This is a genomic window from Gordonia sp. NB41Y, assembly GCF_030718915.1.
Lineage (GTDB): Bacteria > Actinomycetota > Actinomycetes > Mycobacteriales > Mycobacteriaceae > Gordonia > Gordonia desulfuricans.
This window is the reverse complement of sequence record NZ_CP132196.1, coordinates 4,495,044-4,552,714: the sequence shown is the minus strand read 5'-3', so window position 1 is coordinate 4,552,714 and position 57,671 is coordinate 4,495,044. Positions and strand designations below refer to the sequence as shown.

Genomic DNA, 57,671 nt, shown 5'->3' with positions numbered 1-57,671 from the left:
TCGTCGCGTTGCATCGGGTCCCGCTCATCGTGCACAGCATGAGCGCCGACTCCCCCACCGTGTACCGGCTGCGCGACCACGGCATCCCGGTGCACCACGACATCGCACGCGCCCTGCGCTCCCTCGGCCACGCCAACCTCGCGCGCATCCACCAGGGCCGCACCGTCGCCCCGCTCGACCCGATCCGGCTCGGCCCGTCGGACACCTACGGCAACGCCCGGGACTCGTTGCAACAACACGGGATCCGGTTCGCCCCCGCACGCACGGTGACCTGCGGCGCCGACGTCGAGGCCGCCACCGCGGAGCTGACCGCCCCCTACGTACTCAAGGCAGGCTGGATCGCCCACAAGACCGAGGTCGGCGGGATCGCCCTCGGACTGGCCGATGCGGCGCTGGCCACCGCGGCACTGCTCGACATGCAACAACGACTGGGGCACGGCGAGTACGTCCTCGAAGAGCAGGACACCGACCGCAACGTGGTGGAGATCCTCGTCGGGGCACGCCGCGACCGCGACCTCGGCCCCACCATCACCGTCGGTGGCGGCGGCACCGAGGCCGAACTCTGGCAGGACGTACGCACCGAGCTCGCACCGGTCGACGTCGCCACCGCCCGGGACATGCTGACCACCCTGACGTCATGGCGGCTGCTCACCGGGTGGCGCGGCAAACCCGCCGTCGACATCGATTCCCTGGCGGCGGTGATCGCCCGGGTCTCGGAGATCCTCGTCGCCGACGACACCATCGCCGAACTCGAGATCAATCCCGTCCGGGTCGGTCCCGGCGGGTCACTCGCCGCCGACGCACTCGTCGTCCGCCGCGCAGACACCGAGGGACCACGATGAGAACCGACCGCGACGACGCCCTGATCGGCGGCCGATGGAAGCCGGTCGCCGCCACCCTCGACGTCGAGAACCCTGCGACCACAGAGTATGTCGGTACCGGAGCGCTGTGCGGTCCGGGCGATGTGGACGAGGCCGTCGCGGCCGCGACAGCGGCATTGCCCGCCTGGTCGTCGACGCCACCGCCGGTCCGGGCCGATCACATCGACCGTCTGGTCGAGGTGCTGCGGTCCCACCGCGACGAGCTGGTGGACCTCACCGTCGCCGAGGTCGGGGCCCCGATCGCCGTCGCCCGTGAATGGCATGTCGACGCCTCGCTCGACATCCTCTCGGCCGCAGCCGGTTACGCGCGAACCTTCGACTTCGTCCAGACCCGCGACAACGTGCGGCTGCTGCACCGGGCCGCCGGCGTGGTGGGGCTCATCACGCCGTGGAACTATCCGTTCTACCAGCTCGCGGCGAAGGCCGGGGCCGCACTGGCCGCGGGAACCACCATGGTGCACAAGCCATCCGAGCTCACCCCGCTGTCGGCGTATCTGTTCGCCGAGGCGACCCTCGAGGCCGGCCTGCCGCCCGGCGTCGTCAACCTCGTCCCCGGCACCGGTGTTGATGTCGGTGCCGGACTGGCCGCCCATCCCGGGGTCGCCCTGGTCTCGTTCACCGGCTCCACCCGGGTCGGGCGGGCGGTGGCCACCGCGGCCGTCGACCGGGTGGCGCGGGTGACCCTCGAACTCGGCGGCAAGTCGGCGAGCATCGTCTGCGACGACGCCGATCTCACCACCGCGGTGCGCTGGAGCGTCGACGCCTGCATGCTCAACACCGGGCAGACCTGCAGCGCCTGGACCCGGCTGCTGGTCCCCGAGGACCTCGTCGAGCAGGCCGTGCAGATCGCGACGGCACGTGCCGCGGAGATGGTGGTCGGCGATCCCACCGACGCCGCAACCGAACTCGGGCCGCTGATCAGCGCCACCCAGCGTGAGCAGGTCCGTACCCGGATCGCCGCCGCCGCGGCATCGGGCGCCAGGATCGACTCCCCCGAACCCCGACCGCTGCCCTCGACCGGGTACTTCCAGGGCCCGGTGATCGTGTCCGGACTCGAACCCGATCATCCGGTCAGCCGGGAGGAGATCTTCGGTCCGGTGCTCGTCGTGCACGGTTACCGCGACGACGAGCACGCGATCGAGATCGCCAACGCCACCCCGTACGGCCTCGCCGGGGCGGTGTGGTCGGCCGACACCGACCGCGCCACCGCCATCGCGGCCCGTCTGGACACCGGGCAGGTGTTCGTCAACGAGGCCGAGTTCTCCGTCCACGCACCGTTCGGGGGATGGAAACAGTCCGGATTCGGACGCGAGTTCGGTGTGGAAGGCCTCGTCGAGTTCACCGAACTCACCGCGATCCATCTCTGAAGCACCGAAGCATCACCCTCGGCAACAACCGTTTTCACCCGTTACACCACGTCAGCCCGCTCTGCCGAAGATTCTCACGCACATCCGATCACCCACAACACCAGGAGCATCGATGACCACGACCACCGAATACTGGCCCCTCACCGACGAGCAGCGCGCCATCATCGCCCTGTGCACCGAGTTCGCCGAGAAGGAGATCCGCCCGCGCGGCCGCGAGGTCGACGAGGCCGACACCGTCTCCCCCACCGACATCTTCCAGAAGGCGGCCAAGGCCGGTATCACCGACTTCATGCTGCCCGAGGAGTACGGCGGCGGCGGCTTCACCGACGTGTTCACCCAGTGCCTGGTCCAGGAGGTGCTGTGCTGGGGCGACCCCGGAATCGGCAACTTCGTGTGCTCCAACGGCTTCTTCGGCGATCCCCTGCTCGTCCTGGGAACCCCTGAGCAGAAGGAGAAGTGGCTGCGTCCGCTGACCGGCCAGAGCCCGCTGTACACCGCGCTGGCGACCACCGAACCCGGGTCCGGCTCGGACGCCGCATCGATCACCACCCGCGCCGACCGGGTCTCCGGCGGCTACGAGATCAGCGGCCAGAAGGCCTGGATCTCCAACGCCGGTCTCGCCGACCAGTACGTGGTGTTCGCCAAGACCGACACCAGCCTGCGGTCGCGGGGTGTGTCGGCGTTCCTGATCCACAAGGACACCCCGGGGATGACCTTCGGCGACCCCATGAAGAAGATGGGTCAGCGGGCCATCGTGTGCCGGGAGATCTTCTTCGACAAGGCATTCGTTCCCGAGGAGAACCGCCTCGGTGAGGAGGGCCAGGGGTTCACCGGCCTGATGAAGACCTTCGACGTCTCGCGGATCGTGCTGGCCGCGGCGGCCACCGGATCTGCCCGTGCGGCTTACGAGTTCGCGCTCGACTACGCACGGCAGCGGACGCAGTTCGGCAAGCCGATCATCGAGCACCAGGCGGTGGCCTTCCGCCTGGCCGACATGGCCACCCGCATCGAGTCGGCGTGGCTGATGACCCTGCATGCCGCCCGGCAGCTCGACGCCGGCCACGACGTCACCGGGCTCGCCGCACGCGCCAAGCTCCAGGCGTCGGAGACCGCCATGTTCGTCACCCACGCCGCGATGCAGACCCTCGGCGGCTGGGGCTACTCACGCGAGTACCCCGTGGAGCAGTGGATGCGCGATGTGAAGCTCGAGGAGATCGAAGAGGGCACCTCCGACATCATGCGCCTGATCATCTCGCGGAACCTCTGATCGTCACCGCCGCCGACCATTCGACCCAAGGAGACAACTGACGTGATCACAACCCGGTTCACCCAGGAATTCGGTGTCCCCCACCCGCTGGTCTGCGGCGGGATGACCGGGGTGGGAACCGCCGAACTCGTTGCGCCGGTCGCGGAGTCGGGAGCTCTCGGCTTCCTGACCGCGCTGAGCCAGCCGACGCCGGAGGCCCTGGCCGCCGAGATCACCCGGACGCGGTCGATGACCGACAAGCCGTTCGGGGTGAATCTGACCATCCTGCCCACCCGCAATCCCGTTCCGTACGACGAGTATCGCGCGGCGATCGTCGAATCCGGCATCAAGATCGTCGAGACCGCCGGCTCGAGTCCCGCACCGCATCTGCCCGACTTCAAGGCGGCCGGGATCAAGGTGATCCACAAGGCCACCAGCGTTCGGCATGCTTTGTCGGCCGAGCGCAAGGGTGTGGACGCGATCAGCATCGACGGGTTCGAGTGCGCGGGGCATCCCGGTGAGGACGACGTGCCCGGTCTCATCCTGATCCCTGCGGCCGCAAAGGTTCTCACCGTACCGATCGTCGCCTCGGGCGGATTCGCCACCGGCGGTGGGCTGGTCGCCGCACTCGCCCTGGGTGCCGATGCGATCAACATGGGTACGCGGTTCATGGCCACCGACGAGGCACCGGTCCACCCGCGGGTGAAGGAGCAGCTGGTGGCCAACGACGAGCGCGACACCGTCATCGTGTTCCGCGAGTTCCGCAACACCGCGCGGGTGGCCCGCAATACGATCTCCGAGCAGATCCGGGAGCTGGGCGCCCGGCCGGATGCGACCTTCGCCGACGTCGCCGAGCTGGCTTCCGGGGCCCGGGGACGCGAGCAGGTCCTGGAGAAGGGCAACCTCGACGACGGTCTGTGGTGGGCCGGGCAGTCGCAGGGCCTCATCGACGAGATCGCGCCGGTGCGCGACGTCGTCGACACGATCCTGGCCGAGGCCGAGCAGATGATGTCGAAGATTCTGCCGGGCTATCTGGAATGAGATGACCCGCTGTGGCCGTCCCCGGGCCGACCGCCCGGGGACGGCCATGGCGTATCGCCGGCGTCGATGTCGACCGTGGGCGGGCCGCTCACCCGATCCGATCCGGCGGCCGGTCCGAAGTCCCGGCGCCGTCTCCATTCGGAAGGAGTCCCGATCGTGCCACGCCCGAACGTCGAGGCCCAGCGTCGCGAGCAGATCCTGTCCGCGGCATGTGAGGTGATCGCCGACATCGGCATGCAGTCGTTGCGGATGACCGATGTCGCCAAGCGGGCCGGAGTGTCCTCCGGAACGATCCACTACTACTTCGAGTCCAAACGCGATGTGATCAACGCAGCGTTCGAGCTCAACTACGAGCGGTCGCTGCAGAGCCGCCGGGAGCTGCTCGAGGACCACCACACCGACGCGCTCACCACCCTGCGCGATCTCGCGATCAGCTATCTCCCGGTCACCGACGAGTCGATCCGGGCCTGGCGGGTGTGGGCGGAGCTGTGGGCCCAGGGTATGCGCGACGAGACCTTGCAGGAGATCAACTCCCGGCTCTACGGCCAGTGGCGCGATCTGGTGCGCATGCTGGTCGAGGGCGGGCAACGCCGGGGGCAGATCGTCGACGGCGACGCGGTCGAGCTGGCCGACAACCTCGTCGCCATGATCGACGGGATGAGTGTCCAGAATCTGATGCGGCTACCCGAGATGACGCTCGAGCGGATGCTCGATCGTGTCAACGCCTACGTCGACGCCCTCGCCGCCTGATCGGGCGCGAGCGGTCGCCACGAGACGTCGGGGATCAGTCTGCCGCGTCCTTCACCAGCCGGTCGCGGACCGGGGATGCCGTATGCGGCAACCACACGGCCTGCACCGGCACCTTCGGCGGGTCGTCGAAGTCGATCACTTGGAGCCGCCCGCCGTAGGTGAGTCCGGTCGGGTCGGTGACGAATGCGCATTTCGTGGTGCTCGACGCGATGATCGTGCTGGGTGGAGTGCCTTCGATCGGGTTGGTGACGAGCTGCGGCTGAAATCCTTCGCGATGGCAGAGTGCCACCAGGTAGTCCGTATAGAGAGACCGGTGCTCGGGTTCGCCGACCACCACCGGGAAGTCCGCGAGGTCGGCGATCGAGACCACAGACCTCGCAGCCAAGGGGTGTCGGGACGAAACGGCCAGCCGCAGAGTGTGATAGGCGATCACACGGGAGTCGAGGTCGAGCGAACGATCGATGGTGCGCCGAAGCGCCAAGTCGATGCGTCCCTCGAGCAGTTCCTGCCTGATTCGGTCTGGATAGACCTCGGCGACCCGCAACGGTTGTCCGGAGAGCGCAGGCAGATGTGGTGCAAGGATGTGGTGCACTTCCTCACCAGAGATATCCGGCTCTTCCTGATTGAGAGTGCCCGAATGGGTGTGCGAGTCCACTAGATGTAGGTCCGATTCGGTGGTGAGCCGCTGGGCTCGTGGCGGGTCCTGTGGTGTGAAGATGAAAGCTCTCACACACCCAATCCGAACACCAACAGGACCCATGACGCAGCGTAGCGCTATTGCCGACACGATTTGCCGCACGATCGAACTCGGCGTCACGATCACCGATGCCGCCATCGACGGCGAGGACCGTACCCACTTGTTTTGCCAGCTCCTGGACCCGAAGAACACCTGCCCGACGTGCGGGCAGGCGGGTCGGCTGCGTGATCATGTCGACCGTGAGGTCGCCGATCTGCCCATCGTCGGGCATCCGACCCGGCTGCACCTGTCGGTGCCGCGCTATGTGTGTGCCACCACCGACTGCACGACGTCGGTGTTTCGTGCCGACATCAGCGCCATCGTGGCGCCGAGGGCGCAGGTCACCCGCCGCACCACCACCTGGATCATGCGAGCGATGATCAGCGACAAGATGAGTGTGAAGGCCGTCGCGGCTGCGGTCGGGTTGAGCTGGAACACCGTCAACACCCTCGCCCTGGCCGCGGTCAAGAAGCTGGCTGCTGCACCGGCCCGGTTGGCCGGTGTGCGGGTCCTCGGGGTCGATGAGCACAAGTGGAAACACGTTCGCGGCAAGGGTGATCCGAATTTCGTGACCGTCCTGGTCGATCTCACCCCGATCGTGGATGGAACCGGCCCGGCCCGGTTGCTGGATATGGTCGCCGGCCGCTCCAAAGCCGCGCTCAAAGACTGGCTCGGCGCGCGGGATCAGGGGTTCCGCGACCGGATTCGGGTGGTCACGATGGACGGGTTCACCGGGTATCGCACCGCCACTGCCGAAGCCCTCGACAAGGCGCGTGTGGTGATGGACCCCTTCCACGTCGTGCATCTGGCAGCGGAGAAATTGACCTTGTGTCGTCAACGCGTGCAACAAGATACGTGCGGGCATCGCGGTCGATCCGGGGATCCGCTCTACGGCATCCGTCGCACCTTGTTGACCCGGATCGGGTTGCTCACCGACAAGCAGAAGACTCGGCTGCGCGGCGGCCTCGATGCCCGCGAGGAGCACGTGGCCGTTGCGGTCACCTACGCGATCTACCAGGAGTTGATCGATGCCTACGAGCAACCCACCAAGCGGGACAGCAAGATCGCAATGTACAAGCTGCTCAAGAAGATCAAGACCGGCGTGCCCGCCGGACTATCAGAGCTGGCCCAACTCGGGCGTTCGTTGTGGTCACGACGGGCCGAGATCCTCGCCTACTTCGACACCGGCGCCTCCAACGGCCCAGTCGAAGCCATCAACGGGCGCCTCGAGCATCTGCGCGGCATCGCCCTCGGGTTCCGTAACCTCACCCACTACATCTTGCGGTCGCTCATCCACTCCGGCCAACTCGCAGAAAGCCTGCGCGCACTCTGAATTAGGAAGAGCCAGATATCCGGGGTATGCCCGATGACATACAACGGTGGTGCCTCCTCGACGATTCGGTGGACTGCCGTGAGCGCGCTCCGTCCTCCCGCCAACAACGCGGGGGCACGTCGATAGAGTTCCGCTCCTGCCGGCGATACGCGAAGGGTGCGATTCGTTCGGACGAACAGCTCCAGATTGAGATCTGCCTCCAGCTGCCGGAGAGATGCGGAAAGCCCTTGCTGGGTGACGAACAGCTGTTCAGCCGCCACGCGTAGCGATGGGGAATCGACGGCGATGACGAACTGGTGCAATCGGCGAAGATCGATATACCGCGGGCTGCTCGACGACGAAATCAACGAGTCGGTCACCCTGGTGTCCTATCTGGATGGAACGAGTACCTCGATGCGGCGGGAGCATCAGCGCGACGTTTCTCGTCGAACGGCGCGGGATGTTGACGTTCACTGGGGATCTGGTGGATACCCTTGCGAGTCAGCGATATTCGTGCAACATGTGGACAGGGATGCCCGTACTCGAGGCGGGCGGGCAGGTCCGTCGTCACCGGGTGGAGGTCAGCGAACGGCGGGAGTGAAGACGCCGCGGAAGCGCAACTTTCCCGACTTCAGGCGGTCGTACGCCTCGGCCGCGTCGTCCAGGCCGAATTGCTCGGTGATGGGCTTGACCGCACCGGTTCCGGCGAGCGCGAGGACTTCGCTCAGTTTGTCCAGCCCGCCGTGTGTGGACCCGATGACGCTGTGGCGCATCATGTGGAACGGCACTCCGTCAGAGGGAATGGAAAACGGCCGTGTGAAGTCCAGCCCACTGACCACCACTCGGCCGTTGGGGCGTAGGCCCACCAGGGTTCCCTCGACGGCATCGAAGGAATTCGTGGTGACCAGCAGGACATCCGCGCCGCCGAGGTCGCGGAGTTCGGTGCCATTGGCGACGACGTGGTCGGCGCCGAGTCCCCGGGCCAGGTCACGCTTGTCCGGAGAATGGGTGATGGCGATCGTCTCGAATCCGGTCGCGTGAGCAAGCTGAAGGGCCACGTGCCCCAACCCGCCGATACCCAGGATCGCGATTCGTTCCCGAGGCCGCAGCGCGGCATCCCGCAGACCACTCCACGTGGTGTACCCGGCGCACATCATCGGGGCGGCATCGACGTAGTCCAGTCCGTCGGGCAGCAGGACCGTTCCTTCGGCAGCGACCGCGACGTACTCGGCGTGCCCGCCCTGCGCTGCGAAGCCCGTGGTTCGAGGACTCACACAGTTCATTGCGGTCTGGCCGCTCAACGGCCGGTTCTGCAAGCAGTAGTCGCAACGACCACACGCCTGCTGAACCCACGTCGTTCCCACGCGATCCCCGACCTGCCGCCCGTGCACTCCCGCACCGACGTCGACGATCTCCCCCACGACCTCGTGCCCGGGAGTCTGCGGATAGATGTCGCCGCCGTATCCCTCGGTCGCCCACACGTCGGTGTAGCACATCCCCGACGCAAGCACCTTGACCAGTACCTGGCCCGGCTCGATGGTGGGGATCGGCAGCTCGTGAACCTGCCAGGGTTCTCCGGCACCTGTCATCACAATCGCCTTCATCGCAAACCTCTGTCCAACGGGGCCGATCCGGAATGTAACTATCTAGTTCGTTCAGAACGTATCGCGATGAGCTCCGATCGTCAACAAAGGGTTGGTTAGGGTGCGTTATTGTGATCGGGTGCCGCCCGATGCGACCGCTACCAAGGCCCGTATCCTCGCTGCGGGTGTCGAAGAGTTCGCCCACTTCGGGCTGGCCGGTGCACGGGTGGACCGGATCGCCGAGTCCGCAGCAGCCAACAAGCGCTCGATCTATGCACATTTCGGCAACAAGGCCGAGTTGTTCGACGTCGTGGTCACCCACGCGTTGTCGGAGATGGCACAGACGGTCCCGTTCACGGCCGATGACCTCGGCGACTACGCGGGGCGGTTGTTCGACTACCTTCTCCGACACCCGAGCACGCTTCGACTGACCGTGTGGGCACAGCTCGAACGCCCCGAGGCCAGTCGCGACGAGATCGAAACCTATCGACCGAAGGTCGCTGCCATCGCCGCGGCCCAACAGGCCGGAGTGATCACCAACCGACGCGATCCGGCCGACCTGTTGGCACTGGTCGTCGCGATCGCGACATCGTGGGCCAACGCCTCCCCCGCGCTCCGTACACTCGCCTCCGAACCCGACGGCTCCGCTGAACGGCTCGCCGGCCACCGAGAAGCTCTGGTCGCGGCAGTCCACGCGGTCACGAGTTCACCCGACCGGTGATCTCACCCTCCGGACCCGGAAGCGGTAGCGGAGAGGTATCGATATTCAGGGCGCCACCGGCGGTCGCCGGCTCAAGTACGAGCCTGGTTCGCTGACGGGCAGGACCGATCGTCGAGACACAGGGCCAGGGAGCCACGTCGATGGGCATCGGGTGAGCGTCATTGACGGACTTCCGATGAGCTCCGTCGCCCCAGGAGACCGCAAAAGTGCTGCGGGAGTTCGTGACTCAAGCTCCAGATCTGCGCTCCCCGGGTGAACTCCTCGTCGCTCGTACGGGCTTTTTGGCCAAAAGCTCGCCAGGACAGCACTTCTGAGACCTCGATGCGTACGGGTTCGCGGTGGCCAGGCGAGCCTGGCCGGCGTGTTCATCAGCACCACGCCGAGGTTGCAACGTTGTCGAACCCGAGTCTCGGGGCGGCTCCAACCCGGGCCGACCGGCATACGCGCGTGCGCCATTGCGGTCCAGGCTGCGTTCTCGCTCGCCGACACCAACTTGTGCAGCGGCGTGCAGTCCGTCATCTTGATGACGGGTCGGGGGTTGTCCGCGCAGTCGGCGCCCACGGTGTCGCTGCTGCCGTGGATACGAGGCCGCAGACCGTGCGTGCTGGTCCCGATCATCGCTATCGTCGGACACCGACGATCGTCGAGGCAATCCCATGTCGAGTGCACCACACCATGCGATCCGCACCCGCATCGCAGATCGCCTCGAGCGCGAGCTCTGGCTGAGATGCGCTCGTCTCATGCCGCATTCGGGGTCGGCGTCGGGCGAACCTTTCGTCGGCGCCGAGACCGTGATCTCACTCGTCGCCATCCCCCCGGTCACACTTCGACTCCTGACGCGATCTCGCGGATCCGACACGGTGAGAGATCTGCCATCCGAGGGACGCGATGACACTTCCGTCGTTCCACCGGATCCGCTCGTGTCTCATTCGTCGGCGCCGACGGATATATTCAGCTCGATGAACGATGCGACGCGGCCACCGATCCGTGCCGCAGTCCGTCCGGGGCATGTCGTCCGACTGAACGACGTCACCGGGGACGCTCTGGACCAGCTCGTGGATCAGGTCGCACCAGACCTTCCGGTGATACTCGACTATCGGGGGCCTGATGACCGCTCGGCGCATGCCGTGGCATCCGAGGTCCTCGACGCACTCGAACTCATTCTGATCGCGTTGTTCCCTTCGTGGCTCCCTGGCGGCGCACCTGGACAGCTCTGGGATGTCTCCGATGCCCAGTCCGCTGCCCGTGAACTGTGCTCGTCGAGCAGATTGAGCCCTGCGGTGACCGTCGAGCTGGCCCGTTCGGCGGCGGCCGGCACCCGGCCCCGGCGCCATCCCGCCGCCGAACTCCGGGCCACAGGTCTGGTCGACCTACTTCGTCACGCATATGGACGGCCCGACGTGGTGCTTGCGATCCGAGCAAGTGGTGACCTGTCTGCAGATGCGCAACACGCAGCCGTGACCGCGTGCGAATGGCTGGCCTACCACGGTCGGCTGACCGTGTGGCTGACCGACGATGCTCTGCCCGCCGTCGAGCGGGTACCCGTTCTCCGGCTGCGATCGACAGCAGCCGACATCCAACAGGATGCGACGGCGAGTCAAACCGCCATCACCGAGCCCGCGCACACCGAAACAACGCCGCCGGTCTTGTCGGTATCACGGCCAACCGGCGCACCAGCACCACACAGCGCCGCCGAGCAGGCGCTGGAAGCCTCGCTCAGTCGGCAACGCTGGGCACAGGATCGCCGGTGGAATCGTGCGCCGGACGACCTCGATCCACTCACCCCGAGCATCATCGTCGATCTCATGTGGACAGCCGAGCGAATCGTCGTCGAGGTCGACGGGGCCGACCACCGCCGACCCGGAAAGTACGCGCGGGATCGGGCGCGCGACAACATGCTGCAACGCCATGGCTATCTGGTGCTGCGCTACACCAACGAGCAGGTTCTCGCAGACGCGGATCTCGTAGCAGCAGAGCTCCGCGAGATGATCGAAGCCCGACATACCGACGACGACCACCCGACAGGAAGCAGGGAGCACCAGTGGACCACCCGAAGTTGACGCCCAGCCAGAGTGCAGTGATGTTTGTGCTGATGGCCGAATCACGGGAGATGTCCACGCCGGAGATCAAAGCGGTGGCACCCGAACCGAAAAGGCCAGATCGCGCGGTGCTCGTCGGACATGGCCTGATCGAGGTGCGGAAGGGAGCAAGAAATGCGTTGTTCCACACCCTCACCGACCGCGGGTGGGTGTGGTGCGCGGCCGAACTGCGCGATGGTCCCCCCGCGCGGTCGCTGCCGCCGATTCGCGCGCTGTACACCGTCCTCGACGCTGTGGGTCGATACCTTGGCGATGAGGATCTCCGCCTGCATGAGGTTTTCGGCCGACCTCGACGCAGTGATGACGTCGAGGAATCTCGGCCGACACCGACCGCTGCCTCTGGTGACGACAACGAACCCACGACCCCTGCAGTACCTCCGGGGGACCTCATCGAGCGCGTCATCGAGGCATATCACCGAATCGCGCCGCGGCCCGGTGCATTGGTCAGCGTTCGCGATATCCGCGCGGCTCTCGACGGCATCGTCCGAACCGACCTCGACACGGCACTTGTCACGCTGCAGCGCCGACCGGGTGTCAGCCTGATCCCGCAGGAGGACCAGGCGTTGCTGACCGACGCCGAGCGTGCTGCGGCCGTGCTGGTCGGTACTCAACCATGCCATCTGCTTTCCCTCGAGGAGGACTGATGGACAACGATATTCGGCGCGCCCTCGAATCGATCCGACTCGACTGGGCCGATACCCCCGACGACGTGTGGGGTGCCGGCGCATCGCTGCACGTCGGCGGACTCCACGAACAAACCCTCGACGAGGTGATGCGCGTCTACGGCGATGCCAAGCGGTCTGCGTCGGGCAGTCCGATCGGTGTCGCCGTCCGGGGCCCGGCAGGCTCCGGCAAGACGCATCTCCTCGGCCAGGTCCGTGAGCGGGTCCAATCCGACGGCGGCTATTTCTTTCTCGTCAAGCTCCTCGACGGCACCAATTTCTGGAAGTCTGCGACGGTCGCAATCCTCGAGGACCTCGCTCGTCCGACCCCGACGCATCGCTCGCAGCTGGTCCAACTGATCGATCGTCTCGCACAAGATGCCGAACTGGACGACGCGTCTCGCCGTGCGGTCACAGGCGACGCACCCCTCACGCCGAAAGCTCTCGAGGCACTAGTCCACGGCGTGTACTCGAGGCATCCCCGTCATCGACGTCGCTCGCAACACATCCTTCGGGCACTCGTCCTCACTGCTTCCGACGATTTCGACGCACGCGACCTGGGGGAGGCCTTTCTCCATCTCGATGTCGAGGACGCCCAGGAATTGGCCGAATGGGGAATCCGCAACGCACAATTGGGATATCAGGAGATCGTCCAGAACATCTCACGAATCGTCGCCTTCGACGGTGCCGCCGTGCTTGCCGTCGATCAGATCGACACCCTGATCGAGGCCGGCAAGAATGCCACCCACGGCGAGGAGAAGTCCATCGTCGAGCAGCTCGCGCACGACCTGATGTCGTTGCGCGACAACCTTAGTCGCACTGCGACCGTCGTCTCGTGTATCACCGCAGCGTGGCAGTACCTCGAGAGCCATGTGATGCGTTCGGCAGTGGACCGTTTCCGACAGCCACCCGCTCTGCAGCGCCCCACATCGGCAGATTTCGGCCGCTTGCTCTTGAGCAAGCGCTTCGCTCGGGGATTCGCGGAGGTTGATTTCCGGCCGCTGTTCTCGACATGGCCGGTAACCGACACGGCCTTTGTCGACGCCGTCGACTACACACCACGCGAGCTCATGATCACCGTCGATCGACAGATCGGGAAGATGTTACGCACAGACGTCTTCGACGAGATCACCAGCTTTGCCGGCACGGTGACGACCCAAGACACTGCCGCAGCCGCCGCGGCAGCCCGGACATCGACCGCTGATGGGGTCCTTCCTCGGGACTCTGCCGCCGCCCCCGCCAACGACATTTCCGACCGGCCCGAATTCGCATCACTCGACCACCGGTACGCAGAACTCATCAAGAGTGTCGACCCTCTTCCCGCCCTGGTGCCCCAGTCCGAAGACCAGGTGGTGCCGTCCCTCTTGCAGGCAGGGCTCGCCGCCTGGATCGAAGCGCTCCCTGACGGAGCGGAGAACTGGCAGCTGGATCCCAAGCCAGGATCGAAGCCGGTACTGCACGCCAAGATCCGACAGATCATCGATCAGCATCGTGACATCGAGCAGTCGTGGAGCTTCCGGGCGATCGCTGCAACCCATGCACGCTCGGTCCAGACAAAGCTCGCAGCTGCGACAACGGCCGCCGGCCTCAGCTTGGGCCGGATCGAACGCAGCCTCGTGGTGTTGCGCCGCAGCGACTGGCCCTCCGGGCCGAAGACCGCACAGATGGTCAACGAGCTGAACTCACGTGGCGGACGAGTCATCTCATGGTCGGAGGACGATATCCGGCGTCTAATGGCCTTGACCCAGATGCGGTCCGAGGGTGCACCGATGTTTCGGGAATGGACCGCTGCTCGACATCCCGCCGGCGAGATCGATTGTCTGACCGTGATCCTCGGGTTCACGCGCGAGACCGAGGACTCCCACCCCGCCCCGGCCTCGACCTCGTTCCCGCCTGCACCTGCATCCCCGACGCGAGACCACCATCCGGAACACGCCGCTCGGGCGACGCCTCCGGCCCCTTCATCAGCGCAGGCCGCACCAGCGCCGACCGCCGCACCCGTCTTGCGGCCGTCGGGTGCGTCCGGGGTATTGACGATCGGGCGACGCGTCACGAACGACGAACCCTTGACCATCCCCCTCCTCGCGCTGCGCAAGCATGCCGCGATCTTCGCCGGCTCCGGTTCCGGCAAGACCGTCCTCATCCGCAGGATCGTCGAAGAGGCAGCGCTCCAAGGTGTTTCATCGATCGTGCTGGACATCAACAACGACCTCTCGCGCCTGGGCACTCCCTGGCCCGAGGACGATCCCCGGCCCTGGGCGCCCGAAGATCGTGCGTTGGCCGACACCTATTTCGACCAGACCGAGGTCGTGGTGTTCACGCCGGGACGAAACTCGGGTCGACCGCTCAGTTTTCAACCGCTGCCCGACTTCCCCTCCCTGGCCGAGGGGACCGACGAGTTCAACGCCGCAGTCGATTCCGCAGTAGGCGCGCTGACACCCAAAGCGATCACCGGGCGCTCGAATCGTTCGTCCCACTACGAAGCCGTGCTCCGGCAGACCATGGCCGCGTTCGCGCGTGGCGGCGGGAGCAGCATGCGGGGGTTCATCGCGATGTTGGAAGAACTCCCGGACAGTGTCAGCAACCTGTCCGATGCACCCAAACTCGCCGCCGACCTCGCCGAGAACCTGAAGGCATCGATGGCCAACGACCCCATATTCGGCGGCGACGCCGCCCCCGCCGACCCCGGCGTGCTCCTTACGCCCTCTCCGGGCTACCGGGCGCGGGTCTCGGTGATCAACCTGGCCGGGCTCGGTGGACAGGGACCGGCAGCGAACTTCGTCGGACAACTGCAGATGGCACTGTTCGCCTGGATCAAGAAGCACCCGGCTGCCGACCGACCGCTGGGCGGACTACTGGTCATGGACGAGGCCCAGAACTTCGCGCCGGCGACCGGCACCACAACAGCCACCAGCAGTACGCTCGCGCTCGCCTCCCAGGCACGCAAGTACGGCTTGGGAATGATCTTCGCGACGCAATCGCCGACGGGGATCAGCAACCGGGTGTCGGGCAACGCGGCCACCCAGTTCATCGGTCTGCTCAACCACCCGACCCAGATCAACAACGCCAAAGAACTCGCGGCGCGAAAGGGCAGTCAGATCTCCGACGTCGGGCGCTTGCCTGCCGGCACGTTCTATGCCGCGGTCGACGGTGGCCGTTTCACCAAGGTCGCGACACCTTTGAGTCTGAGTCACCATCCTCACAGCCCGCCGACCGAGGACGAGGTGGTCGAGATCGCGCGGCGAGGTGCACCGGTCCGACAGGTGTGACACGAGGCATCGGTGGCCCGGAGATCCATCCTCAGTCCGACGGGTGTGAACCGCGCTCAGCCACCGGCCCGAACGTGTCGGACCCCCGTGCTGTCATGGAGGCACCTCGAACAAAGGAGCGACCCATGGCCGATCACGCAGCTGCCATCGCCGGACTTCCGCGGTGGCATCCCGACCCGCTGGTCCGTGGAACCATCGACACCATCCGCCGGGCCGGCTGGGCGGTGACCGCGGTCGGTGACGCCTGCACGTGCGGCCGCGCCGACTGTGTGCCGCCGCTGTGCGCGTTCGCCTACACCTCCGGGTTGGGGCTGCACGACATCCCCGAGCTCGTGGTCTACGGACTCGACTCGCGGACCGCCACCGTCGTCCTCAACACCCTTGGCCACCTGTTGCACCGCCACGATGGGAAGGCGCTGGTCGATCGCGAGGTCGCCATCGATCTGACCGGCACGTTCGATGCACCGATCCGCCTGATCGAGGTGGTCGACAAGTCGGATCTGCTCATCTCCAACGAGTTGTTCCCCGATCTGCCCGCGCTGCAGGTGGTCTGGGCCGACGAGCTGGGCACCTTCCCGTGGGAGGCGGGATACACCCTGCGACCGATGCAGCAGCCGGTGAAGGGGGTCCCGCGCGCCGACGGAGGGTTCGTGCGTGGTCAGCGGACCGTACTCGGCGCCAATCGGGCGCAGCGACGGGCCGCCCGACGTCGTACGCCGCGCGAATGATCGTCTGCTCGCAATTCGGCACAATGGAGTGCGTGATGTGGGCATGAGGCAACTGGCACCCGGTGAGAACACCGTGCTGCCCGGCACCGTCGTGGCGGTGTCGGTGCGCTCGGTGTCACCGGTGAACACATCGGCGGTGCTGCTCACCGCAGCCGGGCGCGTCCGGTCCGATGCCGACTTCATCTTCTACAACCAGCCCTCCGGACCCGGCGTCTCCTACCGTTCCGAGGGACCGGTGGACGTGATCACCGTCGACACCGCCCGCCTGCCCGCCGACATCGAGACGGTGGCGATCGCCGCGAGCCTCGACGGCACCGGACCCACCGCCTTCGCCACCGCGGGCACCCTCGAGGCGTCGGTCAGCTCACCGTCGGGCGGGGAGCCGCTGGGCTTCACCCCACCCGGGCTGACGAGCGAGTCCGCGGTGGTCTGTCTCGAGATCTACCGGCGCTCGGGCGCATGGAAGGTCCGCGCCGTCGGCCAGGGTTACGACACCGGGTTGACCGGTCTGGCAACAGCGTTCGGAATCGACGTCGAGGACGATCCCCCTCCGCCCGGCCACTCGCCACGGATGGCCGATCCCCAGCCGTGGCCACCGCCGCCCACCCCACCGACACCCACCCCGGCACCGTCCACACCCCACGGGCCGGCGCCGACCGTGTCCACGTCACCCGCCTCCACCCCCTCCGTGTCGAGTGCACCCGGCCCCACCCCCACGCCCCGCGGCCCCGCGCCCGTTCGCCCAGCACCCGTCTCACCGCCTCCGGGAGTCTCCATGCACAGTGACCTGTTCGCCCCCAGCCACGCCGAGGTCGACGGGATCGGCATCCAGAAGCAGGGCAGCAAGATGTGCCGGGTGGGCCTCAACGGCGAGATCATGGCCCGCGCGGGATCGATGGTCGCCTACCAGGGCGACCTCAAGTTCGAGGCCCTTGGTTCGGGCGGGTTCGGCCGCATGATGCGGCAGGCGATGTCCGGTGAGGGCGTCCCGCTGATGAAGGTGACCGGTCGTGGCGACCTGTTCCTCGCCGACGCCGCGTCGGAGGTGCACCTGATCGATCTCGACGGTTCCGACGGACTGACCATCAACGGTGCCAACGTGCTCGCCTTCGACCCGTCGCTGCACTACGACGTCCGGCGCGTGCACGGCGCCGGGTCGATGAGCAACGCCGGCATGTTCAACTGCGTGTTCACCGGCCGTGGCCGGATCGCGATCACCACCGACGGATCGCCGGTGGTGCTCAACGTCGACTCCGCCACCTACGCCGACCCGCAGGCCGCCGTGGCCTGGTCGTCGAGCCTGCAGACCTCGGTGAAGTCCAACGACTCGTTCAACCTCGGCACCCTGATCGGCCGCAGCACCGGTGAGCGGTTCACCCTGGCGTTCGCCGGCCACGGATTCGTCGTCGTGCAACCGTCCGAACTCCCCCGCCGCGGCATGATCGGCGGCAGCGGCAGCGGTGATCAGGCCGGTGTCGGCGGCATGCTCGGCGGATTCCTGGGGCGCTGAACCGCTCTCGCCCCGGCGGCGCCGCATCGAGGGGACGCGCGCCTGTCAGCACGCCGCGCGCACCTTGTCTCACATCGCAGACCGCAGGTCCGCGACGGCGTCCTCGACATAGGTGCCGAGCGACCGCACAGCACCCGCGGACACCCACTGTGCAAAGGCGACCTTGAAGACCGCCACCCCGACCTCGGCGATCACGGCGGCAGGCCCCGCGGGCGTTCCCCGCTCCTCCAGACGTGCCGCCACGGCGTCGGCGAGCATGTCGAGCTTGCGCAGTTCCCGCTCGCGCAGGCTGCCACTGGCGTCGATCACGGCAGCACGCCGCAGCGCGTAATCGACACGTCCATCGAAGAAGTCGGCCGTCGCGGCGAATGCGGTGGCCACCACCTCGATCCCCGGTAGACCCCGCGGGCATGAGTCCATCGCCGCGAGCACCACGCCCTGCAGGGTGTTGCTCCCGTCGAACAACACTTCACGCTTGTCGGCGAAGTGCCGGAAGAAGGTGCGCTCGGTGACCCCGGCCCGCGTGGCGATGTCACCGGCGGTCGTCTGATCGAAACCTCGCTCGGCGAACAGCTCGACGGCCGCGCTCGCCATGCGGGTGCGCGTGTCCGGCTCCCAACGTCCCATGGACGAATAATAGGTGATGACAGTTTCTGACATCGGTGCTACCGTCGATGATGTCAGAAACTGACATCGCAGCATCGCTGCGCTGCCGATCGATCACCGACGATCGCAGCACCAATCCTGTTCCCGTTCCCACAGAGGAGTCACCAATGCGCGTATTCGTCACCGGCGCCACCGGCTGGGTCGGCTCGGCCGTCGTTCCAGAACTCGTCGATGCGGGCCATGACGTGGTCGGACTCGCCCGATCCGACGCCGGCGTCCGGGCACTGACCGCCACCGGCGCACAGGCCGTGCGCGGCAGTCTCGCCGATCTCGATGTGCTCCGGCATGCCGCGGCCTCCGCCGACGGTGTCGTCCATCTCGCCTTCATCCACGACTTCACCCGGATGGCCACCTCGATCGAGACCGACCTGGCCGTCCTGCACATGTTCTGCGACACGCTGGCCGGCAGCGACCGACCGTTGCTGTTCGCGTCGGGTATCCCGTTGCTGGGCGGATCGAAGATCGCCACCGAACTCGACACCAGCGCGGCAAGCCCCCGTGGAAGCGTCGAGGCACAGATCCTGCCCGCCGCCGAACGCGGAGTCCGGACGGCGGCGTTACGCTTCGCCCCCACCGTGCACGGCACGGGCGATCACGGATTCGTCGCCCAACTCACCGACGTCGCACGCCAGGCCGGCCATTCCGGATATGTGGGTACCGGCGAGAACCGTTGGCCTGCAGTGCATCGCAGCGATGTCGCGACCATGACCCGGCTGGCGCTGGAGAAGGCACCGGCCGGGTCGGTCATACAGGCCGTCGGCGAGGAGGGCATACCCACCCGGACCATCGCCGAGGCGATCGGCCATAGCATCGGCGTCCCCAGCCGCTCGGTCACCGCCGAACACGCCACCGAACAAGCCGGATTCATCGGCACACTGTTCGGCGCGGACCTACCCGCGTCGAGTGCACGGACGCAGGACCTGCTCGGCTGGACCCCGGTGGGACGCACCCTGATCGAGGACATCGAGGCCGGCGCGTACACCGACACCGCACACGTCGGTTGAGTCCGGTCCGGTGGTTCGGAGTCCGCACGACCTGAATGTCCCGCCGCAGGATGTCAGTACCTGCTGCAGGTGTGCAGTGCCTTCTCGACGGCCTGGTGTGTGGCCTTTCGCTGCTGCGCACCGGCACCACGATCGTGTCGGAACCCGACCACCGCCGACCGGTTCGGATGGTCATGACGCTCCTTGTCCCGCAGCTCCTTTCGTTGCGCGGGAGACAACAGGAGCATCTCCTCGAAGTGCTTCTTGAGCTTCGGATGAGAGTTGATCTGCTGCCACAGATGCGGATCCTGCGCCGAGAGCGCCTTTTCCACCTGCCCCACCGTGCAGGATGTTCCGTAGGCGTGATGCGGCGCCGGTGGAGTCGTGGGGGCGGCACCGGCGATACCGGTGCCCCCGATCGCACCTGCGATCGCCAGTCCGGCGACGGCGACCGTCAGCCGCCGCCTCACACTTCGCGAACTCTTCGACATTCTCGACCTCTTCCCGTACTCGTTCCCGGCCGGCGCCGGCGACTCACACACAACCGCGAAAACCTATGTGCAGCCTGAGGATCAGCCGTGAGAACACTCCAGTAAGTCTGGGTACAAGCAACGGTCAAGAACTGGTCAACCCGGATCACGACCGAGCCGGGGCAATCGCGTGGATCGTCGGCTCTCGCCGTCACAGCGGCGGGGCGACAGAGGATCGGCGGCGATGACGCAGCGGCGACGCCGGCCTGCGAGCGAGAGCGCGCGACCGCTCAGGCGAAGATCGCGACCGTCTGGGTTCCGGTCATCACCAGGCGCCCCTGCACATCCCACGCCTCCATCGACTGATAGGAGTAGCCGCCTCGTGACACGATGCTCGACGAGCGCAGCAAGAACCACCCGGCGGCATCGGCGATCTCGTCGCAGACGTCGATCGACCACAGCACCGTACTGATCGGCGCCACATCCGAGAACGCGGTCATCGCCGCGGGCGGGAGACTGTCGCCGAGTGCGACGAGCGCGACCGACGGGTCCACCCCCGAGGCGTCGCGGTGGCGTACCCACCAGATGATCTCGGGGACTTCGGTACCTGTCACCGGCATCGCGCCACCGGCCACGCGGCGTTCGAAGTTGCCGGCGAACGACGGCTGCATCGACGACGATCCGTCGAGGCCAGGGCAGTCATCGGGGCCGGCGACGTCGGGCCGCGCGATCCGATCGTGCTCGACGGCGCTGTCGCGCGGAGCGGAGAAGATCAGGGTCGCGTGTGCAGCAATCGAATCGCCACTGCGCGTCTCGACCCCCACACTCGTCACCGATCGACCCTCGCGTAGACGGCGCGCACTCACGGTCATCGAGGAGGCGGCGGGCGCCGTGAACGCGAACTGCGCGGCACGCAGCTGGGGGAGCACGACTCCGTCGGTTCGCTGGGCAGCCGCGACCGCGAGCGCCGCGGTGAGGCCCCCGTAGGCCGTGCGCCCCTGGGTCCATCCCAGCGGGATCGCGAACTCGGCGTCCGGATGGAAGTCCGCAAGGGCCTCGGCCAATGACACCCTGGGCACTCCGCTCTCGATAACCGTCATGCGGCCATACTATGCAGCCCGTCATAGTCCGGCGACAACGGGGCGCCGACACCCACCCGTCGCCGTACCCTCCCCCACCACCAGGTGTCGCAATCTGCCGGCCCGAGCACGATGGTGTGCGAATGCTGTTCCAACTGCCGGTGATCGACTTCCCGCTCGACACCCACCTCGATCGGATCCGCGCTCCCCTCGGCATCGCAAGCCTGCCGATCGGTCGTGACCGTGACCGAGACCGACACCGACACCGACACCGACACCGACACGATTGCATCGGCCAACCAGTTGACAGCGAATGTCTTTGTTACACAAAATAATCAACCTGCCCATCGGCAACCGACTAGCGTAGCGTGGGCTTCGCACCATGTCACAGCAACCCGCACTGTCATCGATTCGCATCCGAGGCGATTCATCATGCTCGAAGCCGGCTCCACCGTCACCATCGCACACCCCGTCGACGTCGTCTGGGAGTACTGCATCCAGCCCGACCACGTCATGCACTTCACCCCCGGCACCATCGAACTCCGCTCCCTGACCGACGGACCGGTCGCAGTCGGCACGAAATGGGAGGGCACCACCCGCATTCTCGGCCGCACGATGAAATGGAAGGGCGAGTACGTCCGCGTCGACGCCGACAAGGGAAGCGAGTTCCGCTCCACCGAGTCGCCCTTCCGGTTCACCATCACCACGGAGGTCACCGAGACCTCGGCCGGCACCGAGTTCAGTTATCACGTGCTCAGCGAGCAGGGCCTCGGCGGCATCTTCGGCAAGATGGCCGATCCGATCGTCGTCCGCGCCTATCAGCGCTCGCTGAACGCATCGGTCGCCGACATCCCCGACCTCATCGACGACTGGCTGACCGAGCACTGAATCACTGCCGGACACCGAAAGCACGATCGGCCCCACCTCCGAGGGAGGTGGGGCCGATCGCACAGATCAGTGTGCCGCTAGACGCGGCGCGAAGTCACCAGCTGGACTTCTGCACGCCCGGGAGCTCACCGGCGTGCGCCATCTCACGAAGGCACACACGGCACAGGCCGAACTTGCGGTACACCGAGTGGGGGCGACCGCACTTGTTGCACCGGGTGTAGCCCCGCACGGCGAACTTGGGCTTCTTGTTGGCCTTGTTGACCAGAGCCTTCTTTGCCATGTCAGTTGTCCTTGCTGTTGTTGTCCTTGAACGGGAAGCCCAGGTGACGCAGCAGCGCCCGGCCTTCGTCGTCCGTGGTGGCAGAGGTCACGACAGTGATGTCCATACCGCGCGGCCGGTCGATGTTGTCGATGTTGATCTCGTGGAACATCGACTGCTCGTTCAGGCCGAAGGTGTAGTTGCCATTGCCGTCGAACTGACGGTCGCTCAGGCCACGGAAGTCGCGAATACGCGGCAGGGCGATCGACACGAGGCGGTCGAGGAACTCCCACATGCGGTCGCCACGCAGGGTGACGCGGGCGCCGATCGGCATGCCCTCACGCAGCTTGAACTGTGCGATGGACTTGCGGGCGCGACGGATCTCGGGCTTCTGGCCGGTGATCAGGGCGAGGTCGGCGACCGCACCGTTGATCAGCTTGGCGTCACGGGCGGCGTCGCCGACACCCATGTTCACGACGACCTTGACGACGCCCGGGATCTGCATCACGTTGGCGTAGTCGAACTCGGTGTTCAGCGCGTCCTTGATCTCGGCGCGGTAGCGAGTCTTCAGCCGGGGCTGAACCTTTTCGGTACTGGTCATGTCAGATGTCCTTCCCGGTCTTGCGCGAGATACGGACCTTCTTGCCGGTCTCCTCGTCGACGCGGTAGCCGACGCGAGTGGGGTTGCCCTCGGAATCGACGACCATCACGTTCGAGACGTGGATGGAGGCCTCCTGGGTCACGATGCCGCCCGAGGATGCGCCACGCTCGTTGGCCGAGGCAGCGGTGTGCTTCTTGATGCGGTTGACGCCCTCGACCAGAACACGCTCTTCCTTCGGGAAGGCCTGGATGACCTTGCCCTTGGCGCCCTTGTCCTTGCCCGAGATGACGATCACGGTGTCACCCTTGTGCACCTTCATGTCAGATCACCTCCGGTGCCAGCGACACGATCTTCATGAACTTCTTCTCACGCAGCTCACGGCCGACCGGGCCGAAGATGCGGGTACCGCGGGGATCGCTCTCACCCTTGAGGATGACGGCAGCGTTCTCGTCGAAGCGGATGTAGCTTCCGTCCGGGCGGCGGCGCTCCTTGGTGGTGCGCACGACGACGGCCTTGACGACCTCGCCCTTCTTCACGTTGCCGCCAGGGATCGCGTCCTTGACGGTGGCGACGATGACGTCACCAATGCTGGCGTAGCGCCGAGACGAGCCGCCCAGCACGCGGATGCAAAGGATTTCCTTTGCCCCGGTGTTGTCGGCGACCCGCAGGCGAGACTCCTGCTGAATCACTCGATTCTCTCCTTGACCTGGATGTCGTCGATGCGCCGGACCGCTTGCACGATCCACCGCATCTGTGCGCCGGATTTCCGACCCAGGCGCACACGGTCTGTTGCCACCGAGCACACGCCTGCCTTGGACTTTCCGCAGGTAGCGGGCCATCCCAGTGGGTTCGTGTGCCGATTCGCAGTACTCGCGTACCGCAGGCAACCCGTCAAGTGTAGGGGAAACCGCAGGTCGGAACCAAATCCAGGTCCGACGGCCGGTATCCGAGCGCTCCGAAGATGATCTCTCACCGCCGATGAGAATCCAATTCTCGTCAGGTTCGAACCGTGTTCGCGGTCGACCGCCCGTGACTCGCAGCATGAAAGAGCGCCACGATCGGCGTGGACGGCCGGCGACGACCGCCGCGGTCGGCGTGACCTCCTCGAGGAGGCTCCACACCGAGGACTGCCCTGTCCCGCGGGGTAGATCGCTCCCACGACGTCCCACCGCGGCTGTGCGCGTCCATGCCGTGCCTCGACGTCGGCAGGCCCTTGGCCGACGTTTGCGCCACACTGCCGTCGATCTGCAGATCACCCTCGTGCGTCCGACTACCATCCGGACATGACCTTGTCTCCCGGACGGGACCGGTGCCGGGCATGATCCACGTCGTCGACGCACATTCACCCCCCGATCCGGAGTTGCCGCCGGTCACGTCACTGGCACCACCGATCGTGGCGGTCATCACCGACACCGACCGGCCGCCCTCGCCGTACTGGCTCGGTCTGGCGTCTTTCACGCTCACCGAATCGCCCACCGATGACCCCCGTTGTGTTCGGGTGGACTCCATCGACGACTCCCTCGCCGTGATCGAATCCGGCTGTACCCGGATGCCGATCACCGCGGCGACCACCGCGGACGTGTTCCGGGTGGTCAACACCGACGGTGATGTCCGGCCGGCGCTGGTGACGGAGTCGTTGGCGTATTCCACGCTGCAGTCCGGCCCCGAGTTCGCGCAGTGGATGGCCGAGCGCGGACCGACCCGGATCGCCACCGACCCTGAGGAACCCGTCGTCTATGAGCGGGACGGCGATGCACTGCGCATCCTGTTCAACCGCCCGTACCGCCACAACGCCTTCACCGACGCCATGCGTATCCGGCTACTGGAGGCGCTCACCGTCGCACAACTCGACACCTCGATCACCGACGTCGAGATCCGGGGCGCCGGGCGATCGTTTTGCAGCGGTGGCGATCTGGCCGAGTCGGCGCCTTCGAGAATCCGGCAGCGTCTCACCTCGCCCGGACACGACACAGTCCGGCACTCGCGCTCGACGCCCTCCGCGGGCGCCTCGGCTCCCGCTGCCGCGCCATCGTGCACGGCCAGGTCCTCGGCAGCGGCCTGGAGATGGCGGCCTACTGCGGACGCGTGACCGCCCACCGGGATGCACGGCTCGGGCTTCCCGAACTCAGTGTCGGACTGGTCCCCGGCGCGGGTGGAACGTACAGCATCTCCCGACGGATCGGCCGTTGGCGCAGCGCCTACCTGGTACTGTCCGGCCACTCCATCGATGCGTCGACGGCGTTGGAGTGGGGTCTCGTGGATGATGTGGTCGACGATGCGGGCTGAGCCCCGTGCCGACCGGAGACATCGTTCTCCTCGCTGATCGTGCCTACGTCACCGGTGTGGGCATCTCGCTCGCCGGGTGAACGCCCGATGACGTCAGTGGTGAACCGCCGGAAGTGCCCTGCGGTCAGCCTGACCTGCAGGCACTGTGCTCAACCGACAGCGGACTCAACCGACGCCGGGTGACGCCGACGAGGGGTGATCCCGACTCAACGAGTCGCTGTCACCCGATCCACCCGGACGTCCCCGGGCGCGGCGACGACATCGGCCCACGGGCGATCGAGGATCAGCAGGTCACCCGGATCGCCGACCTGTACGCGCCGCGGCGGACCGTCGGGCCGGGCGGCGGGGGTGCAGTGTGCGGCGACGGCCTGCGCGACGCCGATCCGCTCACCGGTGTCGCCGACGACCCGTCCGCTCGCGGTCCGGCGTTCGGTGGCCGCGGCGATCGTCTGCCATGGGTCGAGCGGGCCATAGGGTGCATCACTGCTGAGGGCCACGGGCACCCCGGCACGGATCAGTGACCCGCAGCGGTAGAGATCTGCGTGCTCGGCTTGCGGTGTGCCGTCGAGGAAGTCGTCTCCGCGATGCGGGAGGAAGCCGGGCTGGGTGACGACGACGACTCCGAGTCGCGCCAGCAGTTCGCCGCCTTCCGCGGGCACCATGCCTGCGTGCTCGATGCGGTCTCCCGGCCTGACCCCGGCGATCTCCCAGGCGGCGAGCAGCAGCGCGAAGGCGACACGACTGACGCAGTGCACCGCGACCGACCGATGGTCGGCGTGTGCCGCGGCGATCCGTGCGACCAGATCGTCGAGGTCGGGGAGGTCCGAGTCGGCGATGACGATCTTGTACGGCCCCACCGTGATCCGCGGATGATCCAGCCGGCGCCCGACGGGAACCCCGAGCAGGTGCAGCCGGCCGGTCACCAGCCCGTCGTCGACCGCCCGGATCAGCGCACCGAGCCTGTGCTCGTCGAGATCTGGAGTGGCATCGGTGGATTCGACGATCCCGAGGTCGTGCAGGCGCCGTCCGACATCGGTGAGATCCGGTGGCCCCGACCGCGGGAGCCGCCATCGCAGCCAGTCGTCGGCGCGCCACACGCGGCCGGTGGGTAGACCCTCGGCGTCCACCTCCACCCCGGGATGGCTGCCCGCGACGATCCCGGCGGCGCGCAGCGCGGCGGTGTTGAGCATCCACAGCGCTCCGCTGCGGTGCTGGATCCGAACCGGCCGGCCCGGTTCGATCCGGTCGAGTTCGGTGGTCGTGAGGTCACCAGCCACCGATTCGACGTATCCCACACCCCGCACCCATCCGTCGGGTCCCGCAGGGGCGGTGTGCAGCGCGGTGGCCAGCGCGGTGCGGTCGGTGACCGTGGGCGGGCCGCAGTGCACCGACGTCGACACCGCCGCCATCGCATGCAGATGCAGGTGGTGGTCGGTGAAGGCGGGGATCACCGCGGCTCCGGCCGCATCGACGACCTCGTCACCGGGCCTTCGTATCCCGGCGCCGACGGCGTCGATGACCCGGTCGCCGCCCGGTGCGCGTGCGATCCGGATGTCGAGCGTGGCGGAGCGCCCGAGGTCGGCCCGCTCGATCACCACACCCGCATCCATCCGGTCAACCTACCGGTAGCGTGATCGGCGACGGCGAAGGAGACCTCGATGACCGGTGACCGGTGGGAACAGTCCGGCCTGGCCTTCCTCACCGGCGATCCCGACGGCCCGCCCGATCACAGCTGCGCCCCACTGCTCGATCGCGCCCAGGCCAACCTCGACCGTTTCCGCACGCTCACCGGCGTGCGCGCATCGCACCCCGACGCCGCCGAATTCCTCAGCGGCCGAGCCGCACTCACCGGTTTCCGGCGCGGCGGCCGGATCTCGGCGGGTGGCGCCGCCCGTCTGATCGCCGCCCGCGACACGTGGTGTGCGCTGTCGCTCCCCCGCCCCGACGACGTCGATCTGATCCCGGCACTTCTCCGGCATCCCCTCGAGAACACCGATGTCTGGCCTCATGTGGAGGCCGCGGTCGCCGAGTCAGACGCCGCCGAGTTCGTGGCGCGAGCACGACTGCTCGGACTGGCCGCGGCGGTTCTCGGTGAGGTCACCCCGGCCCCGACCCCCATCCGATCCCGCGGCACGACACGGGCGCACCGCCCGATGGGCGATCTCCTCGTGGCCGATCTCTCGTCGCTCTGGGCGGGACCGCTGTGCGGTCGGCTGCTCGCCGATGCCGGAGCGACGGTGGTGAAGGTGGAGGGCGTGACGCGCCCGGACGGTACGCGGCGCGGGAATCCGGAGTTCTTCACCTGGATGAACGGGCCGAAACTCACCTATGCGGCCGACTTCTCGCGAGATCCCGCCGCGGTGGCGCGGCTCCTGCAGGCCGCCGACGTCGTCATCGAGGCCTCACGCCCGCGGGCCCTGGCCCGGTATGGGCTCGACGCCGATGGTCTGGCGCCGCGTCCCGGTCAGGTGTGGCTGCGGATCACCGCACATGGAGCCGAGAACGAGGCGGCACAGTGGGTCGGCTTCGGCGACGACGCGGCGGTGGCCGGTGGGCTGGTCGGCCACACCCCGCGCGGCCCGGTGTTCTGTGCCGATGCGATCGCCGACCCGCTCACCGGGATCGAGTCGGCGCGGCTGGTGGCGGAGGCCCTCGACGGCGGTGGCGGGCGGCTGATCGACGTGGCGTTGTCGGCGGTGGCGGCACGTCACGCCGCCTGCGGAACGACCGGACCCGGTGCCGGGGCGCTCTCGCCCCGTCACGACCCCCGAACACAGAAGCCACCGATCCATGGCCCGCAGACAGAGCGACGGCCGGGTCTCGGTGAGACCCGGCCGTCTGTGCCGCTGGTCGGCGGTCACCCGATCCGTGCGGTCGGGGCCGACAACCCTGTGGTGGACGCGCTCGTCGACGAGCGGCTCACCAGTCCTCGAGGCGGGTGATCCCGTCCTGCAGCGCCCGCGCGAGCAGGTGCGTCTTGGTGGGGGCGGGACGCCCGACTGCGGTGTACTTGGCGCGGATGCGGGCCAGGTGGGTGCTGACCGTCGATGCCGCGATGAACAGCGCCTCGGCGGCTTCCTCCTTGGAGTCGGCTGCGAGCCACGCCATCAGCACCTCGACCTCGCGGCGCGAGAGCTTCGGTTTGCGCAGCGGCGGTGCCGTCGGCACGACCGGCTGCTGGCGCTCGACGCCCGGTGCGACGGGCCGCCCGGGGATGGGGCGCTCATAGTGGGGACGACGGTAGTCCGCGATGCGGGTCACCGGCTGGCGCATCGGCTGACGCGACTGGGGTAGGGCCCGTCCGGGCACACGTGCGGGGGAAACCGGGATATCGGTACTTGCGGTCGTCACCGTAAGTCCTCCTGTTCCGGTGGTCGCGGGGCCGACCACTCACCTTCTGACTGGGTTCGTCACAGGTTATTTTAAGGTGCCGCTCAGTCTTGCAACAGTCCCCTAAAGGGGGACCACACTTGCACCCTCAACTATTTTCGCACGTCAGCGGGGGTGTCCCCAGTTCTGGGGCCATCGCCGAGGCCGACCGTCGCCACAGAATGGTCCCTCAGGACGTGATAATCAACTCGTCTCTTGGTGTCCCCCTCACGGATGACGATCGTGGCGAACGGATCACGCCCCGGCGGGCTCACCCGGACGGTGACCGCCGCACCGGCGTCCAGACCGGACAGGATCTCCACCACCACCGCCCGGACACCGGCCAGCACCTCGGGACGCGCGGCGTCACCCGCGTCGTCGAGCAGGGTCACCGAGACGCCACGCTCGCGGGCCGCCCATACGGCATCCACCACGTCCGGGGCGTCGAGCGACGGGGCACGGATCCCGTCACGCAGGCGCCGCTCGAGCAGTCGGGCCCGGAGGGTGTCGGCCTCGGTCAGCACCTGCGACGACGCGATACGTTCGAGCAGGACGCGCGCCTGCTCGTCGAGCCGGGCCAGTTGTACGTCGCGTTCGGTGAGCGTGGCACGGGTGGCGGCCTCCTCGGTCACCTCCCGCAGCGTCTGGGCCCGCAACGCATAGATCTCGCGGGCGGCCGGGCGGATGATCGTCGCGAACAGCGTCGACATCAGCAACACCGCGATACCGGGGATCTCCGAACTCAGCCACGCCTGCGTCCCGGTGAGGAAGAGACCGGCCACCACCGACACCACGACCGAGGCGACGAATCCGATCCATGCGGCCAGCACCCGCCCGCGGACACACAGGAATGCCAGGGTGGCCGACACACATCCACTGACCACCCCGAACGCTATTGCCGGTGGCGGCTCGACCGAGATCATCACCAGCGGCACCGCCACCGACGGCAGTCCGGCGACGACGACGGTCGCGCCTACGGCGAGCGGATCCCGGGGCGCGAGCAGCAACACCACCGCCCCGAGCACCGAGAGCGCGAGACCGAGACCGAAGACCGGCCAGTCGAGAACCCCACCGCTGCCGTAACCGGAGGCCACGACCGCCGCGGTGGCGAACCAGACGATCACCCCGAACGCCACCGGCGACTGCATTCCGATGATCGTCGAGGCATCGTTGCGCGGGCGGCGCCACCGCCGTCCACATGCCTCGTCCGGGCCACCGGTCCCGGCGCTCACTCCCACACCTCCGCGGGCCGCTGCCACCAGACACCGACGGTCGTGCCGTCGCCGGGTTCGCTGCGCACCCGCGCCCCGCCCCCGGCCACCGATGCCATCCGCAGCCGGATGCTCACCTCTATTCCGAGGCGTTCGGGAGGGACCGCGGCGGGATCGAACCCGGCGCCGTCGTCGACGGCGCCGGCGCGGATGTGATCGGCACCGAGTTCGACGAACACCGCGCTCTGGGCTTCCGGGCCGCCGTGGCGGACGCTGTTGCGGACGGCTTCGGCGAGGGCCTCGCTGATGGCGGCCACCACCTCCACCGGGTAGCGGACCTCGCCGTCGGCGGGGAGGTCGGTGATCCGCACCGCGACCGCGTCGTCGACCGAGGCGACGGTGACACGCAGCCGGGCCGCCGCGTCGTCGCGGGACAGGTCGGTGATCTCGGGCGACTGTGCCAGATCGTCGAGCGTGTCGAGGGCGCGGCGGGCCTGGGCGGCCAGGCGGCAGTCGACGGTGCCGGGTTCTGCGGCCAGCAGGGTGGCGATCACATGGTCGTGCACCAGCGCGTCGAATCGTGCGCGTTCGATGTCCCGGGCGGCGGTCGCGGCGGTCGCCGATGCCGCGGCGAGTGCCGCCTCACGCGTCTGGTCGAGGGTGCGGCCGGTGCGCCGCACCATCGCGGCGGCGATCAGATAGACCGAGCTGTAGGCGATACCCCACAACGTCTGGGTCGCGGTGCCCCACCCGAGTTCGCCGTCACGCCCCAGTCCGGTCGAGACGGTCGACACCGAGATGCACACCACCAGGCTCGCCGCGCCGACCGGGAACGGACGCACCAGAACGGTGGCGAGGCTGGGCAGTCCGCCGAAGCTCATCAGCCACGACACCCGGTCGAGATCACGGGACACACCGTCCCAGGCGAGGAACCACAGGCCGCTTGCGATCAGATATCCGATGGTCGTGGACAAGGCGATCGCCGCGAGCAACCGCTGGTCGAGTCGATCACGAAAGCTGTAGGCGAACAACACGATCCCGGGTGTGAAGGCGATGATCGCGCCGACCGGGGTGAACCACGGTGCGACGAAGACCGCGGTGGTCGCGAACTCGCCGATCGACACCAGCAGATAGGCGATGAATCCGCCGCCGACGAACCGGGCCATCAGCCGCTGGATGCGCGCCTCTCGCCGCCCCACGGCCACCGAGGTCAGGGCCATCCGGTGTCCTGGGTCCCGTGCCGGCCGCGCTCCTCGACGCCGGACTGGTTGCGTTCGGGTACCGGGAGCCAGCCGTCCTCGATCGCCCGCTTGTACAGGTCGATCTTGGTGCGGGTCGGGCGTCCGGCGTCGGCGTACTTCTGGCGGATGCGTTTGAGGTATTCGTTGACGGTCTCGGCCGTCACCCCGAGGGCCTCCCCGACGCTTGCCGAGGTCTCCCCGGAGGCATACAGCGCGAGGACCCGCTGCAGCTGCGGACTCAGGTCGACCGCGGCGAGTTCCGGATCGCCGTCGATGGCGGCGGCCCATTCGGTGGTCAGCACCGCGGTGCCCTCTCCGGCTGCGCGGAGGGCCGCGCGGATCTCGTCTTCGGAGGCCGACTTCAGGACCACGCCGAGCGCACCGGCCTTGGCCGCCGAACGCAGCAGCGCCGGATGCTCACCGGAGGTGTAGACCACCGCCCCGATCCCCGCGTCGCGCAGCCGGTTGACGTTCTCGCGCGGGGTGGTGCCGTCGTCGAGACGCAGATCGAGGAGCACGATGTCGAGATTCGCGCCCCCGGCGAGCAGTTCGTCCACGGTCGCCGCGGCGCGTACGAGTTCGAGGTCGAGCTGGTCCTCGAGAATGCGTTCGACACCCCAGATCGGTGATCGATGGTCGTCGACCATCCCGATTCGTAGAACCCGTCCAGCCATGACACCACTTCCCGATCACCGACCATTCGCCCTGCTCCCTGTTGGGTATCACGGTGGTGCGACGAAGTCCTCAGCACACGGCCGAATCCGGGGTGAAATCGTTCGAATGGCGGTTTCGCGGGCCATGGATTCATCGATTCGGTAAAGCCACCCGGGCCAGAAATAGAACGTGTTCTAATAGTCCGGTGATTGCACAGGAGGCCCGATGAGCACCCCGGCCCGCCACGACGTCCTCGGCACCACCGTCACCATGCCGGTCGAGATCCGCGAGGCGCGATGCTTCGTCGCCGGGTTCACCGCCGATGCCGCCGCCATGCAGGCGGCGATCGACGCCGCCGGGACCGGTCGGCATCGCCCCACCCCGCTGCGCATCCGGCCCGGACGGGGGATGTGCATGCTCGTCTTCGTCGACTATGTCGACGGCGATCTCGGCCCGTACAACGAGTTCGGCGTGTGCTTCCTGGTGGACGACCCGGCAGCGCCGGCCTCACCGGTCACCGCACTGCGACGGCTCGTCGCCGGGAACGCCCGCGCCCTGATCCACCGGCTGCCCGTCGACGGCGAGTTCACCCTGGCCGCCGGCCGCGGTATCTGGGGATTCCCGAAGATCCTCGCCGACTTCGACGTCGACCACGACTCCCCCACCCGTCATGGCCGGGTGAGCCAGGACGGCAGCCTGATCGCCGATCTCACGGTCAAGCCCGGGTTGTCGGTGCCGTCGTCGGCGGCCGAGACCACCCTGCACGCCTACTCCCAGCTCGACGGCGTGCTGCGCAGCACGCCGTGGCGGCTGCGGTCGATCACCGGCACCCGCACCCGGATCGGCGGGGCGACGCTGACGCTCGGCGACCACGAGATCGCCGACGAACTGCGCACCCTGAAACTGGGGCGGCACGCACTGATGACCACCTCGGTACAACGTCTGGCGATGAGCTTCGACGACGCCGCCGTGGTGTGATGGCCTGACGGCATCGCCACCCCTACCTCCGTAGACTGGGCCCACACGTCCAGCCCGACGGTGAAAGTGTGGTGCGCGATGAGCAATCTGGAGACCGAACCTGCCGAGGTGCACTGCCACACCGACGCCGCACCGGCGGAGGGGGCCGGAACGATCCGGATGGACATCCTCACCGCACGCGACGTGCCACTGGGCGGCCCGCGCGCGATGACGGTGCATCGCACCCTTCCGCAACGGGATCGCTCGCTCATCGGGGCCTGGTGCTTTGCCGACCACTTCGGACCCGATGACGTCGCGGCCACCGGCGGCATGGACGTACCACCACATCCGCACACCGGTTTACAGACGGCCAGTTGGCTTTTCACCGGCGAGATCGAGCACCGGGACACGATGGGCAACCATGCCATGGTGCGCCCCGGTGAGCTCAACCTGATGACCGCCGGTCACGGGATCGCCCACACCGAGGTCTCCACCCCCGACACCACGGTGCTGCACGGGGTGCAGCTCTGGATCGCCCTGCCCGCGTCGGCGGCCGATACCGCCCGCGGTTTCGCCCACTACGCGCCACCACTGATCACGGCCGGCGAGGTCACCGCCCGGGTCTTCCTCGGCGAGCTGCTCGGATCGGCGTCGCCGGTGCCGACATTCACCCCACTGCTGGGCGCAGAACTGCATCTGCCGGCGGGGAGCCGGGCCGTCCTCGATGTTCGCGCCGACTTCGAGCACGGATTCCTGGTCGATTCCGGTACCGTGGCGATCGCCGAATCCGCCTCCCGCACAATCGAACGGACCGAGCTGGGGTATGTCGGCCTGGGAGCCGAGCAGCTCACGCTGGTCAACCCCGGTTCCGATTCCGCCCGGGTGATCGTCCTCGGCGGCCTGCCCTTGGGCGAGGACATCATCATGTGGTGGAACTTCCTGGGACGAAGCCACGACGACATCGTCCGGTTCCGCGAGGAGTGGATGGACCACAGCGAACGGTTCGGCCAGGTTCAGGGTTATACCGGTGAGGTGCAACATCTTCCGGCTCCGCAACTCCCGGGGACCCGGCTCCGTGCGCGGGAGAACACGCCGGGTCGGGCGCACGACTGATCACTCTCGAGTCGGAAGTGGTTGCGAACACCGCTGTCTCACCGGGTTTCGACACGGGTCCTCGCCCAAGGGCTCGGTCCCGGCTCAACCATCAATTCCCCAAACCACAAGCACCACACGATGGTTGAGCCGACGAGGAGCGCAGCCACGAGACATGTCGAAACCTCAGACGGCCAACCTCACGACGCAACAACAGCCCACACGAACACCCAAGAGCTCGACCCCGGCTCAACCACCAATTGCCCAAACCACAAGCACCACAAGATGGTTGAGCCGACGGGGAGCGCAGCGACAAGGCGTTTCGAAACCTCAGACGGCCAACCTCACGACGCAACCACCCATTCCACCAAACACCCCGAAAGTGGTTGCGAACACCGCTGTCTCACCAGGTTTCGACACGGGTCCTCGCCCAAGGGCTCGGTCCCGGCTCAACCAACCATTACCCAAACCGCAAGAACCACACGATGGTTGAGCCGACGAGGAGCGCAGCGACGAGACGTGTCGAAACCTCAGACAGCCGACCTCACGACGCAACAACAGCCCACACGAACACCCAAGGGCTCGGCCCCGGCTCAACCACCCACTACCCAAACCGCAAGAACCACACGATGGTTGAGCCGACGAGGAGCGCAGCGACGAGACGTGTCGAAACCTCAGACAGCCGACCTCACGACGCAACGACGGCCCACGCGAGCGACGATGGGCTCAGCCGATGTCGGCGACGAAGACCGCACTGCGTCGTAGCGCTTTGCGTGCGGCGTCGGGGAGACCGTCGGCGTCACCGCCGACCGGCACCACCCGCGGGTTGACGATGCGGCACTGCGTGCCGGACAGCCGGACGTCGGCGGCCCCGGCGGCGAGGATGTTGCGCACCCAGTCGGTGGTGCCGTGGATCATCGCGACGGCGAGCACCCCGTCGCCACGGAACGCCCGCACCGGGGTCTGGAAGGTCTCGCCGGTGACCCGACCGCGATGGGTGATGGTGGCCAGCGCCGGGGTCCGGCGGGCGATCGGCCCGAGGACGGGCTGCAGGCCCAACACGATCCGCTCGATCGGTGCGGGCAGCAACACCGGGGTGTCCGGGGTGTCGTTACGGGGTGGATAGCCGGCCACGGGACGCCTCCTCGACAGGATGATGAGACCCCCATTGTGATCCAGCGACGGACATCTGGCGAACGGCCCCGCCTCGCTCAGCGTTCGAGCATCTCCGCAGCCGCCGCGCCTGCCGCCGGGTTTCCACCCCGACGAGCCGTAGGTCTCGGCGACATCCACTCCGCGGTGCCCACCGACATCTGACCGCTGCTGACATCGGTGACCTGGGCCTTCGACTACGACCAGCTCTGGGCGTCGACCGCGATCATCATCGCGGTCTCGGTACTGGCCTATGCGCTCGTCGGCGGACTCGAGCAGACCGTCCGCCGCCGGATGGCCGGGGCGGTGTCGTGGTGGGATCCGGGTCAGCGGGGTCTGGTCAGCGGCCCAGCAGCCGGGCGAAGTTGTCGATACCCGCCTGCTCGGCGCGGCGGCTCGCATCCGAACCGTCGGCGGTGTCTGCGACCGCATCGGCGGCCGGGCGACGACCCGAGCGCACCGCGCGGCCGGGGCGGGTGCCGGCCACAGCCGCCAGTTCTGCTGCCGCACGCCTGATCCGGGTGTCGAGCGAGGTGATGTCACCGGAACCGCCGGCCCAGTCCTCGGACGCGGCGTACACCCCGGTCGGCACCACCACGGTGCGCAGATACCCGAACAGGGGGCGCAGCGCGTGGTCGAGCACCATCGAATGTCGCGGGCTGCCACCGGTTGCCGCGATGAGGACCGGCTTGGCGGTCATCGTATCCACGTCGACGAGGTCGAAGAAGGTCTTGAACAACCCCGAGTACGAGGCGTTGAAGACCGGGGTCGCCACGATCAGCGCGTCGGCCTGCTGCACCCGCTCGATCGCCGCCCGGGCCGCACCGGTGGCGAAACCGGCGGCCATCGAGGTCCCGAGGTCCACGGCGAGGTCCCGCAGGTCGATCACCGTCACGGTGACATCGACTCCGTCCGAACCGAATTCGGCGGTCGTCGCGGCGACGAGCCGGTCGACGAGCATCCTCGTCGACGACGGCTCACCGAGTCCGGCGTTGACCGCGACGAGATCCACGGCGGTCATGCGTTCACCTTCTCTGTGTTGTCGGCGGAATCGGCCTCGGCGTCGCGGGCGGTGACCAGCGAGGCGTGGGTCGGGGCGTCGGGGACGTCGGCGGGGCGGCCCGCGGCGAAGCCCTTGCGGAGTTCGGGCAGCACCTCACCGAGCTCGTCGAGCTGCTCGAGCACCGTCTTCAACGGCAGGCCGGCGTGGTCGACGAGGAACAGCTGACGCTGATAGTCGCCGAAGGTGTCACGGAAAGACAGTGTGCGGTCGACGAATTCGGCCGGGCTGCCGACGGTCAGCGGGGTCTCGCGGGTGAAGTCCTCCAGCGACGGGCCATGTCCGTAGACGGGGGCGTTGTCGAAGTACGGCCGGAACTCGCGAACGGCGTCCTGGGAGTTCTTGCGGATGAAGAACTGTCCGCCGAGACCGACGATCGCCTGGTGCGCCTTGCCGTGTCCGTAGTGCTCGTAGCGCTCGCGGTAGAAGTCGATCAGCCGCTTGGAGTGTTCGGCGGGCCAGAAGATGTGGTTGGCGAAGAAGCCGTCCCCGTAATAGGCGGCCTGCTCGGCGATCTCCGGGCTGCGGATCGAGCCGTGCCACACGAACGGTGCGACGTCGTCGAGCGGGCGCGGAGTGGAGGTGAAGGAGGTGAGCGGGGTGCGGAACTTGCCCTCCCAGTTCACGACGTCCTCGGTCCAGAGCCGGTGCAGCAGATGGTAGTTCTCGATTGCCAGCGGGATGCCCTGCCGGATGTCCTGACCGAACCACGGGTAGACCGGCCCGGTGTTGCCGCGGCCGAGCATGAGGTCGACGCGCCCGTCGGCGAGGTGCTGCAGCATCGCGAAGTCCTCGGCGATCTTCACCGGATCGTTGGTGGTGATCAGGGTGGTCGAGGTGGACAGGTTCAGCGTGCTGGTCTGGGCGGCGATGTAGGCCAGGGTGGTGGTCGGCGACGACGAGAAGAACGGACGGTTGTGGTGCTCACCGAGGGCGAAGACGTCGAGCCCGATGTCCTCGGCCTTCTTCGCGATGGTCACCATCGCCTTGATGCGCTCGTTCTCGGTGGGGGTGATGCCGGTCGTGGGGTCGGTGGTGATGTCGCTGACGCTGAAGAGTCCGAACTGCATGGCGCGCCTCCGAGGTGCCGGTGGGTAACTGTCACCCAGCATAACCGGACCTTGGTCCGTTTAATTCCTGCGGGGCGCCTCCTCGAGCGAAACCTACCGGTGAGTTAGTGTGGGCTTACCTAATCCTCGATGGGAGTCACGAAATGACGCTTCGGAAGTCCGTCGCCGCGGCCCTGCTGGCCGGCGCTGCAGTCTTCTCCGTCGCCGCATGCTCCAGCGACGACGACACCACCTCGACCACCACGACGTCGGCGTCCGCGTCGACATCTGCCGAGGCGAGCACCTCGGGCGAGGCCCAGGCGACCGATCTCGACGTGGCGTCGGCGCAGACCATCCTGCGCACCGCGCTCAACCCGGACACCTCGAGCGAGCAGTTCGACACCGTGGTCGACACCTCCAACCCGGCCACCAAGCCCGCCCTGCAGGCCTACAACAAGGGCGCGTCGGCCGCCGGCTACGGCCCCGAGGTGTACGAGGTGAAGACCGTGAAGGCCGACGGCGACAAGGCCACCGTCACCGTCGCCGTGACCAGCCCGCACGCCCCCGATCACCCGGTCGACCTGGACCTGACCTACGTCAACGTCGACGGCACCTGGAAGCTCAGCGGCAGCGTCGTCGAGCAGCTGTCGTCGATGATGCCCGGCGGTCACTGACCTCATCCGGTACCGACCACAGACGCCCCACCGGACCCATCCGGTGGGGCGTCTGTCATCTCCGCACCCGGCGCCCGCGACGGGGACGACGAGGAACAGGGAACGCGATCTTCGGCGGACCGGGATGTCGGCGGACGTCGGTACACTCGGACCCGGCCCATGGACCAGGAGGAACGGATGACCCGGACCGATCACCCCACCAGTCCGATCGCGCCCGCGGTGACCGATCAGCATCTCCGATGGCCGACGGTGAACGACGACGAACCGCTCCCCGCCCCCGCCTCCACGGCCTTCACCTCCACCGGGACGCCACCCGCCGCGCCGATCCCCGCAGCACCAGTCCCGGCCGCGGTCGAGGTCGCGACGCCGGCCACCGGGAGCTTCTGGTTGTCGCCCCGCGCCCGGCAGGACGATTCCCCGCTACCCGCGGTGGGCGACTACTGGGACCTCGGCCGCCCCGATCCGGTGCCGTACACGCCGCTGCAGCCCGTCCTCCCGCCCACGCGCCGGACCGCGCCGGTCGCACAGGCGGCGATGATCTCGGGACTGGCGTCGATGCCACTGATCCCGCTGGCCGGCCTCGGCGGCCTGGTCGGCGCGCTGGCCGTCGTCCTCGGACTGGTGGGGGCCTTCCAGATCGGCAGGCGCTCGGACTACCGCGGTACCGGCCGCGCGATCACCGGGATCGTGCTGGGCACCGGCAGTGCCATCGTCGGATTGCCGATCCTGTTCCTGGTACTGCTGATCGCGGGACTCTGAAGTCCGATCGCAAGGCTGTGGGCCTGAGCGCAGGGCTCCGGGGCCTGATCGTGGGAACCCGAGTCGGTTCAGCCGACGGCGCGCAGCCCCTGCGCCGGACCGGTGTCGATATCGCGCCCGATCCAGGTGACGACATCGTCGAGGACCCGCTCACAGCTCTTGCCGTCGATCACCGACGCCAGCGACGGCGCACAGTGGAGCAGGGCCGCGAAGAAGGCCGCATGCGGCGAGAGTCCGCGGGCCTCCATCACGATGGTGTACTCGCGGATGGATCGGTCGAGATCACCGAAGGTGATGGCCTCGCCGAAGACACGCACCGCCACCAGACTGGGCGTGATCAGCGCACGGCGCCCGACCTCTGACACCACGGCCTCGACCTCACGATCGGATACCACATCGGCCTCCTCGAACTGGCCACCACTGAGGGTCCGCCGACGGAACACGTTCTGCTCACTGTGCCCGACCGAGGCCGCTTACACGGAGTGGCCATCGGCAGCTGTGACGAATCACACAGTCCATAATGACAATACTTTCGCCACCGACGATACAAGCGCAACCGCGTGAGGAAAATGTGAAAGATGTTGCTGATGTGAAAGTGTTACGGGTGCGACACCCGGCGGCGACATCGGCTCGCCGCCGGGTATCTCCCACGGGTCACTGCCCGGTGGCGTCCCCGCCGCCCGCACGCGCGGCCTTGTCGGCCTCCATGGCGTCGATCAGGCTCTGGGGCCGCAGATCGGTCCAGTTCTTCTCGACGTATTCCAGGCATGCGGCCCGGCTGTCCTCACCGAAGACCTTGGTCCAGCCCGCCGGGATGTCGGCGAAGACCGGCCACAGCGAATGCTGGTTCTCGTCGTTGACCAGCACGAAGAATCGACCGTTCTCGTCATCGAAGGGGTTCGTCATCTACCTCGTCCTCTCTCTGGCGCCGACGGCACACGGGCCGCCGTTCCCACCATTGTCATGTCGTCGCGCGCATTCGCGCGGCGACATCGTCAATTCATCATTCGTTCGACGTCGGGACCCGTGGATAGGGTCACCTAACTACATTCAGGTTACGGTCTGAGCCCAGGCCCTCCCCACACCGGCCTCCGTGTGGACGGGCCGCGACGGTCGGCAACCGTCAGCGCCTCGTCGAGCACCGGGCCGATCACCGCGAGCGACGCCTCGTCGGCCATCCCGAGATGGTGTGTGTCCACCTCGGTGCCGGCCACCGGACCCGACACGAAGGGTCGCCACGCGTCGACCACACGCCCCGGGTCGGGCTTGTCCGCGGTGGCGACGAAGACATGTGCGTCACCGCCGAACACACCGGGTCGGTAGCCGAGCACGGCCTCGTCGGAGGCCGCGAAACTCTCCATGATCCGTTCCACCTGATCGTCGGCGAGCAGTCCCATCCCGGCGATCTGCGACCGGATGATCGCGGTGAGTTCCGCCGGCGACTCGGCGCGGACCTCGTCGCCGAGGTCGAACAGGTCGCGCCACCCGCCGAGGAGATCGGCCGCGACCGAACCGTCGAGCACATCGGGAACCGCCGACCGGTCGGCAGGTCCGGCCGATTCCGCCGGTCCGGCCGATTCCGCCGGTCCGGCCGGTTCGGGTGCGGAGTCCATGATGCCCAGGAAGGCCACCTCCTCGTGCTCGGCCTCGAGCAGCGTGGCCATCGCGTGGGCGATCACACCGCCGACCGACCAGCCCAGCAGGTGGTAGGGCCCGTGCGGGCGGACCCGACGGATCTCGGCCACATACCGGCGGGCCAGGGCCTCGGCGCCGGCGGTCGGCTCGCCGAGGATCACGTGCGGGTCCTGCAGGCCGTAGATCGGACGGTCGGCCAGATGCGGCGCGAGTCCGCCGTAGAACCACGCCAGGCCGCCGGCCGGGTGCACACAGAACAGCGGCGCTCGCCCGCCCTGCGTCCGGAGGGCGATCAGGACGTCGCCGGCCAGGACGGTGTGATCGGCGATCCGGCGGGCCAGCGAACCGACGGTGGGATCGCTGAAGAGCCAGGGCAGTTCGATGCGCAGACCGTATCGTTCACCGGCCCGGGCCACCACCCGCGTCGCCGCCAGCGAGTTGCCGCCGAGGTCGAAGAACGAGTCGGTGACACCCACCCGGTCGACGCCGAGGATCTCGGCGAACACCTGCGCCACCATGCGTTCGACCTCGGTGCCGGGAGCGAGGTACACCGACGGTTCGGCGGCCGCGGCCGGCAGCGACTTCCGATCGACCTTTCCGGCCACGTTCAGCGGCATCTCCGGCAGCGTCGTCCAGACGTCGGGCCGCATGTACTCCGGTAGCCGTCCCGCCGCGAGTGCCCGGGCGGACTCGACGTCGGCGTCGGCCGGGGCGAGGTAGGCGACCAACCGGTCTCCGGCCGGACCCGGCGCGACGATCACCGCGGCGTGGACCACCCCCGGGGCACCGGCCAGCACCGCCTCGATCTCGCCGAGCTCGAGGCGCTGACCGCGCAGCTTGACCTGGAAGTCGGTGCGCCCCAGATACTCCAGCCGTCCGTCGCGATCCCAGCGGACACGGTCGCCGGTGCGGTACAGACGAGCACCGGCGGGTCCGAAGGGGTCGGCGACGAACCGTTCGGCCGTCAGATCCGGACGGGCCGCATATCCCCGGCCCACCTGCACACCGCCGAGGTAGAGCTCACCGGCCACTCCCGGCGGCACCGGCCGCAACCGCCCGTCGAGGACATGGGTGGTGGTGTTGAGCACCGGTCGCCCGATCGGCACCACCGTCTCCCCCGCGGTCACCTCGTGCCGGGTGACGTCGACGGCGGCCTCGGTGGGCCCGTACAGGTTGTACAGCCGGGTCCGGGGCAACGCGGCAAGGGTCGACTGTGCCACGGTGGGCGGCAACGCCTCACCGGAGGTGAACAGCAGGCGCAGCCCGTCGAGTGCGGCCAGCCGGGGGGCGTCGACGACGTCGAGGAATGCCGACAGCATCGACGGGACGAAGTGCGCCACCGACACCCGCCGGGTGGCCATCAGGTCGGCGAGGTAGCGGGGGTCGCCGTGACGGCCGGCCTCGGCGATGATCAGTTGTGCGCCGATCATGAACGGCCAGAACAGTTCCCACACCGACACATCGAAGGTGTAGGGCGTCTTCTGCACCACCGCGTCGGCCGCGGTCAACCGATGGTCGTGCTGCATCCACACCAGCCGGTTGGCAATCGCCCGATGGCCGACGGTGACACCCTTGGGCGTACCGGTCGATCCGGACGTGAACAGGGTGTACGCGGCGGTCTCCGGACCGATCGGCGCGAGCCTCTCGGCGGCGGCCACCGGGGCGCCGTCGGTGTCGGCCGCGGGCACCGGCCCACCGGTGTCCACCTGCCGCACCGGGACACCGGATTCCGCGGCGACGCCGGTGGCCGACACCGACCGGCCGGACCGGTCCACCAGCAGCACCCGGACGTCGGCGGTCTCGAACATCGACCGCACCCGCCCGACCGGCGCCTCCACGTCCACCGGCACATACTGTCCGCCGGCGGTCACCACCGCATGCACCGCGACCAGCATCTCCACCGATCGCGGGATGCACACGGCCACGGCGACATCGGGTCCCACGCCGAGTGCGATCAGCTCGCGGGCCTGCGCCGACACCCGCGCGGCGAACTCGGCGTAGGTCACCACGCGATCACCGCTGACCAACGCGGTCGCATCCGGTGTCCGCACCGCCTGTGCCCCCAGCACATCCGGCAGCAGCATCGGCGCCACGGCCTGCTGCGGCCCGGTCGTCCAGGCGGCGAGGCCGGGACGCTCGGCCGGCAGCAGCAGGGTCGTATCGGCCACTGCCGCAGCGGGATCGGCGAGCAGGTCGGTGAGTCCGGCGACGAATCGTGCGACGAACGCCTCGATGGTGGACGGATCGAACAGGTCGGTCGCATACACCACCGATCCACCCCAGTCCTCACCGTCGGGTGCCGTCGCGATCGACACCGTCAGGTCGAACTGTGCCGGGACCGCGGGCGCGGCAACCGGTTCCACGTGCAGACCGCCGATCTCGACCGCCGGCACCGCCGCGCCACCCGACGTCGCCGACGCCTGGTCGAGTGCGAGCATCACCTGGGCGAGCGGCGAGAACGACTCGGACCGAACCGGATCGATCGCCTCCACCAGTGCCTCGAACGGGACGTCGGCGTGTGCGAATGCGGCCAGGTCGTCGGCGCGGACCCGGGCCAGCAGATCGGTGAACGGCTCGCTCCCCCGGACCTGTGTCCGCAGCACCAGGGTGTTGACGAACATCCCGATCAGGGGATCGAGCACCGCCTGGCCGCGGCCCGCGGTGGGGGTGGCGACGGTGATGTCGTCGGTGGCGCAGAGCCGCGACAACAGCACCGCGACCGCCGCGTGCAGCACCATGAACGGCGTCATCGCGTGCTCTGCCGCCACCGCGGTGAGCCGTGAGGCCACCGCGGCCGGGATCACGAGGCCGGCGGTGGCGCCGCGATGGGACTGCACCGGTGGACGTGGCCGGTCGGCCGGTACCGCGAGCATGTCGGGGAGTCCGGCGAGACGCTCACGCCAGTAGGCCAGTTGCGTCCCGACCGGCGACTGCTCGTCGGCCGGGTCGCCGAGTACGCGGTGCTGCCAGATCGCGAAGTCGGCGAACTGCACGTCCAGCGGGGTCCACTGCGGGGCCCGGCCCTCGACCCGTGCCCGGTAGGCCGAGGCGAGATCGCCGACCAGCGGGCCCACCGACTCGCCGTCGGCGGCGATGTGGTGGAGCACCACCGCGATGAGGTGGGCACCGCCGGGCACGGGACACAGGCGTGCGCGGATCGGGAACTCGGCGGTGACGTCGAAGCCGGCGGTGACGGCGGCCTCGAGCCGGTCGACCGAATCGAGCTCCGCCCAGTCCAGCAGACGTCCGGCATCGGTCGCCGGATGCACGTGCTGGCGGGGTATGCCGTCGACCTCGGGGAAGGTGGTCCGCAGGATCTCGTGCCGTTCGACGACGTCGCCGAACGCCGCCCGCAGTGCCCCGATGTCGAGCGGGCCCTCGACCCGCAGCACGGCCGGGATGTTGTAGGTGGCCGCCGACGGATCGAATCGGTTGACGAACCACATCCGCCGCTGCGCGAACGAGAGCGGGATCTCCTGCGGCCGTGGGGTGATGGCGGTGATCGGCGCGCGTGCACCGGCCATCGCATCGCTGCCGACGAGGTCGGCGAGCATCCGCACCGTGGGTGCGTCGAAGACATCGCGCACGGTCACGGTGGCGTCGAAGCGATCCGCCAGCCGCGCCGCGAGCCGGGCCGCCGACAGCGAGTTGCCGCCGGCGTCGAAGAACGACGCGGTGGCACCCACCCGGTCGACGCCGAGCACCTCACCGAACACGCCCGCGACGGCCTCCTCGTCGGGGGTGGCCGGCGCGACGTAGGGCAGGTCCGCGCCGCGGTGCAGCGGGTCGGGCAGCGCATCCCGGTCGAGTTTGCCGGTCGGGGTGAGCGGCAAGGCGTCCAGGATGGTGAATGCGCCCGGGACCATATGCGCCGGAAGCTGTTTGGCTGCAGCTGCCCGGACCACACCGATGTCGAGATCGGCGGGGGCGACGAGGTGGGCGACGAGCGCGACGGCCGGCGAACCGACCCCGAGGACCACCGCCGCACTCACGCCGTCCACACCGGTGAGCACGGCCTCGATCTCACCGAGTTCGACGCGTTGACCGTTGATCTTCACCTGGTGGTCGGCGCGGCCCGCATACTCGAGGTCGCCGCCGGTGCGCACCCGGACGAGATCGCCGGTGGCATACATCCGGCCACCCGGTCCGGCGAACGGGTCGGCAACGAATCGTGTTGCGGTGAGGGCGCTTCGGTTGAGGTAGCCGCGGGCCAGTGACACCGCGGAGGACAGATACAGTTCGCCCACCATCCCGCGTGGCACCGGGCGCAGCCGGTCGTCGAGCACGTAGGTGGCCATCCCGCGGATACCGCGACCGATGGTCACCTCCGCCCCGGGTGTCTGACCGGCCACCGTGGACCACACCGTGGACTCGGTGGGACCGTAGAGGTTGACCATCGCGCGGCCGTCACCGGCCCAGCGGGTGACGAGATCGGGCGGGCATGCCTCACCGGCCGTCGCGAGCAGGCGCACGCCGGCGGCGTCGCCGACCTCCAGCGTCGCGAGCACCGAGGGGGTGATCACCATGTCGGTGACCCGGTCGCGACGCAGTACGGTGCCCAGGGCCCGGCCGGCATAGTCGCCGGCCGGCGCGATCACCAGGGTGTGTCCGCCGGCGATCGCCCAGATCATCTCGAAGAACGACGCGTCGAACCCCGGCGACGCCACGTGCAGGACCCGGGTGTCCGGGTCGGCGCCGCGCTCACCGGTGAGGGCTCGCAGCTCTGCGGCGAGGGTGGCCACACCGCGGTGCGAGACCGCGACGGACTTGGGTCGTCCGGTGGTACCGGAGGTGTACATCAGATAGGCCAGTCCGTCGACGCGCAGGTGCCCATGCCGCTCGTCGGCGGCGATCGGCGCCGCCGAACCGTGGGTCGCCACGTCGGCGAGATCGAGCCACCGGCAGTCGGATTCGCCCAGTCGCGGACGGGTGGCCGCGGTGGTGAGTCCGGTGCTCACCTGCGAGTCGCCGATCATGAAGGCGATCCGGTCGTCGGGGTGTGCGGGATCGATCGGCAGGTAGGCCGCACCGCTCTTGAGCACGCCCCAGGCGGCGACGACGGAGTCGACGGAGCGCTCGATGCCCACCGCGACGACGTCCTCGGCCCCGATCCCCCGGCCGATCAGCGATCGCGCCACCCGGTTGGTCCGGGCCTCGAACTCCGCATGGTCGAGCACCTGTCCGTCGCAGATCAGCGCCGGGTGACCGGCGTCGACGGTTCGGCCGGCCAGCAGGTCGGGGATCGTGACCGGGGTGGTCGCGGGCAGGCGCGGGGCGATCAGCGCATCGGTGCGGGCGCCGGGCGCGACGAGCTCGATCCGTCCGACCGGGGTGGCCGGTGCGGTCGCCATCGATCGCAGGATCTGCCGGAGGACCTCGCCGAACACCGCGACCTGCGCGTCGTCGAAGGCCGACGGCAGGTACTTCAGGGTCAGGGTGAGCGCGTCACCGGCGGGGGCCGACGCCAGGTTCAGCGGGTAGTGGGTGGCGTCCCGGGTGGAGATCCCCCGGATCGTCAGACCCGCCCCCGGGGCCGCAGCGGTCACCGAGTCCCGGTCGACGGGGTAGGACTCGTGCACCGTGAGCGTGTCGAACACCACCGGGACCCCGGCCGCCGCAACGATCTCGGGCAGCCCGAGCTGCTGGTGATCGAGGACCGAGACCTTGTCCGCCTGAACGTTTTCCAGCAGCCCGGCGATCGAGAGGTCCGGGTCGACGTCGACCACCACGGGCAGGGTGTTGATGAACAGCCCGACCATGGATTCCACACCGTCGAGGTCGGCGGGACGACCCGAGACGGTCTCGCCGAACACCACCACACGGTTGCCGGTGAACTCGGCGAGGAAGATCGCCCACGCGGTCTGCAGCACGGTGGAGACGGTCGCACCGTGTGCCCGGGCGAGGCGGTCGACCGCGGCCACCAGGTCGGCCTCGATCGGGACGACCAGATCCACGGGCATCGCATCGGCGGTGATCGAGGCACCCGGAGCCACCAGGGTGGGGGCGTCCAGCGGTGCCAGCAGCCGGCGCCATGCGGCCAGACCGGCCTCGTCGTCGGCAGCGGCCAGGCGATGCAGATGGTCGGCGAAGTCGCCGGTGCCGCGACGGGTGTAGGTGGCCCCGGTTGCGTACAGCGCCAGCAGATCCGCGAGCACCAGCGGAGCCGACCAGCCGTCGAACAGCAGGTGATGGCTGGTGATCACCACGTCGACACCGTCGGGATGGACGACGGCGGCCGCACGCATCAGCGGCGGTGCGGTCAGGTCGAACGGCCGGGTCCGCTCCGCCGCCGCCACCTCGGTGATGCGGCCGGCGGCCACTGCGGCGTCGTCGACGGTCACGGTCTGCCAGGGCAGTTGTGCCTGCGTGGGGATCACCGCGACCGCGGCTCCGCTGCGCAGACGCAGGTAGCCGCTGCGCAACACCCGATGGCCGATCAGCAGGTCGTCTCCGGCCCGGCGCAGGCGGTCGAGGTCGACATCGGGTCCGAGCTCCAGGATCGCCTGTGTCACATAGACGTCGACGTCGGTGTCACCGGCCAGCTCGGCCTGGAAGAACAGGCCGCGCTGCAACGGCGACAGCGGCCACACGTCGGCACCGGGATACCGGTCACCCAGCTCGTCCAGGTCGGTCTGCGTCACCCCGGTCCCGGGCACATCCGAGGGCGAGAGGCCGACATCGCCGGTCTCGGCGACATATCGGACGACGGCGTCGAGTTCCTGCGCCCAGCGATCGGCGATGTCGGCGACGTCGTTGTGCGACAACACCTCCGGCACATACCGGAAGTCCGCGGTCACCGCGGGCCGGTCTCCGGTGGTGGCGCCGACGTTGATCGTCAGGGCACTCATCGCGGCGAGGTCGCCGGTGACCACCGACGGCAGGAACGGTGCGTCCGCGGCGGGCAGGAATCGGCCGGTCAGGGTTTCGGCGGTCAGGGTTTCGGCGGTCAGGGTTTCGGCGGGCAGGGATTCGGTGGGCCCGGCCGCATCCGCGACGGCGGTGTCGTCGCCCGCACCGCGCACGGCCCGGGTCCCGAGGTAGTTGACGGCGATGTCCGGGAGCCGGTGGGCAGCGAGTCCGGTGCCGTCGTCCTGGCGCAGCAGCCCGAAGCCGATGCCGTGGGCCGGCATGCCGACCCTTTCTTCCTTGGCCTCCTTGACGGCGTGCACGATGTCGCCGTCGGCCGACAGTGCGATCGGCGCGATGGAGGTGAACCAGCCGACGGTGCGCGACAGGTCGGCGCGCACCGGCCGGTTGCCGGTGGCGAGGAGGTCCTCGTATCGGCCGTGTCCCTCGAGGAGCACCGACAGCGGTGCGCCCGAACCGATCCCCTGCGCGGACTGTCGGCTGCGGATGGCGCGTGCGAGGGCACCGACGAGGACGTCGGCGACGGTGCCGCCGAAGGCGGTGGGCACCGCGGTGGCGACGGCCGCGGCGATCGGGCCGGTCACCTCGCGGACCACCGATGCGGTCTCGCGATAGCGGTATGCGGTATCCGGTGTGGGTTCCGGGGTGTCCGCAGCAGAGGTGAGCACCGTGGAGGCGAGCACCGTGGAGGCGGGCACCGACGAGGCATCGCCTGCACTGCGGGTCAGCCAGTGAGCCAGTTCCCCTCGGTGCCGGTCGATCTGCCCGGCCACGGCGTGTTGCCATGCGCGTAGCGATGTCCCCTCACCGCGCAGTGCCGGTTCCTGTCCGGCCGACACCTGTGTCCACGCGGTGATCAGGTCCTCCACGAGGATCGGCCAGGAGACCGCGTCGACGGCGAGGTGGTGGACGACGAGGACGACGCGGCCACCGCCGGCGCCGTCGTCGATCAGGGCCGCGTGCACCACCCGCCCGGCGGACGGGTCGAGGCGGCGCGCCGCAGATGCGTGCACCTGGCGGATCTGTTCGGCCGGCACCGTCGCGTCTGTTCTTGCCACACCGTCGGGTCCTGCCACCCCGTCGGTTCCTGTCACACCGTGGGCGTGGTCGACGGTGTGTGTGCTGATCGCGGTGTCGGCGTCGAACGGCAGACCGGCGGTGAGCACCGGGCCGGCGTCGGTGATCCGCAGGGCGGACGACAGCATCGGGTGGGTGGCGACGACCGCCGAGAGCACCCGGCGCAGTTCGCCGGGCCCGAGGCCGGCGGGCCGGGTCAGGACCATCGACTGGTTGAAGTCGGCGAGATCGGCCGGGGTGGGTGCGGCCGACACCAGCCAGGACACGATCGGCGGGATCGGCATCTCACCGATCGGTCCACCCGCCGGTTCGGGCAGCGGGTCGATCCGGTCGGCGTCGTCCCCGGCGACCCGGGCCATCCCGCGGATCGTCTTGTGCTCGAAGATCTCCCGCGGGGACAGGTGCAGTCCTGCCGCCTTGGCCGCGGACGCGAGCTGGATGGACATGATCGAGTCGCCGCCGAGCGCGAAGAACGACTCGGTGACCCCGACCCGCTCGCGGCCGAGCAGGCCGGCCACGATCGCGGCGAGGGCCTCCTCGGCCGCGGTGGCCGGGGCCTCGTGGCCCGCGTCCTGCGCCGACAGCACCGACAGCGTCGGCCGCGGAAGGGCTTTGCGGTCCAGTTTGCCGCCGGGAGTGGTGGGCAGTGCGTCGAGGACGACGGCGTGGTGGGGCACCATGTGGCCGGCGAGGTGGTCGGCGGCACCCCGCAGGATCACGTCGGTGTCGAGGTCGCTCCGGCCATCGGCGTCGGCGCTCTCGGGGTTCGGGGCGGTCTCGGGGTTCGGGGCGGTTTCGGGAACCAGGTAGGCGACCAGCCGGGAGCGGCCGGTGTCGTCGGCGACGCCGAGGACGACCGCCGATTCCACACCCGGCTGCGCCGCCAGCACGGCCTCGATCTCGCCGAGTTCGACGCGCTGTCCGTTGATCTTCACCTGGTGGTCGGCGCGCCCGGCGAACTCGATGTCCCCGGATGCGCCGATCCGCACCAGATCTCCGGTGGCATACATCCGGCCGCCGGGGATCGCGGTGAACGGATCGGCCACGAACGACGCCGCGGTCAGGCCGGGCCGGCCGAGATATCCGCGGGCGAGGGAGTCGGGGGTGCCCAGGTACAGCTCCCCCACCACACCCTGCGGTACCGGGTGCAGCCGGGCGTCGAGGACATATCCGGTGAATCCGCGCACCGGACGCCCGATCACGATCGGTTCGCCGGGCACCGAACGGCCGGTGGTGGCCCAGACGGTGGCCTCCGACGGCCCGTAGAAGTTGAACATCGCCCCGCCGGGCCGGGCCTGTGCCCACCGCGTGACGAGTTCCGGCGGGCAGGCCTCGCCGCCGGTCACCAGGTTGCGGATTCCGCGCCCGTGTCGCGGGTCGACCGTGGCGAGTACCGTCGGCGTGATCAGGGTGTCGGTCACCTTGTCGCGCTCCAGGATTCGTCCGAGCGCATCGCCTGCGTACTCCCCGGCGGGTGCGATCACCAGGGTGTGGCCGAGGGCGACCGACCACATCATCTCCAGCACCGAGGCGTCGAAACTCGGCGATGCGACATGCAGGATGCGCGTGTCCGGCGACTGCTCCGGGGTGCCGGTGATCTCGGCGAGCGCATCGATCAGGGTGGCCAGTCCCCGGTTGCTCACCCCGACCGCCTTGGGACGGCCGGTGGACCCGGAGGTGTAGACGAGGTAGGCGAGTGTGTCGAGTCGGATCGTGCCGTGCCGCTCGCCGGCCTCGATCGGCAGGGAGCTGCGGGTGGCGTCGGTGGCCTCGGCCACGTCGATCCACCGGCAGGTGTCCCCGAGCCGGGATCGGGTGGCGGCGTCGGTGATCCCCCATCGCGCACCGGAATCGGCCAGCATGTAGTCGATCCGGTCCTGTGGGTGCGCGGGGTCGACGGGCACATAGGCCGCACCGGAACCGATCACGCCGAACACCGCGATCACCGACTCGACGGATCGTTCGAGGCCCACCGCGACCACGTCGTCGGCGCCGATCCCCCGCTCGATCAGGGCTCGTGCCAGTCGCTGTGTGCGACGGTCGAACTCGGCGTTCGACAGCTCGATCCCGGCGCAGATCAGGGCCGGGTGGTCGGGGTCGGGGCGCCGGGCGGCGAGGATGTCGACGAGGGTGCGCGGGACGGAGATGCCGCCGTCGGCGGCCGGGGCTGCCACCCCGGTGGAGTTGCGGCTCGGCCGCATCGACGTCAGGGCCCGCTCGTCGACGAGGTCGACGTCTCCGGTGGCCACGTCGGGTTCGCTGATCAGGGCGAGCAGCACCCGCAGCCAGGTGTCGGCGAGGCGCTGCACCGTCGACTCGTCGAACAGTGCGGTGGCATAGACGAATCCGGCGTTCATCGGGCCGTCGGACGACCGGTCGGTGACGCCCACGGTAAGGTCGAACTTGGCGACGGGTGCGGCGATCCCGAGCGGTTCGGCGGTCAGTCCGAGCGCCGCGGCGTCGAGTCGGGCGGGGCGGCGATGATCGGCGGCACCGTGGGTGATGGCGATCTGCACGAGTGGCTGATGAGCGGTGGACCGATCCGGGGCGAGCTCGTCGATCAGGTCGTCGAACTGCACGTCGGAATGGGTGAAGGCATCGACGTCCACGGCGCGGACGGTGGCGACGAACTCCGACAGCGTCTGCGCCGGGTCGACCGGGGTCCGCAGCACCAGGGTGTTGACGAACATGCCGACGAGATCACTCAGGGCCGCATCGGTCCGCCCGGCGATCGGTGCGCCGATCACCACGTCGGTGGTCACCGCCAGGCGCGCGACCGTGATCGCCAGCGCGGCATGGGAGACCATGAACGCGGTCAGGTCGTGCTCCCGCGCGAACACCTCGAGCGCATCGGCCACCGCGTCGTCGATGGTGACCGTGACCAGACCGGCCGCGGTGTCGAGTACGGTGGGCCGCCGGCGATCCATCGGGAGATCGGTGACCTCGGGCAGGTCGGCCAGCACGGTGCGCCAGTGGTCGAGCTGGACCGCCATCCGGGCGGAGGGGTCGGTGGCCGATCCCAGCACCGACCGCTGCCACAGGGCGAAGTCGGCGTACTGCACCGGCAGGGGCGCCGGTGCGATGGCATCGGCTCCGGTACGGGTCAGATAGGCGCCCAACAGATCCCGCACGAAGACCGGTGCCGACTCGCCGTCGAAGGCGATGTGGTGCACGGTGATCACCAGATCCCAGCAGTCCGCACCGGCCGAGGCCAGCCGGGCCCGGATCGGGAGTTCGGTGGTGACGTCGAATCCGTCGGTGGCGCCGTGGAGCAGGGCATCGGCGTCGCATCCGTCGGCCCAGTCGAGCATCGCGCGGGCCTCGGCCGCGGACAGGATCTGCTGGACGGGGCCGTGCTCGTCGGCCGGGTATCGCGTGCGCAGCACCTCGTGGCGTTCGACGACGTCGCCGAGCGCATCCCGCAGGGCCACCGCGTCGAGTGCGCCGGACAGACGCAGACCCATCGGGATGTTGTAGGCCGCCGATTCCGGGTCGAACCGGTTGATGAACCACATCCGGGACTGCGCGGTCGACAGCGGAATCCGTTCCGGGCGGGTCGCCGGGGCCAGGCGGGGGATGCGGCGGCCCCGACCCGCGGTGGCCGCCACCAGTTCTCGCACACTGGGGGTGTCGAACAGATCGCGGACGGTGACGTCGAGGTCGAGGGTGTCGGCCAGCCGGGCCGCGACGCGCGTCGCCGACAACGAGTTCCCACCGAGGTCGAAGAACGAGGTCGCCACACCGACCCGGTCGATGCCGAGGACGTCGCCGACAACCCTCGCCACCATCTCCTCCAGATCCGATTCCGGTGCGACATGATCGGATTCCGTGCCCAGCACCGGGGGCGGCAGCTCCCGGCGGGCCGCCTTCCCGGCCGAGTTCAGCGGCATCTCGGCCAGCAGCATCCACACGGTGGGGCGCATGTACTCGGGCAGGGCGGCGGCGACCGCCGTGCGGGCGGCGGCGAGGTCGACGTCGTCGGGTGCGAGGTAGGCGATCAGATGGTCGTCGTCGCCGACGCGCGCGACGGTCACCGTCGCATGCACCACGCCGTCGACGGCCGACAGCACCGCCTCCACCTCGCCGAGTTCGAGGCGCTGACCGCGCAACTTCACCTGGAAGTCGGTGCGGCCCAGGTATTCGATCTCGCCGCCGGCATTCCAGCGGACCAGGTCACCGGTGCGATAGAGCCGTCCGCCGCCGTCGCCGAACCGGTCTGCGACGAACCGTTCGGCGGTGAGGGCGGGCTGTGCGGCATACCCGCGGGCCAGCTGGACACCGCCGAGGTAGAGCTCGCCCGGCACCCCCACCGGCACCAGTTGCAACCGTGGGTCGAGGACGTAGGTGGAGGTGGACGGCACCGGCACCCCGATGGGTACCACCGTCTCCCCCGGGCGTACCCGGTGCGCGGTGACGTCGACCGCGGCCTCGGTCGGTCCGTACAGGTTGTGCAGCCCCAGCCCGGGCAGCGCGGCGAGCACGGTGCCGGCGGTGGCCGCGGTCAGCGCCTCGCCGGAGGTGAACAGCAGTCGCAGACAACTCAATCCGGCCAGGCGGCGCGAACCGAGCACGTCGGCGAACGCGGCGAGCATGGACGGCACGAAGTGCACCACCGACACCCGGTGGCCGGTGATCACACCGGCCAGGTACTCCGGCTCACCGTGCCGGTCCGGTTCGGCGATCACCAGGGTGGCACCCACGGTGAACGGGAGGAACAGTTCCCACACCGACACGTCGAAGGTGACCGGCGTCTTCTGCAGGAAGACGTCGGAGTCCTTGATCGCGTACCACTCCCGCATCCAGTCGAGCCGGTTGACGATGGCGCGATGGGAGACGGTGACCCCCTTGGGACGCCCGGTCGATCCCGAGGTGAACAGGGTGTAGGCGGCGTCGTCGGGGTGCAGCGGTGCGCGCCGGTCGGCGTCGGTCACCGGCGGGGTGTGCGGGTCGAAAGGGCCCGAGGCGTCGACGGTCAGCACCCGGACACCGGTGCCGAGGGCGTCCACGCCGGTGCCGTCGGCCGATTCCGCGGCGGGGCCGGTCAGCACCAGCCGCACCGCCGCGGTCTCGACCATGTGCCTCGTGCGGTCGGCGGGCGCCGACGGGTCGAGGGGTACGTACTGGCCACCGGCAGAGACCACCGCGTGCACCGCGACCAGCAGTTCCACCGACCGGTCGAGACAGACGGCCACGGCGACGTCGGGTGCCACCCCGGCCGAGATCAGTTCCCGGGCCAGGGTGTCGACCCGGGCACGGAACTCGGTGTAGGACACCCGGCGGTCACCGAAGACCAGGGCGGGTGCGGCGGATTCCCCGGTCATCGTGACCATCTCGGTCATCGTCGTGCCCCTTCCGGTGGCGGGATCTGTCGTGGGGTGCTCATCGCTCCTCCGGGACGTTTCGGTCGGGTCTGGTCAACGCCACGAGCGTGGTCTCCGACGGCGGCGCCGGGATTCCGGACGACCACGCGACGATGTCGTCGAGTTCGGCGGGGGCCACCATCGCGGCGTCGTTGACCGCGCGTCCCGGTGCCGCGACGAGCGCGTCGAGCAGGGTGACGAACCGGTCGACCATCGTCGCCACCGACGGCTCGTCGAACAGGTCGGTCGCGAAGACCACCGACCCGCTCCAGTCCGCGCCGGGCGCGGTGGCCAGGGTGAACGACAGATCGACCTGCGCGGCCACCGCGGGCGGTTCGAGCGTCGACATCTCGATGCCCGTGCCGTCGTACACCGGCCCCCGGACCACCGGGGCGGTCAGCGACAGCATCACCTGTGCCAGCGGCGAGAAGGCTTGCGACCGCGTGGGTTCGAGAACCTCGACGAGGGTCTCGAACGGGACGTCGGCGTGGGTGAACGCCTCGAGGTCGGTGGTCCGCACCTCCTCGAGCAGATCGGCGAACGTCATCCCCGGGTCGACGCGGGTGCGCAGGACCAGGGTGTTGACGAACATGCCGATCAACGCGTCGAGCTCGCGCCGGCCGCGGCCGGCGATCGGGGTGGCGATGGCGATGTCGTCGGTGGCCGACAACCTCGACAACAGCACCGCGAGCGCCGCGTGCACCACCATGAACGCGGTGACACCGTGCTCGGTGGCCAGCCGGTCGATCCGCCCGCCGAGTTCGGCCGGGACCGAGAACCCCAGCTGCGCACCGTGGTGCGAGGCGACCGTCGGGCGTGGCCGGTCGGCCGGGAGGTCGAGCACGTCGGGGGTGCCGCGCAGCTGGTGCGACCAGTAGTCGACCTGTCTGCCGATCACCGACGAGGTGTCCTCGGCCGATCCCAGTTCCCGATGCTGCCACAGTGCGTAGTCGGCGAATTGCACGGCGAGCGGGACGAATTCCGGTTCGGAACCGGCCGCCCGTGCGACGTATGCGGTGATCATGTCCCGTACCAGCGGGGTCATGGACTCACCGTCGCCGACGATGTGGTGGATCACCGCGAGCAGGGTCCACTCGTCATCGCCGCTGTGCCACAGGCGAACCCGGAACGGCGTCTGGGTGGTGACGTCGAATCCGGCCGTGGCGGCGGCGGTGAGCTCGGCAGCGGAGGCCACCTCCGCCCAGTCGATGTCGCTCGTGCCCGCCTCGGCGGGTGCGATCCGTTGCACCCCGGCACCGTCGACGGCCGGGAAGGTGGTGCGCAGGATCTCGTGCCGGGCCACGACGTCGGCGATCGCCGTCCGCAGCGCGCCGACGTCGAGGTGCCCGCGCAGCCGCAGACCCACCGGGATGTTGTAGGCCGCCGAGGACGGGTCGAAGCGGTTGAGGAACCACATGCGCTGCTGGGCGAACGACAGCGGGATGCGTTCGGGTCGCGGCGATGTCGCGGTGACCGGTGCCGAGGTGCCGCCGCGGAGGGCGGCGAGCCCGACGAGGTCGCGCACCGTCGGTGCGTCGAACACGTCCCGGACCGAGAGATCGGCGCCGAGGACCTCCCCGGCGCGTGCGGCCAGTCGGGTCGCCGACAGCGAGTTCCCGCCCAGGTCGAAGAACCCGGCGGTCACCGACACCGATCGGATGCCGAGCACCTCGGCGAACACCGCCGCGACGGCCTGCTCCGCCGGGGTCCGTGCCTCGACGTGGCCGGCGGCGGTCACCGTCGGTGCGGGCAGGGCCCGCTTGTCGACCTTGCCGGCCGAGGTCAGCGGGATCGCATCGAGCCCGGTGACGGTGGCGGGCACCATGTGTGCGGGGAGCCGCCGGGCGAGGTGATCGCGCAGTTCGGCCGGTTCGGCCGGGCGGCCGAGCACGACATAGGCGGCCAGCGAGGTGGCGACCGACCCGCCGACCCCGATCACGACCGCGGCGTCCACAGCCGGGTGAGCGGTCAGTGCCTCCTCGATCTCGCCGAGTTCGATGCGCAGGCCACGCAACTTCACCTGGTCGTCGCCGCGTCCGAGATAGTCGACGACGAGGTCACCGCGGTCGGTACGTGCCCAGCGCACCACGTCGCCGGTGCGGTACATCCGCGATCCGGTGGGTCCGAACGGGTTGGCCACGAAGCGTTCGGCGGTGAGATCGGGCCGCTCGAGGTAGCCCCGCGCCGGGGCCGCCCCCGCGGCGTACAGGTCGCCGGGCACACCGATCGGGACCGGACGCAGCCGCGCGTCGAGGACGAGCAGGTCGACGCCCGGGATCGGCCCGCCGATGTCGACCGGGCGCCCCGGGGTCAACGCCGCGCTCATCGTCACCGCCACCGCGGCCTCGGTGGGGCCGTAGGCGTTGTGGAATGCGACGCGGCCGGCCCAGCGGTCGACGAGTGCCTGCGGTACCGCCTCGCCCCCGGAACCCAGCATCTGCAGATGCGGCAGGTCGGGTTCGCCGATACTGCCCAGCACCGCCGGGGTGAGGAAGACGTGGGTGAGTTCGCTGTCGTCGATGAAGCGGGCGAGCGGGTCGCCGCCGAGCACATCGGCCGGGCGGTAGACCAGCGCGCCACCGGCCACCGAGGCGAGCAGCCATTCGAGTTCCGAGGCGTCGAAACTCGGTGAGGCGAAGGCCAGCACACGCGAGGTGTGGTCGGCGCCGAAGCACGCCACCTGCGCCGTGGCGAAGTTGTACACACCGCGGTAGGTCACCGGGACCCCCTTCGGGGTACCGGTGGAACCCGAGGTGTAGATGACATATGCCACGGCATCGAGGTGGGGACGCCCGATCAGTTCGTCGGACCGGAGGGGTCCGCCGGAATCGGTTGCGACGGCCGATCGCAGCGATTCCACCTCGATCGTGCCCACACCCTCCCCGATCACCGTTTGCAGTGCGGCGGTGGTGATCGCGATCCGCGCCCGGCTCTCGGCGATCATGTGCGCGATCCGCTCGGCGGGGTGATCCGGATCGATCGACAGATGGGCGGCCCCGATCCGCGCCACCGCCCATTGGGCGGCCAGCAGATCCACCGATCTCGGGATCGCCAGTGCGACAACGGAGTCCACTCCGACACCGGCCGCGATGAGCCTGCGGGCGACGAGGGTCGAGTACCGATCGAGCTCGGCGTAGGTCAGCGCACCGCCCTGGGCGTCGGCGACGGCGGGCCGGTCGGCGAACCGCACGGCCCGTTCGGCGAGGACCTCGCCGAGCAGCCTCGGTTCCGCGGGTGCCCCACCGGACACCGGGGCCAGTTCCCGTGCCCGGTCCGGTGCCAGCAACGCGATGTCGGCGACCGGGGTCCCGGCGTCGGCGACCGCACTGCGCAGCACCTGACGCAGCGCCCGGGCCAGTTCGGTGATCTGGTGCTCGGCGAAGGCCTCGGGCAGATACTTCAGTTTCAGCGAGAGCCGATCTCCGGCCGGTGATGCCGCGAGGTTGAGCGGATAGTGCGTGGCATCGGTCGCGGTGACGTCGAGGATCTCCAGACCGCCGGTCAGTGACGCGTCGGCGGTGGCGATCGAGTCGCTGTCCACCGGATACGACTCGTAGACGGTCAGGGTGTCGAACAGCGCCGGGAGTCCGGTGCGGCCGACGATCTCCGGCAGCGCGACGTGCTGGTGGTCGAGCACCGAGGTCTTCTGCGCGGTCATCGTGGTCAGGACGTCGGCGACGGTGGCCGCCGGGTCGACGTCGACGACCACCGGAAGGGTGTTGATGAACAGGCCGACCATCTGCTCGACCCCGTCGAGGTCGGCGGGACGTCCGGACACGGTCTCGCCGAAGGCCACCACCTGGTTGCCGGTCATCCGCGACAGCAGCACCGCCCAGGCGAACTGCAGCACGGTGGAGACGGTGACGCCCTGGGAACGGGCCAGCCGGCCGATCGCGGCGGTCAGGTCCGGATCGAGCAGTGCGATGTGGTCGCGCGGCATCGATTCGGCGCTCACCTCGAGATCCGAGGACACCAGGGTGGGCTCGGCGAGCGGTTCGAGTACGCGATCCCACGCGGCCGTCCCCGCCGCGGGGTCGATCCGGGCGAGGCGACGGAGGTGGTCGCCGAAGTCGCCGGCCTGCGGCGCATGACTGCCGGTGAAGGTGGTGCCGTGGGCGTAGAGCGCCAGCATGTCGGCGAGGACGAGCGGCCCGGACCATCCGTCGAGCAGGATGTGGTGGTTGGTGACCACCAGGGTCGCGGTGTCACCGTGGGTGATCAGCCGGAACCGGATCAGTGGCGGTGCGGCCAGGTCGAACGGCCGTACCCGCTCACGTGCCGCGATCGCCTCGATCAGCCCCTCACGATCCGCGGCGGCGGGGTCGAGTTCTTCGGTCTCCCACGGGATGTCCACGACGTCGGGGATCACCGCGACGA

Annotated in this window: 42 protein-coding genes and 1 pseudogene (2 of these 43 cut by a window edge); 20 read left to right on the top strand and 23 right to left on the bottom strand. The window is 68.9% G+C overall.

Annotated features, from left to right (window positions below):
- The 5 genes from Q9K23_RS19575 to Q9K23_RS19555 form a co-directional block, all read left to right on the top strand.
- Positions 1–842: the end of an acetate--CoA ligase family protein gene (locus Q9K23_RS19575; protein WP_238404005.1), read on the top strand. The gene continues 1,237 nt to the left of window position 1, outside the view; only the last 842 of its 2,079 coding nucleotides appear in the window; the start codon falls outside the window, past its left edge; it ends in the stop codon at positions 840–842.
- Positions 839–2,248, top strand: coding sequence for an aldehyde dehydrogenase family protein (locus Q9K23_RS19570; RefSeq protein ID WP_059035355.1), 1,410 nt, complete (start codon positions 839–841; stop codon positions 2,246–2,248). Before Q9K23_RS19575 ends, Q9K23_RS19570 begins: the two co-directional genes overlap by 4 nt.
- 112 nt (positions 2,249–2,360) lie before the next feature.
- A complete protein-coding gene (locus Q9K23_RS19565) occupies positions 2,361–3,515 on the top strand; it encodes an acyl-CoA dehydrogenase family protein (RefSeq protein WP_020790946.1) in 1,155 nt (384 codons plus the stop codon).
- 42 nt (positions 3,516–3,557) lie between these two features.
- Positions 3,558–4,535: a nitronate monooxygenase gene (locus Q9K23_RS19560; RefSeq protein WP_020790948.1), complete on the top strand. Its 978-nt coding sequence runs from the start codon at positions 3,558–3,560 to the stop codon at positions 4,533–4,535.
- Between the two features lie 156 nt (positions 4,536–4,691).
- On the top strand, positions 4,692–5,285 hold the full coding sequence (locus tag Q9K23_RS19555; RefSeq protein ID WP_053776727.1) for a TetR/AcrR family transcriptional regulator: 594 nt from the start codon (positions 4,692–4,694) through the stop codon (positions 5,283–5,285).
- Positions 5,286–5,319: 34 nt separating this feature from the next.
- Here the strand turns inward: Q9K23_RS19555 and Q9K23_RS19550 are convergent, their stop codons facing one another.
- Positions 5,320–5,940: a LysR substrate-binding domain-containing protein gene (locus Q9K23_RS19550; RefSeq protein ID WP_160319581.1), complete on the bottom strand. Its 621-nt coding sequence runs from the start codon at positions 5,938–5,940 to the stop codon at positions 5,320–5,322.
- A gap of 103 nt (positions 5,941–6,043) precedes the next feature.
- Between Q9K23_RS19550 and Q9K23_RS19545 the strand changes: the two genes are divergently transcribed.
- On the top strand, positions 6,044–7,354 hold the full coding sequence (locus Q9K23_RS19545) for an ISL3 family transposase (RefSeq protein ID WP_305950137.1): 1,311 nt from the start codon (positions 6,044–6,046) through the stop codon (positions 7,352–7,354).
- Here Q9K23_RS19545 and Q9K23_RS19540 read toward each other — a convergent pair.
- Together Q9K23_RS19540 and Q9K23_RS19535 are read right to left on the bottom strand one after the other, a co-directional pair.
- Positions 7,294–7,713: a LysR family transcriptional regulator gene (locus Q9K23_RS19540; protein ID WP_082365980.1), complete on the bottom strand. Its 420-nt coding sequence runs from the start codon at positions 7,711–7,713 to the stop codon at positions 7,294–7,296. The genes Q9K23_RS19545 and Q9K23_RS19540 overlap by 61 nt on opposite strands.
- A 201-nt stretch (positions 7,714–7,914) precedes the next feature.
- Complete coding sequence (locus Q9K23_RS19535) at positions 7,915–8,922, bottom strand: alcohol dehydrogenase catalytic domain-containing protein (protein ID WP_238404007.1); 1,008 nt, start codon at positions 8,920–8,922, stop codon at positions 7,915–7,917.
- A gap of 133 nt (positions 8,923–9,055) precedes the next feature.
- Here Q9K23_RS19535 and Q9K23_RS19530 point away from each other — a divergent pair, with 133 nt between their 5' ends.
- From Q9K23_RS19530 to Q9K23_RS19505, 6 genes are all read left to right on the top strand, one after another.
- Positions 9,056–9,637: a TetR family transcriptional regulator gene (locus tag Q9K23_RS19530; protein ID WP_020789494.1), complete on the top strand. Its 582-nt coding sequence runs from the start codon at positions 9,056–9,058 to the stop codon at positions 9,635–9,637.
- A gap of 920 nt (positions 9,638–10,557) precedes the next feature.
- Entirely contained in the window at positions 10,558–11,697 is a 1,140-nt protein-coding gene (locus Q9K23_RS19525; protein ID WP_305950247.1) for a DUF559 domain-containing protein, read from the top strand.
- 20 nt (positions 11,698–11,717) lie between these two features.
- A complete protein-coding gene (locus Q9K23_RS19520) occupies positions 11,718–12,380 on the top strand; it encodes a MarR family transcriptional regulator (RefSeq protein WP_202927216.1) in 663 nt (220 codons plus the stop codon).
- A 128-nt stretch (positions 12,381–12,508) separates the two neighbouring features.
- A complete protein-coding gene (locus Q9K23_RS19515; RefSeq protein ID WP_305950560.1) occupies positions 12,509–15,667 on the top strand; it encodes a DUF87 domain-containing protein in 3,159 nt (1,052 codons plus the stop codon).
- A 125-nt stretch (positions 15,668–15,792) separates the two neighbouring features.
- Positions 15,793–16,395, top strand: coding sequence for a DUF4262 domain-containing protein (locus Q9K23_RS19510; protein ID WP_020790434.1), 603 nt, complete (start codon positions 15,793–15,795; stop codon positions 16,393–16,395).
- Between the two features lie 43 nt (positions 16,396–16,438).
- Positions 16,439–17,905: an AIM24 family protein gene (locus tag Q9K23_RS19505; RefSeq protein WP_053777938.1), complete on the top strand. Its 1,467-nt coding sequence runs from the start codon at positions 16,439–16,441 to the stop codon at positions 17,903–17,905.
- Between the two features lie 69 nt (positions 17,906–17,974).
- On the opposite strand, the gene Q9K23_RS19500 is transcribed toward Q9K23_RS19505, so the two are convergent.
- Entirely contained in the window at positions 17,975–18,532 is a 558-nt protein-coding gene (locus Q9K23_RS19500; RefSeq protein ID WP_053777897.1) for a TetR family transcriptional regulator, read from the bottom strand.
- Between the two features lie 146 nt (positions 18,533–18,678).
- On the opposite strand from Q9K23_RS19500, the gene Q9K23_RS19495 reads away from it, so the two are divergent.
- Entirely contained in the window at positions 18,679–19,575 is an 897-nt protein-coding gene (locus Q9K23_RS19495) for an SDR family oxidoreductase (RefSeq protein ID WP_053777898.1), read from the top strand.
- Positions 19,576–19,628: 53 nt separating this feature from the next.
- Here Q9K23_RS19495 and Q9K23_RS19490 read toward each other — a convergent pair whose 3' ends face one another.
- The 3 genes from Q9K23_RS19490 to Q9K23_RS19480 form a co-directional block, all read right to left on the bottom strand.
- Entirely contained in the window at positions 19,629–20,024 is a 396-nt protein-coding gene (locus Q9K23_RS19490) for a hemophore-related protein (RefSeq protein ID WP_244882454.1), read from the bottom strand.
- Between the two features lie 290 nt (positions 20,025–20,314).
- Entirely contained in the window at positions 20,315–21,124 is an 810-nt protein-coding gene (locus Q9K23_RS19485) for a thioesterase family protein (protein ID WP_053777900.1), read from the bottom strand.
- Complete coding sequence (locus Q9K23_RS19480) at positions 21,121–21,387, bottom strand: hypothetical protein (protein ID WP_020791089.1); 267 nt, start codon at positions 21,385–21,387, stop codon at positions 21,121–21,123. Before Q9K23_RS19480 ends, Q9K23_RS19485 begins: the two co-directional genes overlap by 4 nt.
- A 148-nt stretch (positions 21,388–21,535) precedes the next feature.
- Here Q9K23_RS19480 and Q9K23_RS19475 point away from each other — a divergent pair, with 148 nt between their 5' ends.
- Complete coding sequence (locus tag Q9K23_RS19475; protein ID WP_020791081.1) at positions 21,536–21,991, top strand: SRPBCC family protein; 456 nt, start codon at positions 21,536–21,538, stop codon at positions 21,989–21,991.
- A 94-nt stretch (positions 21,992–22,085) separates the two neighbouring features.
- Here the strand turns inward: Q9K23_RS19475 and Q9K23_RS19470 are convergent, their stop codons facing one another.
- The 4 genes from Q9K23_RS19470 to rplN are packed head-to-tail and all read right to left on the bottom strand — an operon-like array spanning position 22,086 to position 23,540.
- Positions 22,086–22,271 (bottom strand): type Z 30S ribosomal protein S14, encoded by a 186-nt coding sequence (locus Q9K23_RS19470; RefSeq protein ID WP_020791084.1) that lies wholly within the window; start codon positions 22,269–22,271, stop codon positions 22,086–22,088.
- 1 nt (position 22,272) lies between these two features.
- Positions 22,273–22,851, bottom strand: coding sequence for a 50S ribosomal protein L5 (gene rplE, locus Q9K23_RS19465; protein ID WP_020791088.1), 579 nt, complete (start codon positions 22,849–22,851; stop codon positions 22,273–22,275).
- Position 22,852: 1 nt separating this feature from the next.
- On the bottom strand, positions 22,853–23,170 hold the full coding sequence (rplX, locus tag Q9K23_RS19460; RefSeq protein ID WP_020791091.1) for a 50S ribosomal protein L24: 318 nt from the start codon (positions 23,168–23,170) through the stop codon (positions 22,853–22,855).
- A gap of 1 nt (position 23,171) precedes the next feature.
- Positions 23,172–23,540, bottom strand: coding sequence for a 50S ribosomal protein L14 (gene rplN, locus Q9K23_RS19455; RefSeq protein ID WP_053777901.1), 369 nt, complete (start codon positions 23,538–23,540; stop codon positions 23,172–23,174).
- Between the two features lie 629 nt (positions 23,541–24,169).
- On the opposite strand from rplN, the pseudogene Q9K23_RS19450 reads away from it, so the two are divergent.
- Positions 24,170–25,137: pseudogene (locus Q9K23_RS19450) on the top strand (enoyl-CoA hydratase/isomerase family protein).
- A 206-nt stretch (positions 25,138–25,343) separates the two neighbouring features.
- Here Q9K23_RS19450 and Q9K23_RS19445 read toward each other — a convergent pair.
- Complete coding sequence (locus Q9K23_RS19445) at positions 25,344–26,747, bottom strand: amidohydrolase family protein (RefSeq protein ID WP_053777902.1); 1,404 nt, start codon at positions 26,745–26,747, stop codon at positions 25,344–25,346.
- 48 nt (positions 26,748–26,795) lie between these two features.
- On the opposite strand from Q9K23_RS19445, the gene Q9K23_RS19440 reads away from it, so the two are divergent.
- The gene (locus Q9K23_RS19440) at positions 26,796–28,079 is read left to right on the top strand and encodes a CoA transferase (RefSeq protein WP_059035348.1); all 1,284 of its coding nucleotides are present in this window, start codon (positions 26,796–26,798) and stop codon (positions 28,077–28,079) included.
- Here the strand turns inward: Q9K23_RS19440 and Q9K23_RS19435 are convergent.
- From Q9K23_RS19435 to Q9K23_RS19420, 4 genes are all read right to left on the bottom strand, one after another.
- Positions 28,057–28,488 (bottom strand): LuxR C-terminal-related transcriptional regulator, encoded by a 432-nt coding sequence (locus Q9K23_RS19435; protein WP_244882452.1) that lies wholly within the window; start codon positions 28,486–28,488, stop codon positions 28,057–28,059. The two genes, Q9K23_RS19440 and Q9K23_RS19435, sit on opposite strands and share 23 nt — an antisense overlap.
- 131 nt (positions 28,489–28,619) lie before the next feature.
- On the bottom strand, positions 28,620–29,738 hold the full coding sequence (locus Q9K23_RS19430; protein WP_053777905.1) for a hypothetical protein: 1,119 nt from the start codon (positions 29,736–29,738) through the stop codon (positions 28,620–28,622).
- Complete coding sequence (locus tag Q9K23_RS19425; RefSeq protein WP_053777906.1) at positions 29,735–30,937, bottom strand: ATP-binding protein; 1,203 nt, start codon at positions 30,935–30,937, stop codon at positions 29,735–29,737. The genes Q9K23_RS19430 and Q9K23_RS19425 overlap by 4 nt, the downstream gene beginning before the upstream one ends.
- Complete coding sequence (locus tag Q9K23_RS19420; protein ID WP_261978008.1) at positions 30,928–31,632, bottom strand: response regulator transcription factor; 705 nt, start codon at positions 31,630–31,632, stop codon at positions 30,928–30,930. Before Q9K23_RS19420 ends, Q9K23_RS19425 begins: the two co-directional genes overlap by 10 nt.
- Positions 31,633–31,837: 205 nt before the next feature.
- On the opposite strand from Q9K23_RS19420, the gene Q9K23_RS19415 reads away from it, so the two are divergent.
- Together Q9K23_RS19415 and Q9K23_RS19410 are read left to right on the top strand one after the other, a co-directional pair.
- On the top strand, positions 31,838–32,590 hold the full coding sequence (locus tag Q9K23_RS19415; protein WP_020793526.1) for an acetoacetate decarboxylase family protein: 753 nt from the start codon (positions 31,838–31,840) through the stop codon (positions 32,588–32,590).
- Positions 32,591–32,668: 78 nt separating this feature from the next.
- Positions 32,669–33,682 (top strand): pirin family protein, encoded by a 1,014-nt coding sequence (locus Q9K23_RS19410; protein WP_053777907.1) that lies wholly within the window; start codon positions 32,669–32,671, stop codon positions 33,680–33,682.
- 705 nt (positions 33,683–34,387) lie between these two features.
- Here Q9K23_RS19410 and Q9K23_RS19405 read toward each other — a convergent pair.
- From Q9K23_RS19405 to Q9K23_RS19395, 3 genes are all read right to left on the bottom strand, one after another.
- Positions 34,388–34,795, bottom strand: a complete 408-nt coding sequence (locus Q9K23_RS19405; RefSeq protein WP_305950246.1) for a nitroreductase family deazaflavin-dependent oxidoreductase — start codon at positions 34,793–34,795, stop codon at positions 34,388–34,390.
- A gap of 358 nt (positions 34,796–35,153) precedes the next feature.
- The gene (locus tag Q9K23_RS19400; protein ID WP_053777909.1) at positions 35,154–35,834 is read right to left on the bottom strand and encodes a CE1759 family FMN reductase; all 681 of its coding nucleotides are present in this window, start codon (positions 35,832–35,834) and stop codon (positions 35,154–35,156) included.
- Positions 35,831–36,943: an LLM class flavin-dependent oxidoreductase gene (locus Q9K23_RS19395; RefSeq protein WP_053777910.1), complete on the bottom strand. Its 1,113-nt coding sequence runs from the start codon at positions 36,941–36,943 to the stop codon at positions 35,831–35,833. Before Q9K23_RS19395 ends, Q9K23_RS19400 begins: the two co-directional genes overlap by 4 nt.
- Before the next feature lie 143 nt (positions 36,944–37,086).
- On the opposite strand from Q9K23_RS19395, the gene Q9K23_RS19390 reads away from it, so the two are divergent.
- Positions 37,087–37,596 (top strand): hypothetical protein, encoded by a 510-nt coding sequence (locus Q9K23_RS19390; RefSeq protein ID WP_020790272.1) that lies wholly within the window; start codon positions 37,087–37,089, stop codon positions 37,594–37,596.
- A gap of 177 nt (positions 37,597–37,773) precedes the next feature.
- The gene (locus Q9K23_RS19385) at positions 37,774–38,355 is read left to right on the top strand and encodes a DUF4190 domain-containing protein (protein WP_082365988.1); all 582 of its coding nucleotides are present in this window, start codon (positions 37,774–37,776) and stop codon (positions 38,353–38,355) included.
- 68 nt (positions 38,356–38,423) lie between these two features.
- Here the strand turns inward: Q9K23_RS19385 and Q9K23_RS19380 are convergent, their stop codons facing one another.
- The 4 genes from Q9K23_RS19380 to Q9K23_RS19365 form a co-directional block, all read right to left on the bottom strand.
- Positions 38,424–38,750, bottom strand: a complete 327-nt coding sequence (locus tag Q9K23_RS19380) for a hypothetical protein (protein ID WP_261978009.1) — start codon at positions 38,748–38,750, stop codon at positions 38,424–38,426.
- A gap of 259 nt (positions 38,751–39,009) precedes the next feature.
- Positions 39,010–39,261, bottom strand: a complete 252-nt coding sequence (locus tag Q9K23_RS19375) for an MbtH family protein (protein WP_020793989.1) — start codon at positions 39,259–39,261, stop codon at positions 39,010–39,012.
- Between the two features lie 149 nt (positions 39,262–39,410).
- Positions 39,411–53,273 (bottom strand): non-ribosomal peptide synthetase, encoded by a 13,863-nt coding sequence (locus Q9K23_RS19370; RefSeq protein ID WP_305950245.1) that lies wholly within the window; start codon positions 53,271–53,273, stop codon positions 39,411–39,413.
- A gap of 40 nt (positions 53,274–53,313) precedes the next feature.
- Positions 53,314–57,671: the final stretch of a non-ribosomal peptide synthase/polyketide synthase gene (locus Q9K23_RS19365; RefSeq protein WP_305950244.1), read on the bottom strand. The gene runs 36,019 nt beyond the window's last position; only the last 4,358 of its 40,377 coding nucleotides appear in the window; the start codon falls outside the window, past its right edge — the gene reads right to left on this strand; it ends in the stop codon at positions 53,314–53,316.

Coding starts and splice junctions, on each gene's coding strand:
- Q9K23_RS19570 (WP_059035355.1), top strand. CDS start 839: ATGAGAACCGACCGCGACGACGCCCTGATCGGCGGCCGATGGAAGCCG.
- Q9K23_RS19565 (WP_020790946.1), top strand. CDS start 2,361: ATGACCACGACCACCGAATACTGGCCCCTCACCGACGAGCAGCGCGCC.
- Q9K23_RS19545 (WP_305950137.1), top strand. CDS start 6,044: ATGACGCAGCGTAGCGCTATTGCCGACACGATTTGCCGCACGATCGAA.
- Q9K23_RS19535 (WP_238404007.1), bottom strand. CDS start 8,922: ATGACAGGTGCCGGAGAACCCTGGCAGGTTCACGAGCTGCCGATCCCC.
- Q9K23_RS19520 (WP_202927216.1), top strand. CDS start 11,718: ATGTTTGTGCTGATGGCCGAATCACGGGAGATGTCCACGCCGGAGATC.
- Q9K23_RS19515 (WP_305950560.1), top strand. CDS start 12,509: ATGCGCGTCTACGGCGATGCCAAGCGGTCTGCGTCGGGCAGTCCGATC.
- Q9K23_RS19510 (WP_020790434.1), top strand. CDS start 15,793: ATGGCCGATCACGCAGCTGCCATCGCCGGACTTCCGCGGTGGCATCCC.
- Q9K23_RS19505 (WP_053777938.1), top strand. CDS start 16,439: ATGAGGCAACTGGCACCCGGTGAGAACACCGTGCTGCCCGGCACCGTC.
- Q9K23_RS19500 (WP_053777897.1), bottom strand. CDS start 18,532: ATGGGACGTTGGGAGCCGGACACGCGCACCCGCATGGCGAGCGCGGCC.
- Q9K23_RS19495 (WP_053777898.1), top strand. CDS start 18,679: ATGCGCGTATTCGTCACCGGCGCCACCGGCTGGGTCGGCTCGGCCGTC.
- Q9K23_RS19485 (WP_053777900.1), bottom strand. CDS start 21,124: ATGACGGTTATCGAGAGCGGAGTGCCCAGGGTGTCATTGGCCGAGGCC.
- Q9K23_RS19475 (WP_020791081.1), top strand. CDS start 21,536: ATGCTCGAAGCCGGCTCCACCGTCACCATCGCACACCCCGTCGACGTC.
- Q9K23_RS19470 (WP_020791084.1), bottom strand. CDS start 22,271: ATGGCAAAGAAGGCTCTGGTCAACAAGGCCAACAAGAAGCCCAAGTTC.
- rplE (WP_020791088.1), bottom strand. CDS start 22,851: ATGACCAGTACCGAAAAGGTTCAGCCCCGGCTGAAGACTCGCTACCGC.
- rplX (WP_020791091.1), bottom strand. CDS start 23,170: ATGAAGGTGCACAAGGGTGACACCGTGATCGTCATCTCGGGCAAGGAC.
- Q9K23_RS19445 (WP_053777902.1), bottom strand. CDS start 26,747: ATGGATGCGGGTGTGGTGATCGAGCGGGCCGACCTCGGGCGCTCCGCC.
- Q9K23_RS19440 (WP_059035348.1), top strand. CDS start 26,796: ATGACCGGTGACCGGTGGGAACAGTCCGGCCTGGCCTTCCTCACCGGC.
- Q9K23_RS19425 (WP_053777906.1), bottom strand. CDS start 30,937: ATGGCCCTGACCTCGGTGGCCGTGGGGCGGCGAGAGGCGCGCATCCAG.
- Q9K23_RS19420 (WP_261978008.1), bottom strand. CDS start 31,632: ATGGCTGGACGGGTTCTACGAATCGGGATGGTCGACGACCATCGATCA.
- Q9K23_RS19415 (WP_020793526.1), top strand. CDS start 31,838: ATGAGCACCCCGGCCCGCCACGACGTCCTCGGCACCACCGTCACCATG.
- Q9K23_RS19410 (WP_053777907.1), top strand. CDS start 32,669: ATGAGCAATCTGGAGACCGAACCTGCCGAGGTGCACTGCCACACCGAC.
- Q9K23_RS19400 (WP_053777909.1), bottom strand. CDS start 35,834: ATGACCGCCGTGGATCTCGTCGCGGTCAACGCCGGACTCGGTGAGCCG.
- Q9K23_RS19395 (WP_053777910.1), bottom strand. CDS start 36,943: ATGCAGTTCGGACTCTTCAGCGTCAGCGACATCACCACCGACCCCACG.
- Q9K23_RS19390 (WP_020790272.1), top strand. CDS start 37,087: ATGACGCTTCGGAAGTCCGTCGCCGCGGCCCTGCTGGCCGGCGCTGCA.
- Q9K23_RS19385 (WP_082365988.1), top strand. CDS start 37,774: ATGACCCGGACCGATCACCCCACCAGTCCGATCGCGCCCGCGGTGACC.
- Q9K23_RS19375 (WP_020793989.1), bottom strand. CDS start 39,261: ATGACGAACCCCTTCGATGACGAGAACGGTCGATTCTTCGTGCTGGTC.
- Q9K23_RS19370 (WP_305950245.1), bottom strand. CDS start 53,273: ATGACCGAGATGGTCACGATGACCGGGGAATCCGCCGCACCCGCCCTG.